This window comes from Saccharothrix obliqua (assembly GCF_019375475.1).
Classification (GTDB): domain Bacteria; phylum Actinomycetota; class Actinomycetes; order Mycobacteriales; family Pseudonocardiaceae; genus Actinosynnema; species Actinosynnema obliqua.
In genome coordinates this window covers 229,840-286,743 of the sequence record NZ_JAHXGQ010000011.1, presented here as the reverse complement: position 1 = coordinate 286,743, position 56,904 = coordinate 229,840, and the positions used below count along the sequence as shown (strand labels likewise).

Annotated in this window: 54 protein-coding genes (2 of these 54 cut by a window edge); 17 read left to right on the top strand and 37 right to left on the bottom strand. The window is 71.9% G+C overall.

The window, feature by feature from the left end; genetic code table 11:
• The 3 genes in view from KZQ38_RS29840 to KZQ38_RS29830 are tightly spaced (at most 28 nt apart) and all read left to right on the top strand, a layout consistent with a single transcriptional unit that may run on beyond the window.
• Positions 1–735, top strand: the 3' portion of a protein-coding gene (locus KZQ38_RS29840; protein WP_308258655.1) for an FAD-dependent oxidoreductase. 606 nt of this gene lie to the left of the window's left edge; the window shows 735 of its 1,341 coding nt (coding positions 607–1,341); its start codon lies off the left edge, out of view; it ends in the stop codon at positions 733–735.
• Positions 736–763: 28 nt separating this feature from the next.
• A complete protein-coding gene (locus KZQ38_RS29835) occupies positions 764–1,783 on the top strand; it encodes a polyprenyl synthetase family protein (protein ID WP_219446650.1) in 1,020 nt (339 codons plus the stop codon).
• Entirely contained in the window at positions 1,783–3,030 is a 1,248-nt protein-coding gene (locus KZQ38_RS29830; protein ID WP_219446649.1) for an MFS transporter, read from the top strand. The genes KZQ38_RS29835 and KZQ38_RS29830 overlap by 1 nt, the downstream gene beginning before the upstream one ends.
• Before the next feature lie 60 nt (positions 3,031–3,090).
• Here KZQ38_RS29830 and KZQ38_RS29825 read toward each other — a convergent pair whose 3' ends face one another.
• Together KZQ38_RS29825 and KZQ38_RS29820 are read right to left on the bottom strand one after the other, a co-directional pair.
• Positions 3,091–3,588, bottom strand: coding sequence for a hypothetical protein (locus KZQ38_RS29825; RefSeq protein WP_219446648.1), 498 nt, complete (start codon positions 3,586–3,588; stop codon positions 3,091–3,093).
• Between the two features lie 335 nt (positions 3,589–3,923).
• Entirely contained in the window at positions 3,924–5,015 is a 1,092-nt protein-coding gene (locus KZQ38_RS29820) for a winged helix DNA-binding domain-containing protein (RefSeq protein ID WP_219446647.1), read from the bottom strand.
• 145 nt (positions 5,016–5,160) lie between these two features.
• On the opposite strand from KZQ38_RS29820, the gene KZQ38_RS29815 reads away from it, so the two are divergent.
• Entirely contained in the window at positions 5,161–5,724 is a 564-nt protein-coding gene (locus KZQ38_RS29815) for a hypothetical protein (RefSeq protein WP_219446646.1), read from the top strand.
• A 47-nt stretch (positions 5,725–5,771) separates the two neighbouring features.
• Here KZQ38_RS29815 and KZQ38_RS29810 read toward each other — a convergent pair whose 3' ends face one another.
• The 5 genes from KZQ38_RS29810 to KZQ38_RS29790 are packed head-to-tail and all read right to left on the bottom strand — an operon-like array spanning position 5,772 to position 10,068.
• Positions 5,772–6,317 carry a flavin reductase family protein gene (locus KZQ38_RS29810; RefSeq protein WP_257902513.1) on the bottom strand — a complete coding sequence of 182 codons (546 nt, stop codon included), beginning with the start codon at positions 6,315–6,317 and terminating at the stop codon, positions 5,772–5,774.
• Between the two features lie 7 nt (positions 6,318–6,324).
• Complete coding sequence (locus KZQ38_RS29805; RefSeq protein ID WP_219446644.1) at positions 6,325–7,887, bottom strand: tryptophan halogenase family protein; 1,563 nt, start codon at positions 7,885–7,887, stop codon at positions 6,325–6,327.
• A gap of 35 nt (positions 7,888–7,922) precedes the next feature.
• Positions 7,923–8,189 carry a 2Fe-2S iron-sulfur cluster-binding protein gene (locus KZQ38_RS29800; protein WP_219446642.1) on the bottom strand — a complete coding sequence of 89 codons (267 nt, stop codon included), beginning with the start codon at positions 8,187–8,189 and terminating at the stop codon, positions 7,923–7,925.
• A gap of 5 nt (positions 8,190–8,194) precedes the next feature.
• A complete protein-coding gene (locus tag KZQ38_RS29795) occupies positions 8,195–9,607 on the bottom strand; it encodes a hypothetical protein (protein ID WP_219446640.1) in 1,413 nt (470 codons plus the stop codon).
• A gap of 53 nt (positions 9,608–9,660) precedes the next feature.
• The gene (locus KZQ38_RS29790; RefSeq protein ID WP_219446639.1) at positions 9,661–10,068 is read right to left on the bottom strand and encodes a YybH family protein; all 408 of its coding nucleotides are present in this window, start codon (positions 10,066–10,068) and stop codon (positions 9,661–9,663) included.
• A gap of 767 nt (positions 10,069–10,835) precedes the next feature.
• Here KZQ38_RS29790 and KZQ38_RS29785 point away from each other — a divergent pair.
• Positions 10,836–11,408, top strand: coding sequence for a hypothetical protein (locus tag KZQ38_RS29785; RefSeq protein WP_219446637.1), 573 nt, complete (start codon positions 10,836–10,838; stop codon positions 11,406–11,408).
• 127 nt (positions 11,409–11,535) lie between these two features.
• Here KZQ38_RS29785 and KZQ38_RS29780 read toward each other — a convergent pair whose 3' ends face one another.
• From KZQ38_RS29780 to KZQ38_RS29735, 10 genes are read right to left on the bottom strand one after another with little or no spacing between them, the layout of a single operon-like run.
• The gene (locus KZQ38_RS29780; protein ID WP_219446635.1) at positions 11,536–12,495 is read right to left on the bottom strand and encodes a Gfo/Idh/MocA family protein; all 960 of its coding nucleotides are present in this window, start codon (positions 12,493–12,495) and stop codon (positions 11,536–11,538) included.
• A gap of 1 nt (position 12,496) precedes the next feature.
• Positions 12,497–13,660 carry an amidohydrolase family protein gene (locus tag KZQ38_RS29775; protein WP_219446634.1) on the bottom strand — a complete coding sequence of 388 codons (1,164 nt, stop codon included), beginning with the start codon at positions 13,658–13,660 and terminating at the stop codon, positions 12,497–12,499.
• On the bottom strand, positions 13,657–14,706 hold the full coding sequence (locus tag KZQ38_RS29770; RefSeq protein ID WP_219446631.1) for an ABC transporter substrate-binding protein: 1,050 nt from the start codon (positions 14,704–14,706) through the stop codon (positions 13,657–13,659). Before KZQ38_RS29770 ends, KZQ38_RS29775 begins: the two co-directional genes overlap by 4 nt.
• Complete coding sequence (locus tag KZQ38_RS29765; protein ID WP_219446629.1) at positions 14,703–15,518, bottom strand: carbohydrate ABC transporter permease; 816 nt, start codon at positions 15,516–15,518, stop codon at positions 14,703–14,705. Before KZQ38_RS29765 ends, KZQ38_RS29770 begins: the two co-directional genes overlap by 4 nt.
• The gene (locus KZQ38_RS29760) at positions 15,515–16,387 is read right to left on the bottom strand and encodes a carbohydrate ABC transporter permease (protein ID WP_219446626.1); all 873 of its coding nucleotides are present in this window, start codon (positions 16,385–16,387) and stop codon (positions 15,515–15,517) included. Before KZQ38_RS29760 ends, KZQ38_RS29765 begins: the two co-directional genes overlap by 4 nt.
• 3 nt (positions 16,388–16,390) lie before the next feature.
• Complete coding sequence (locus KZQ38_RS29755) at positions 16,391–17,290, bottom strand: phosphotriesterase family protein (protein WP_219446625.1); 900 nt, start codon at positions 17,288–17,290, stop codon at positions 16,391–16,393.
• Positions 17,283–18,062 (bottom strand): SDR family NAD(P)-dependent oxidoreductase, encoded by a 780-nt coding sequence (locus KZQ38_RS29750; RefSeq protein WP_219446624.1) that lies wholly within the window; start codon positions 18,060–18,062, stop codon positions 17,283–17,285. The genes KZQ38_RS29755 and KZQ38_RS29750 overlap by 8 nt, the downstream gene beginning before the upstream one ends.
• Positions 18,056–19,159, bottom strand: coding sequence for a pyridoxal-phosphate dependent enzyme (locus KZQ38_RS29745; RefSeq protein WP_219446622.1), 1,104 nt, complete (start codon positions 19,157–19,159; stop codon positions 18,056–18,058). Before KZQ38_RS29745 ends, KZQ38_RS29750 begins: the two co-directional genes overlap by 7 nt.
• Complete coding sequence (locus KZQ38_RS29740; RefSeq protein ID WP_219446614.1) at positions 19,156–20,703, bottom strand: N-acyl-D-amino-acid deacylase family protein; 1,548 nt, start codon at positions 20,701–20,703, stop codon at positions 19,156–19,158. Before KZQ38_RS29740 ends, KZQ38_RS29745 begins: the two co-directional genes overlap by 4 nt.
• Before the next feature lie 10 nt (positions 20,704–20,713).
• A complete protein-coding gene (locus tag KZQ38_RS29735) occupies positions 20,714–22,048 on the bottom strand; it encodes an ABC transporter substrate-binding protein (protein WP_219446612.1) in 1,335 nt (444 codons plus the stop codon).
• Between the two features lie 359 nt (positions 22,049–22,407).
• On the opposite strand from KZQ38_RS29735, the gene KZQ38_RS29730 reads away from it, so the two are divergent.
• The 4 genes from KZQ38_RS29730 to KZQ38_RS29715 are packed head-to-tail and all read left to right on the top strand — an operon-like array spanning position 22,408 to position 25,205.
• Complete coding sequence (locus KZQ38_RS29730) at positions 22,408–23,388, top strand: sugar kinase (RefSeq protein WP_219446610.1); 981 nt, start codon at positions 22,408–22,410, stop codon at positions 23,386–23,388.
• Positions 23,385–24,128, top strand: coding sequence for an IclR family transcriptional regulator (locus tag KZQ38_RS29725; RefSeq protein ID WP_219446608.1), 744 nt, complete (start codon positions 23,385–23,387; stop codon positions 24,126–24,128). Before KZQ38_RS29730 ends, KZQ38_RS29725 begins: the two co-directional genes overlap by 4 nt.
• A complete protein-coding gene (locus KZQ38_RS29720) occupies positions 24,125–24,718 on the top strand; it encodes a bifunctional 4-hydroxy-2-oxoglutarate aldolase/2-dehydro-3-deoxy-phosphogluconate aldolase (protein WP_219446606.1) in 594 nt (197 codons plus the stop codon). Before KZQ38_RS29725 ends, KZQ38_RS29720 begins: the two co-directional genes overlap by 4 nt.
• 16 nt (positions 24,719–24,734) lie before the next feature.
• Positions 24,735–25,205: a RidA family protein gene (locus KZQ38_RS29715; RefSeq protein WP_219446604.1), complete on the top strand. Its 471-nt coding sequence runs from the start codon at positions 24,735–24,737 to the stop codon at positions 25,203–25,205.
• 61 nt (positions 25,206–25,266) lie between these two features.
• Here the strand turns inward: KZQ38_RS29715 and KZQ38_RS29710 are convergent, their stop codons facing one another.
• Positions 25,267–26,586: a HEAT repeat domain-containing protein gene (locus KZQ38_RS29710; protein WP_219446602.1), complete on the bottom strand. Its 1,320-nt coding sequence runs from the start codon at positions 26,584–26,586 to the stop codon at positions 25,267–25,269.
• 104 nt (positions 26,587–26,690) lie between these two features.
• On the opposite strand from KZQ38_RS29710, the gene KZQ38_RS29705 reads away from it, so the two are divergent.
• Positions 26,691–29,615, top strand: a complete 2,925-nt coding sequence (locus KZQ38_RS29705; protein WP_308258654.1) for an ATP-binding protein — start codon at positions 26,691–26,693, stop codon at positions 29,613–29,615.
• Positions 29,616–29,682: 67 nt separating this feature from the next.
• Positions 29,683–31,137, top strand: a complete 1,455-nt coding sequence (locus KZQ38_RS29700; RefSeq protein WP_219446599.1) for a bifunctional 3-(3-hydroxy-phenyl)propionate/3-hydroxycinnamic acid hydroxylase — start codon at positions 29,683–29,685, stop codon at positions 31,135–31,137.
• A 165-nt stretch (positions 31,138–31,302) separates the two neighbouring features.
• Here the strand turns inward: KZQ38_RS29700 and KZQ38_RS29695 are convergent, their stop codons facing one another.
• The 4 genes from KZQ38_RS29695 to KZQ38_RS29680 form a co-directional block, all read right to left on the bottom strand.
• Positions 31,303–31,689, bottom strand: coding sequence for a peptidase inhibitor family I36 protein (locus KZQ38_RS29695; protein WP_219446597.1), 387 nt, complete (start codon positions 31,687–31,689; stop codon positions 31,303–31,305).
• Positions 31,690–32,127: 438 nt separating this feature from the next.
• Entirely contained in the window at positions 32,128–33,726 is a 1,599-nt protein-coding gene (locus KZQ38_RS29690) for an amidase family protein (protein WP_219446596.1), read from the bottom strand.
• A 126-nt stretch (positions 33,727–33,852) separates the two neighbouring features.
• On the bottom strand, positions 33,853–34,296 hold the full coding sequence (locus KZQ38_RS29685) for a GNAT family N-acetyltransferase (protein ID WP_219446709.1): 444 nt from the start codon (positions 34,294–34,296) through the stop codon (positions 33,853–33,855).
• Between the two features lie 106 nt (positions 34,297–34,402).
• On the bottom strand, positions 34,403–34,825 hold the full coding sequence (locus KZQ38_RS29680; RefSeq protein WP_219446595.1) for a hypothetical protein: 423 nt from the start codon (positions 34,823–34,825) through the stop codon (positions 34,403–34,405).
• 221 nt (positions 34,826–35,046) lie between these two features.
• On the opposite strand from KZQ38_RS29680, the gene KZQ38_RS29675 reads away from it, so the two are divergent.
• On the top strand, positions 35,047–35,697 hold the full coding sequence (locus KZQ38_RS29675) for a hypothetical protein (protein ID WP_219446594.1): 651 nt from the start codon (positions 35,047–35,049) through the stop codon (positions 35,695–35,697).
• A 196-nt stretch (positions 35,698–35,893) separates the two neighbouring features.
• Here the strand turns inward: KZQ38_RS29675 and KZQ38_RS37315 are convergent, their stop codons facing one another.
• The 4 genes from KZQ38_RS37315 to KZQ38_RS29655 form a co-directional block, all read right to left on the bottom strand.
• Positions 35,894–37,576, bottom strand: a complete 1,683-nt coding sequence (locus KZQ38_RS37315; RefSeq protein ID WP_219446593.1) for a hypothetical protein — start codon at positions 37,574–37,576, stop codon at positions 35,894–35,896.
• A 29-nt stretch (positions 37,577–37,605) separates the two neighbouring features.
• Positions 37,606–38,802, bottom strand: coding sequence for a trypsin-like serine protease (locus KZQ38_RS29665; RefSeq protein WP_219446592.1), 1,197 nt, complete (start codon positions 38,800–38,802; stop codon positions 37,606–37,608).
• 74 nt (positions 38,803–38,876) lie between these two features.
• The gene (locus KZQ38_RS29660; RefSeq protein WP_219446591.1) at positions 38,877–39,305 is read right to left on the bottom strand and encodes a hypothetical protein; all 429 of its coding nucleotides are present in this window, start codon (positions 39,303–39,305) and stop codon (positions 38,877–38,879) included.
• 61 nt (positions 39,306–39,366) lie between these two features.
• On the bottom strand, positions 39,367–43,065 hold the full coding sequence (locus KZQ38_RS29655) for an ALF repeat-containing protein (RefSeq protein WP_219446590.1): 3,699 nt from the start codon (positions 43,063–43,065) through the stop codon (positions 39,367–39,369).
• Between the two features lie 245 nt (positions 43,066–43,310).
• Here KZQ38_RS29655 and KZQ38_RS29650 point away from each other — a divergent pair, with 245 nt between their 5' ends.
• Positions 43,311–43,793, top strand: coding sequence for a hypothetical protein (locus KZQ38_RS29650; RefSeq protein ID WP_219446589.1), 483 nt, complete (start codon positions 43,311–43,313; stop codon positions 43,791–43,793).
• Positions 43,794–43,924: 131 nt separating this feature from the next.
• Here the strand turns inward: KZQ38_RS29650 and KZQ38_RS29645 are convergent, their stop codons facing one another.
• Positions 43,925–44,779: a hypothetical protein gene (locus KZQ38_RS29645; protein WP_219446588.1), complete on the bottom strand. Its 855-nt coding sequence runs from the start codon at positions 44,777–44,779 to the stop codon at positions 43,925–43,927.
• A gap of 10 nt (positions 44,780–44,789) precedes the next feature.
• A complete protein-coding gene (locus tag KZQ38_RS29640) occupies positions 44,790–45,374 on the bottom strand; it encodes a TetR/AcrR family transcriptional regulator C-terminal domain-containing protein (protein WP_219446707.1) in 585 nt (194 codons plus the stop codon).
• Between the two features lie 97 nt (positions 45,375–45,471).
• On the opposite strand from KZQ38_RS29640, the gene bioB reads away from it, so the two are divergent.
• Entirely contained in the window at positions 45,472–46,536 is a 1,065-nt protein-coding gene (gene bioB / locus KZQ38_RS29635; RefSeq protein ID WP_219446586.1) for a biotin synthase BioB, read from the top strand.
• A gap of 43 nt (positions 46,537–46,579) precedes the next feature.
• On the opposite strand, the gene KZQ38_RS29630 is transcribed toward bioB, so the two are convergent.
• The gene (locus KZQ38_RS29630) at positions 46,580–46,891 is read right to left on the bottom strand and encodes a hypothetical protein (protein WP_219446585.1); all 312 of its coding nucleotides are present in this window, start codon (positions 46,889–46,891) and stop codon (positions 46,580–46,582) included.
• 28 nt (positions 46,892–46,919) lie between these two features.
• Positions 46,920–47,759 (bottom strand): TIGR03620 family F420-dependent LLM class oxidoreductase, encoded by an 840-nt coding sequence (locus KZQ38_RS29625; RefSeq protein WP_219446584.1) that lies wholly within the window; start codon positions 47,757–47,759, stop codon positions 46,920–46,922.
• An 89-nt stretch (positions 47,760–47,848) separates the two neighbouring features.
• Here KZQ38_RS29625 and KZQ38_RS29620 point away from each other — a divergent pair, with 89 nt between their 5' ends.
• Positions 47,849–48,697: a LysR family transcriptional regulator gene (locus KZQ38_RS29620; RefSeq protein ID WP_219446583.1), complete on the top strand. Its 849-nt coding sequence runs from the start codon at positions 47,849–47,851 to the stop codon at positions 48,695–48,697.
• A gap of 29 nt (positions 48,698–48,726) precedes the next feature.
• Here the strand turns inward: KZQ38_RS29620 and KZQ38_RS29615 are convergent, their stop codons facing one another.
• From KZQ38_RS29615 to KZQ38_RS36625, 6 genes are all read right to left on the bottom strand, one after another.
• Complete coding sequence (locus KZQ38_RS29615; RefSeq protein WP_219446582.1) at positions 48,727–49,485, bottom strand: iron ABC transporter ATP-binding protein; 759 nt, start codon at positions 49,483–49,485, stop codon at positions 48,727–48,729.
• Positions 49,482–50,462, bottom strand: a complete 981-nt coding sequence (locus tag KZQ38_RS29610) for an iron chelate uptake ABC transporter family permease subunit (protein WP_219446581.1) — start codon at positions 50,460–50,462, stop codon at positions 49,482–49,484. The genes KZQ38_RS29615 and KZQ38_RS29610 overlap by 4 nt, the downstream gene beginning before the upstream one ends.
• Before the next feature lie 5 nt (positions 50,463–50,467).
• Positions 50,468–51,460 carry an ABC transporter permease gene (locus KZQ38_RS29605; RefSeq protein WP_308258653.1) on the bottom strand — a complete coding sequence of 331 codons (993 nt, stop codon included), beginning with the start codon at positions 51,458–51,460 and terminating at the stop codon, positions 50,468–50,470.
• On the bottom strand, positions 51,457–52,425 hold the full coding sequence (locus tag KZQ38_RS29600) for a siderophore ABC transporter substrate-binding protein (protein WP_308258652.1): 969 nt from the start codon (positions 52,423–52,425) through the stop codon (positions 51,457–51,459). The genes KZQ38_RS29605 and KZQ38_RS29600 overlap by 4 nt, the downstream gene beginning before the upstream one ends.
• Positions 52,426–52,609: 184 nt before the next feature.
• Positions 52,610–53,308 carry a diguanylate cyclase domain-containing protein gene (locus KZQ38_RS29595; protein ID WP_308258661.1) on the bottom strand — a complete coding sequence of 233 codons (699 nt, stop codon included), beginning with the start codon at positions 53,306–53,308 and terminating at the stop codon, positions 52,610–52,612.
• Positions 53,191–53,760, bottom strand: coding sequence for a diguanylate cyclase domain-containing protein (locus tag KZQ38_RS36625; RefSeq protein WP_257902510.1), 570 nt, complete (start codon positions 53,758–53,760; stop codon positions 53,191–53,193). The genes KZQ38_RS29595 and KZQ38_RS36625 overlap by 118 nt, the downstream gene beginning before the upstream one ends.
• An 808-nt stretch (positions 53,761–54,568) precedes the next feature.
• Between KZQ38_RS36625 and KZQ38_RS29590 the strand changes: the two genes are divergently transcribed.
• Entirely contained in the window at positions 54,569–55,771 is a 1,203-nt protein-coding gene (locus KZQ38_RS29590) for an MFS transporter (RefSeq protein ID WP_219446580.1), read from the top strand.
• A 70-nt stretch (positions 55,772–55,841) separates the two neighbouring features.
• On the top strand, positions 55,842–56,420 hold the full coding sequence (locus KZQ38_RS29585) for a TetR/AcrR family transcriptional regulator (RefSeq protein ID WP_219446579.1): 579 nt from the start codon (positions 55,842–55,844) through the stop codon (positions 56,418–56,420).
• Between the two features lie 228 nt (positions 56,421–56,648).
• On the opposite strand, the gene KZQ38_RS29580 is transcribed toward KZQ38_RS29585, so the two are convergent.
• Positions 56,649–56,904: the final stretch of a response regulator transcription factor gene (locus KZQ38_RS29580; RefSeq protein WP_219446578.1), read on the bottom strand. 401 nt of this gene lie beyond the right edge of the window; 256 of the gene's 657 nt are visible here — the last part of the coding sequence; the start codon falls outside the window, past its right edge; it ends in the stop codon at positions 56,649–56,651.

Sequence of the window (56,904 nt, the reverse complement as noted above, 5' to 3'; positions counted from 1 at the left end):
TGCGCCTTCGAGGCCGACGCGCCGCCCGGCAACGACCTGCGCGGCTTCTACATCGTGCCGGACGCGGCGCAGCTCCTCGGCGCGATCATCCTGCCCGCCGAGGGCGGCCGGTGGATGGTCACGCTGTCCGGTCCGCGCGGCCAGGCGCCGCCCACCGACCCGGACGGGTTCGTCGACTTCGCCCGCGCGCTGCCGCACGACGCGCCGCACCGGTGGCTGCGCGCGGCACGCCCGCTGGGCAGGCCGGTGGGCTACCGGCACACCGGCAACCGCCGCCGCCGCTACGACCGGGCGCGGTCGCGGACCGGCCTGCTCGTCGTCGGCGACGCGGCGTGCACCTTCAACCCCGTCTACGGGCAGGGGATGTCCGTCGCGGCGTTGAACGCCGTGTCCCTGGCCCGAATGCTCGACCGCGGCTTCCCGTCGACCCGCGCCCTGCAACGGGCCGTGCTGCGCTCCTCGCGCGACGCGTGGGACGTCGCCACCGCCGCGGACAGCCCGATGCCCGGGGCCGAGGGCGGCGCCCTGCGCAGCGGCTTCGCCGAATCACTGGTCAACCGCTACGTGGGGCGGGTGCGCGACCGCGTGCCCGGCGACCCGGTGGTGTGCGGTGCGTTCCGGGACGTGCTGTTCCTGCTCGCGCCGCCGAGCAGCCTGCTCACCTCGCCCGCGGTGCTGCGCCGGGCCTTGTTCCACCCCGTCGCGCGGACCTCGCCCGAACTGCCCGCGCCGTGACCACCCGAACCGGAGGTTCCAGAACGCGATGACCACGACACCGATCAGAACGCTGCCCGCCTCCCTCGACACCGCCACGGCGCTCGTCGGGCCCGCGCTGCACGAAGCCGTGCGCCGCCACCTCGGCCTGGAACTGGAGCTGGTGGTCGACTACCACCACGGGTGGGTCGAGGCCGACGGCAGCCCCGCGACCGGCTGGGGCGGCAAGCTGCTGCGGCCCGCGCTGGCGCTGCTGTCCGCCCGCGCCGCGGGCGGTGCGGTCGCCGACGGCGTGCCGGCCGCCGTGGCGGTGGAGTTCGTGCACAACTTCTCCTTGCTGCACGACGACATCATGGACGGCGACACCGCGCGCCGCGGCCGGGCCACCGCGTGGACGTTGTTCGGCGTGCCACGCGCGATCCTCGCCGGCGACGCGTTGCTGACCGCCGCCGTGAGCCACCTGTTGGGAGCACGTGGCACGGGCGCCCGATCCGCCACCACGTCGCTGATGGCCGCCACCCAGCGCATGATCAGCGGCCAGGCGTCCGATGTGGACTTCGAGCGGCGCGCGGACGTCACGCTCGCCGAGTGCCTGCGGATGGCGGGCGACAAGACCGGTGCGCTGCTGTCGTGCGCCTCCTCGCTCGGCGCGGACCTGCTGGGCGCGAACCCCGCGCTGGTGCGGCGGCTGGCCGCGTTCGGCGAGCACGTCGGCCTGGCGTTCCAGCTCGTGGACGACCTGCTGGGCATCTGGGGCGACCCCGCCCGCACGGGCAAGCAGGTCGGCGCGGACCTGCGGGTGCGCAAGAAGTCCCTGCCGGTGGTGGCGGCGTTGAACGCGCCCGGCGCGGACGAGCTGGCCGCGCTCTACGCCCGGCCGGAGCCGTTCGACGACGAGGACGTCCGGCACGTCGCGGACCTGGTCGAGCTGGCCGGTGGCCGCGACTGGGCGCGGGACGAGGCGCGGCGCCGGGTCGCCACCGCCGAGGCGTGCCTCGACGGCGTCGCCGACGACGTGCGGGCCGATTTCCTGGAGGTCACCGCGTTCATCACCGGCAGGCGCTTCTGATGGCCGGGCAGGCGTTGCGGACACCACCCGCGCCGGTCGCCACGTCGTTGCGGCGGCTGGTGCCCGGGTTGCTCGTGTCGCGGACGGGCATCGTCATGGCGATCGCCGTGCCGCTGCAACTCCTGCTGACCATCCGCCTCACCGCGCTGCTCGACGGCGCGGGCGCGGCGGTGGCGTTCGGGCTCGTGACCGGTGTCGGCGCGGTGGTGGCCATGGCGCTCAACCCGATCACCGGCCGGATCAGCGACGCCACCACCGCGCGGTTGGGCAAGCGGCGGACGTGGCTGCTGTTCGGCGCGCTCACCGGCGGCGCGGCGCTGGCCGTGCTCGGCCTGGCCACCGAGGTCTGGCAGGTGGTGCTGATGTGGACGGCGGTGCAGGCGCTGTTCAACTTCCAGGCCGTCGCCACCGACGCGTTGTTCGCCGACCAGGTCGACCCGGCCCGGCGGGGTCGGGTCGCCGGCATCTCGGGCCTGCCGTCCCTGCTGGGTCCGGTGATCGGCATGACCCTGGTGAACCTGGTGCCGGCCGGGTCGGCGACGCAGTGGCTCGTCCTGGCGGGCGCGTCCGCGGCGGCCGGCGTGCTCGGGGCGCTGCTGGTGCGCGACACCCCGGCCGAACGCGCCACCGAACCGCTCGACGTCCGCGGCCTGCTGCGCAGCTTCCGCGTGGACGCTCGCGCGCACCCGGCGTTCGCGTGGGCGTGGCTGGTGCGGTTCCTGTGCAACTGCGCCATCGCCACGGTCACGTTCACCGCCGTGTACCTGACGGAGAGGTTCGGGCTGTCACCGGCGGAGATCGGCACGACGCTGCTGCGGGTCGTGCTGCTGTCAGCGGCCGTGCAAGCCGTGAGCGGTCTGCTGGCGGGCTACCTGTCGGACCGGTGGCGGCGGCAGAAGCCGTTCGTCGCGGTGGCGGCCGTGATCACGGCGGTGGGCACGCTCGGCGTCGTGTTCGCGCCGGCGCTCGGCCTCGTCATGGTCTCGATCGCGGTGCAGGCCGTCGGTTTCGGCACGTTCCTGGCGGTGAACTTCGCGATGTGCGTCCGGGTCCTGCCGAACCCCGCCGACGCGGGCCGGGACCTGGCGCTGGTCGACCTGGCCAACTCCCTGCCGCAGTCCTTCGTGCCGCTGCTCGCGACCGCCCTGATCCCGCTGGGCGGGTACCGGTTGTTCTTCGGCGCGCTGACCGCCGTCGGGTTGCTCGGCCTGGTCGCCCTGGCCCGGGTGCCGGAGGTCGACGCCTGAATCAGGCGGGCTCCCGGGGAGTTTCGCGGCGGCGACGGCCTTCAGCACCGCCCTGACGGCTCACGAGATCGCGATCGAACTGGCGCGGTTGCTCCAGCCGTCCCCGACGGTGCGCAGGTCGCGTGACCGGATGATCCACGGGCTGCGCGGACCGCTGAGGTCGACGTCGTCGAACAGCTGCACCTCGCACTGGTTCGCGGTCCTCAGCGACTCGGCGCGGTTGTCGAACCCGAGGAACCCCAGGTCGACGAGCCAGTAGTCGGGCGGGTCGTACGCGGCCGTGCACGGCTTGTTGCCCTTGATGGTGAGGGTCGAGCCCTCGTAGTCGACTTGGTCGTACAGCACGGCGACGAGCACCAGCCGCGGCTTGACCATGGCCTGCTGCTCGGCCTGCTCCGCCGTGGGCCCGCACGCGCTCGCCCCGGTCGTCAGGTCCAGCACGCAGTGCTGCTCCGCGGGTTGACTCGCCGACGCGGGCGCGACCGACACGGTGAGCGGTACGAACCCGAGCGCCGCGATTCCCACGGCAGCACGGCGGTACCACGGCATGAAGTTCATGACCATCCCCTATGTGCTTCGTCGACACCCGGCCGGAGCCTGCCTGCGCAGGTCCCCCCGAGCCCGCCCTCGACTGGGCCCTTCGAAGCTAACCGCCACCCGTGGTCGGCACGAGTCCTGGCCACCCACCACCACCCGAACGTGTCGGCGTGTCGAGTGGACAGTCACCCCGTGCCGATCGGTCCAAACACGCGGCGTGTCCGACCACACCACTGCGCCCGACAGTCCTCCTTGCCGGGGGCCGATTCCACCGCTCCGCATCCACGACGCACCGCCACCCACCCGCTCGTGCGACACCCCTTCCCGGGGAGACGTCGCGGACCGCGCGCGGGACATCACGACGCTTCGACCCGCACCCCATGACCGCCGGTCAGGAACGACGCCACCGCATGTCCCTCTTCGGCGACACCCGCCCGCTCGGTCCCGGTGAAGTCGCGCAAAGGCGTGACCACCACGACGTCGTCCGCGACGGTCCACGTAGCGGCGACGCGACCGTCGACCAGCACGACCCGCGCACCCGCGACCGACAACCCCCGGTGGGCGTGGTCGATGATCCGGCTCCGGTCGTCGTAGCCGAGGACCGCGTTGTCGAACGCGGGCAGGAACCGCACCGGGGCGGGCGTGTCGGGGTCGGGCCGCGGCGCACCGGGGAGGTCGACCAGCTCCCGCCCGTGCTCGTCGCGGAAGGACACCAGCTCCCCGCGGATCGCGGCCACCGCGCCCGGCAGCCCGGCGAGACCGCACCAGGCACGCAGGTCGGCCACCGCCGCGGGCCCGAACGCGGCCAGGTAACGCCGCGCCAGCGCCGCGCCCACCACGTCGACGCCGTCCACGAGCGGGTCGATCGGGCGCCCCAGCCACGAGGAGAGCCGCACCATGCGCACCCCACCCTTGGCCCGCCACAACCCGCGTGGCGGCAGCTGCACCATCGGGACGAGCGCGGCGGCCACCATCTCACCCAGCGGCCGCGGTCCGGTGGCGGGCCAGCGCGCCGCGAGGGCGCGGCCCACCTCCGCCATCGAGCGCGGCTCCTCGTCGGCCAGCACCTCCTGCGCCGCCGCGGCGAGTTCGGCCAGGTCCACCCCGGCGAGCTCGCGGCGGTAGACGCCGAGCACGCGTTGCCGCAGCATGGCGTCGTGGCGTGCGCGCCAGGCCACGGCGTCGTCCGCGGTGACGAGGTGGATCGTCCGCCGCATGAGGTGCGTCCGCACCACGCGCCGCCCGATCAGCAGCTCGTCGAGCGCGGCCGGGTCGAACGCCCGCAGCCGTGACCACAGCCCGGTGAAGGGTTCCTGCGGTTCCTGCGCCTGGAGGCCGCCCAGGTGCGCCACGGCGTCGAGCACCGGCACGTCGGCGCGGTCGAGGAGGAACTGCCGGGCGAGCGTCGCGCGGTTGAGCGCCCGGGTGCTCAGCGTACTGGCGGACAAAGGTCGCTCCCTGCGTGGAACTGCATGACACGACCACGGTCGCAGGCAAAGCGGACAGGGAGTGTCCTCTTCAGCACCAGGTGCAACAGATCATGATCCAGCGGCGTCTTGTCTGTGCGAGCCCAACACCCACCATGGGGGAAACATGCGCAAGTTACTGGCGGCTGCCCTGGCAGCCGTGGCACTCGTCGCTCTCACGGGCACGGCGTCCGCCCAGACGAGCTTCCCGTGGCCGCCGACGGACATCACGCCGGTCTACAAGACCAAGGCGGAGCTGGAACAGCAGGCGGAGAGGTTCTCCGCGCACCAGCAGCGGACCTACCGGTGGATCTTCCCCGGTGCGCAGGAGATCACGCCGAGCCTGTGGGGCCATGAGGCCGGCAACTTGTTCGACGGTTTGCAGTACATGAACAACCGGGTCAAGTTCACCTACGGCGACCGGAAGGTCATGATCATCACGCAGGTCCACGCTCCCGGCCGGTACGACGCCTCGCCCGAGCAGCTCTGCGAGCACGTCCGGTGCACCGGCACGGTCGGCGACCACCGGGGCGGCCTGATCGTCCTCCACGAACTGGACCAGTTCGGCATCAGGACGGCGACGAACTTCCGCCCGAACGGCGAGGTGGTCTGGGCGCAGGGCGGCGTGCAGGACAACCCGTTCCAGCTCGCGGCGGTGGCCGCGGACCGGCACTACACGTTCACCGGGTAGTGCTCGGCCGGCTCACCGCGGTCGAGCGCGGTGAGCCGGCCGCGGCCTCAGGTCGCGCTGGAGCCGCGCGGGAGCGGTGCCGGCCCCAGCGGGACCGGCCAGCGGCGGTAGCTGCGGTCGGCGTACACCAGCGGGGTGCGGTCGGTCCGGGTGGTGATCCGGGTGACCTCGCCGAGCACGACGACGTGGCCGCCGGCCGGGACGGTGCGCGAGATGCGGCAGTCCGCCACCGCGTGCGTGTCGCGGTGCAGGTGCGGACCGGCGGCCCACTCGTCGCTCCGCCACTCGACCCGGTCGAAGCGCTCACCGGCGGTGAAGGCGAACAGCTCCGCCACCGGACCGGCCGCGTCGTCCAGCAGGTTCACCGCGAACGCGCCGTGCCGCTGGACGGCCGCGAGCGTCGGGCTCGCGGCACGCAGGCAGACCAGCAGGGTCGGCGGCGCCATGGTGACGGCGCACAGCGACGAGCACGTCATGCCACGCGGCCTGCCGTCGTCGTCGGTCGTCGTCACCACCGCCACACCGGTCGGGAAACCCCGCATCATCGACCGGAACCCGTCCGCCAGGTCGGGTTCGGTCATCGCGTCGGTCATGGCGGCCTCAGCGCATCCGGGAGAAATACTCGTGCTGGCTGGGCAGGGTCTCCACGAGCCGCTGCGCGGTCGCCCGGATCGAGGCGAACTCCGCCTGCGCGGCGCTGTCGTCGGCCAGCGCCAGCGCGGGCGAGGGTCGCATCGGGATCGCGCCGGCACCGAGCAGGATGCACATGTACGAGTACGGCGGCAACCCGTGGTAGTACGGGAACACGTTCTCCGAGTCGGGCTGCTGCACCTGCCACTGCTCGATCCGCTCGGCCAGCGAGTCCGGGATGGCCCGCGTCTTGGTGTCCTTCCAATACTGCGTGTCGTCGCGCGCGGCGCCCTTGTAGTGCAGCACCAGGAACTCCCGCACGCCGTCCATGACGTTGGCCACGGCGGAGTTGTACCGCTCGCGCAGCTGGGGGTGCCAGTCCGCCGCCGGGAAGTGCTTCACCAACTGCTCGATGGCGTGGTGGATGAAGAAGATCCCGGTGGACTCCAGCGGTTCCACGAACCCGCTGGCGAGCCCGACCGCCACGCAGTTGTTCCGCCACGACTCGGCGCTGCGCCCGATCCGCATCCGGATGTGGTTGGCCTCCACCTCGGCCGCCTCGGGACCGACGAACTCGCGCAGCGTGCGCTCGGCCTCCTCCGGCGAGAGGTAGTCCTTGGCGTAGACGTAGCCGGTGCCGACCCGGCCGAACAGCGGGATCGTCCAGATCCAGCCCGCGTCCTGCGCCGTCGCGGTGGTGCACGGCCGGATGCCGCGCTTCTCCATGTCCAGCGGCACCTGCAAAGCCACCGCGCTGTCGTTGGGCAGGGTGTCCTGATAGGACACGAACGGGACCTCAAGCGCCTTGTTCAGGAGCATCCCGCGGAAACCGGTGCAGTCCACGAACAGGTCGCCGTGCAGGTCGCCGTTCTTCTCGGTCACCACGTGGTCGATCCAGCCGCGCTCGTCCAGCTTCACGTCCACGACCCGGTCCACCACGTGCCGCACGCCGCGCTCCACCGAGTAGCTGGTGAGGTACTTGGCCAGCAACGCCGCCTCGAAGTGGTAGGCGTAGGGGAACTGCGTGCGGCCCTGGTGCTCGGACATGGTGAACAGGGCCGTGCTCTCGGCCTCGGCGAACTGCTCCGCCTCGAACAGCGTCCCGTCCAGGCGGCGCGGGCTGCGGCCGGCGTCGCACAGCGAGGCGATGACGAAGCAGTCCTTGTCGAACCGGTCGGTCGGGCCGTTCTGGAGCCACCAGTCGGTGAGCGGGAACCCGCCGACCGACTTGATCTGCTCGAACGGGTGGTAGAAGTGGTGGCCCGGCCGCCGCCAGTTCTCGAACCGCACGGCGAGCTTGTAGGTCGCGTTGCACGCCGGCATCCAGTCCTCCTCCTTCAACCCCAGGAACTGGAAGAAGTGCCGGATGTCGCTGAAGGTGGCCTCGCCGACGCCGATCGTGCCGATCGAGTCGGATTCCACCAGCGTGATGTCGATGCGGTCGCCGAACGCGGCCTTGAGGTACGACGCGGTCATCCAACCGGCCGTACCACCGCCGACGATCACGACGCGGTCGGGATTGCGCAAGGTCATGGGAAGTGCCTCCGGTCCACGGGAGCGCGGGCGCGTTATTCGGCGACTTCCAGCGAGACATCGCCGAACACGGTGCATTGGCAGGCCAGGCGGTGGTCGAGATCCACGCCGAGCACGTCGAGGACGTTCATCTCGTCGTCGCCGGGCGGGCTGAGGTGTTCTTTGCCCGATGTCACCCGGATGACGCACGCGCCGCATTGCGCGGCGCGGCAGCCGAACACGACGGGGGTCGAATGGGTGTCGCACAGCTGTTGCAGGGTGGTACCCGCCGGGACCTCGAAGGGCACACCGGCGATGGTCACCTCGGTCATCGTCGTTCGCCGCGACTGGCCGCGGCGGCCGGGCTGTCCGGCAGCACGGGTGTGGCGAGATCGCCGGTCGCGTTGGTGTCCGCGACGAGCGCGCCCATTTCCGCCATGAACTTCTCGTAGTTGTCCTTCGCGTCGGCGAAGATGCGCCCGGTGGTCGTGCCGCCCTTGATCACCTGGCCACCCAGGTGCCGGTGCATCTGCCGGAAAAGGCCGAACAGCTCGACGCAGCCGACATAGGCGGCGGCCAGGTCCTCGTTGCCGCTCTCGTGCACCCAGGACTTCAACGCGGGCTGCCGGTTGTAGATCATGCGGAAGTAGCTCTTCCAGTGCTCCGGCACGAATCGCAGGTTGTTCGCCCGCGCGGCCACCACGCCGTCGTGCCGGTAGTTCACGTGGAACAACGCGTCGAGCATCAGCATGAACGGCAACTGGTAACCGGACGCGACCCCGTTCACCTCGTCGCCGACCCAGCCGAAGGTGACCTGCAACCGGCGGAACTGGTGCGCGTCGATGCGCGGGATCAGCATTTTCGTGTACGTGTACACGTTGCGCAGCGTCGCCCGGACCATGGTCAGCGCGAGCGTGCCGCCGGCCTGGTCGTCGTTCGCCGCGCATTCCAGCGCGTACGCGCCCCACCCGTACAACGGGGCGCCGAACGCTTCCACCGCGTAGAACGAGCGGTAGAGGTCCAGTTCGCTCTGGTTGTCGTTGTTGAGCCAGAACGGGTGGCGCATCCGGTCTAGCGACACCAGTTCCCGGTAGGTGACCGGCTCCCGCTCGGCCACGCCGTCGAGCTGCCAGGCCATCATCGTCATCACGATCTGGCTGAACCGCGGTACCGCCCCGACCTCGTCGGCGACGAGCACCAGCAGCTCGTGCAGCGGTTCCGGCATCGCGCTGGGCCCGACGACGGGTTCGTCCTCCGGGTTGCCCTGCCGCCACATGTGGTTGAGGTAGATCAACGGGACCAGCAGCGCTTCGAGGTCGTCGGGCGACAACCGCCGCGCTTCCCGCCACAGCTCCGCGACCGGCGGGAACCGCCCGGCCTGGGTCTTGAACCAGGACCGGAACGCGTCCCGGTCGTGCCGCACGATCTCGGCGCCCGCCACGCGGCACACGTCCGCGATCAGGCCCAGCGGGCCGTCGAACCGGAACACCGGCGGGCTGTCCTGGAGGAATCCCGTTTCGGTCGAGGCCAGCGACGCGGTCGAGGCCAGCGGCCCCAGGGCCTCGTAATCGGGCAGGACGCCCTCGGGCGGCGCCAGCGCGAGCACCGCGGCCGAGCGCCGGGTGTCCGCCAGGACCAGCAGCGGCACCTCCAGCGGGCGGGCGCCGAGCACCGGCTCCGCCGCCTGCGCGACCTCCGGCGCCACCGCGGACAGCGGCACCGTTTCACGCTCATCGGACATCGGACGAGTGATCACCTGAAATTCACGCACTGTTCCCCCGGTGGAGGCTGTCGTCAAACGACCGACTCGGTGTTGTGCGCCGCGACCACCAGCCATTGCCCGGCCTCCCGGCACAAGACGAATGTGAAGATGCCGCGGCGCACGCCGGCGCCCTCGCGGTCACCGGTCATCTCCCAGTTGTAGTGCGCCAGCGCGACATCCTGGCGCAGTAATTTGATGTCCAGGTCGAGGGTGCGGACCGAACTTTCGGCGAACCGCTGCGCGTGCCGCGCGGACTGGTCGGCGAACATCGCCTCCCGACCACGCAGCCGCCGTCCCACGACGTCCACGAAATCCGCATCCTCGGCGAACACCGAGAAATGCCGGACGATGTCGTGTTCGTTCCACCCGGACGCGAAGACCTCGATCGCCTTCGCGACTTCCGCCGTAGCCAAGGCGGTATCTCCGTTCCACGTCAACATTTCATTACCGGATCAGCCGAGGATCCCTGTTGAGATATACACGGAGCCTGCCGGTTTGCCAAACTATTCGCGGCGACCTGTACTTCGCTCGACCGAACCCCGGCAGCGGGACGGCTTGATGGCGGTTTGACAAAGTCCCGAAGAAGTGAGCAACGGTCGGATGGACGACTTCCGGCATACTACGTAAATCCGAAGCGGGGCACATAAGGCGTAGTCGACCGCGGTGTCCGGCGAAAAGCCCTCGACCGCCCTTCCGGTGTGCTGCCTTGAACCATTCGGCGGTCACCGGGCGCGGCACCGCGGCGCACGCCCGCTGGACTTTTCGGCCACGCGCGGCGGGAATACCCGCGCCGCACCGGGTCCACCGCGCGGGCACCCTCCGGTCCACGCGCCCGCGCCTCCTGTCAACGCACGTGCCCTTCCTTCCACACACTCGCCGCCCACCTGCGCACGCGCCCGTTCACGCACGCCCCGCCGCTCACCCACGCACGCCACCCCACGCGCGCGCCCCTGCCCGCCACGCACGCGCCGCCCGCCCGGACCCAGCCCACCCACACACGTGCCAGGTCCACCCACATACGCGCGCCATCGATGCGCTCTCGCCCCCGTACTCGCGCCGCCCCACGCACTCTGCCCCTTCGCGCACACATCCCGCTCGCCCCAGCACCCCGGGTGACCCCGGCGCTTCGGCCGCCCCTATTGGTGATCGCGCCGTGGTGCTGGAGGATGCACCGGACACCGGTCCGGCGCCGAGAGGTGAGGTGGCGATGCCGCGGCGGCATGGTTTTCGCGAGCGGTTCGGCCTGGTCGAGTACGACGAGGACGTCCTGCGCCGTTCCCTGGTGACCCGCTACCTGCGCTACGTCGCGCCACACGTGGTGGTCACCGAACTGCGGACGCCCGAGGCCGCACCCCGGACCGCCCACCTCTCCGAGGCCGACCTGGTGACCGAGGTGCTCGCCTCACCGGGCCTCGCCGACGACCTCCGCCGCGTGGCCGGTGAGCACACGCCGGACATCGGGAGTCGGGTGCGCAGGAGGAACCTCAGGCGGCTCATCGTCCTGACGGCGTACACGGTGGCCGTACTGGCCACCGCCACCGCCGCCGGGCTGTCCTCTCCCCTGACTTCGAACGCGTGGGAGCGCTTCGGCGGCGTGGTGGCGATTTTCCTCGGGATACCCGTGCTGGTCGTGTCCATCATCTCCTCGTTCCTGGACACGACGGCGGTCGACAACGTCGCGTTCGACGAGTCGGCGATGGACGACTGGCTGCGACCGGCCGACGAGGAAGTCCTGCGACCGGCGACCCGGCAAGTGCTCAGCCGGCACCTCGACGCGTAGCCACCGCCGCTCTCCGGGTCACCGCACAGCCGGTGCGTTGTGGACGTTCCCGCGGTACGACTCGGTCCGCACACCTTCCTTCCGAGATCCGGCCCGCACCTCGGCTCCTGCCCCGCGGCCGACGCGGTCAGCGGTCCGCCGCGGCGATCCGGCCGGCCACCTCGACGGCCCACGCGGCGTCGTCGAGGGAGACGACCTCGGACTGCCGCCCCTCCCGGACGCAGGCGGCGAAGTGGCGGTGCTCGGTGGCCAGGGCGCCCGTCGGGACGCCGCCCACGGTGCCGTCCAACCGGGTGTCCGGCCGCCAGTCCCCGGCGGCGTCGGAGATGGTCAGGGCGTCGGACGGCAGCTTGAGCCGCAGCTGGCGGCTACCGGTCACAACGACCAGTTCGCTGTCGATGTACTGGCGCTCGTGCGGCTGGGTCCAGTGGTTCTCCACCGTCGCCGTCACGCCGTCGGCAAACGCGAGCGTCGCCCACACCGACTGCGGGTGCGGGCGGGACGGCTCCCGGTTCGCCGAGCGCGCCACCACCTCGCCCAGGTCGCCGGGGCACAACGCACGCACCAGGTCCAGGTCGTGCACCATCGCGACGTACGCCGGGTGGTGCCGACCGTGCAGGTCCAACCGCGCCCGGGGCACCACGCGACGGGCGTGCGCGGCGAGCACCCGCTCACAACGCACGGCGCGCCGCAGCTCGGCGAACTCCGGCAGGAAGCGGGACACGTGGCCCGGCAGGATCACCGTCCCCGTCTCGGCGGCCGTCGTCGCGAGCGCGCGGCAGCGGGCCGGGTCCAGGTCCACCGGCTTCTCGATCAACGAGTGCACGCCCGCACGCGCGGCCGTCTCGGCGCACTCCACGTGGGCGTCCTCCGGGGTCGCGATGACCAGGGCGTCGACCCGGTCCAACACGTCGTGCCAGTCGGTCGCCGCCGCGACGCCGAGACCGGCCGCGACCTCACGGGCGCGGGCGGCGTCCAGGTCGACCACCGCCACGAGTTCGTACTCGGCCAGCGCCGCGGCGATGTGGGCGTGGCGGACGCCGAAGTCGCCCACGCCGACCACCGCGACCCGGACTGGTGCACGCATGTCAGGCTCCGTTCGACGAAAGCGCGCCGCGCACGACGACGGCGTTCGGGGAGGCGTACGCGTCGGGCGACGCCAGGGGGTCCGCGGCGAACACCGCGACGTCGGCACGCCTGCCCGCGACGAGTTGGCCGCACGGCTCGGCCAGCAGCGCCGCGCCGGCGCCGGTCAACGCGCGCAGCACGGCCGGCGCGGGAACGCCCGCCCCGGCCAGCAGGACCGCGAGTTCGGCCAGACCACCGCCGTGCGGGTTGAACGTGGTCCCCGCGTCGGTCCCCGCCACGACCGGGATGCCGCGCCGCGCCGCCAGGGCGAGGGCGGCCCGCTCGTGCGGCTCGTGGTCGAGGATCTTGGCCAGGGTGTCCGGCCGGGCGCGGTCGCGGTCCGGTGCGGTGGTGAACCGCGTGGTCGCGACCAGGGTGCACACCAGGGCGACGGACCCCCGCGTCACCGTTTCGGCCAACCGGTCGTCCAGGTAGGAGAAGTGCTCGACGGAGTCGACGGCCGCGTGCACCGCGTGGGCGATGCCCTCGGCACCGTGGGCGTGCGCGGCGACGCGGATGCCCAACCGCCGGCAGGCCGTGACCACGGCGGCCAGTTCCCGGGGCGTCATCTGCGGCGCGCCCGGCCGGGTGCCGGACGTGATGACCCCACCGGTGGCGAACAGCTTCACCCAGCGCGCGCCGAGTTCGGCCGCGGCCTCCACCTCGTGGACGAACTCCTCCGGCGTGCGGGCGTGCGCGGCCAGGAAGTTGCCGTGCCCGTCCGGGTGGCCGATCGCGGCGGCGGCGACGACCGTCGGCACGTCGGGACCGGTCGGCGGGTGGCGCAACGCGAGGTGGCCGGGCGAGCCGAGGTCGCGCACGGTGGTGACCCCCGACGCGACGTGGCGGCGGGCGTTCGCGGCCATGGTGGCACGCAGGTCGTCCTCGTCGCGGCCGGCCAGCTCCGCGACGACGTCCGCACCGCCGTCCATCGCCAGGTGCACGTGGCAGTCGACCAGGCCGGGCACGGCGACCCCGGCGAACCGGGGCAGCCGCACCGGCGCGGGACCCGAGCCGATCCCGGCGATGCGCGGGCCGTCGAACAGCAGCCACGCGTCGTCGACCGGCGTGAACCGGGGACCGACCAACGCCCGGTCGACGCGGATTCCGGGCAACGCGGTCATGTCCGCACCCTTTCGTGGATCTCGGTCATCAGCCGGCGCGCGACCGCGACGAAATCGGCACGCCGGGGCACGTGGTCGAGCGCGATCTCCCGCCACGACCGCTCCAGTGCCGGGACGTACCCGGTGTAGCCGAAGCGCTCGACGGCCGCCTCGTACCAGGGTTGCGCGCGTTGCGCGCGGTGGGGCAGGTCGGGTCGGCGCAACCGCTCGACCTCGAAGCGGCGCACGCGCGCGCTGTGCCGCCACCGCAGCAACGCGCGGGCGGCGTCCCGGTCGCGGCACCACGTCGTGACGGCCAGGCCCTCCGCGTACAGGAACTGCGCCGGGGCGACCGGTCCGGTGACGGTCGTGTAGCCGACGCGCCCGCGCACCGCGGAGCCCTCGGCTTCCAGGAAGGGCGCCCAGGCGCTGGTGTCGAACAGCTGGACGGCGCCGCCCGCGGCCATCCGCGTGCCCAGCCGGGCGTAGTCGTCGGCGCCGGTCGCCGACCGCGCCAGGACGTCGAGGAGTTCCGCCGGCGGTGCCGCGTCGGGCTCGCCCGCGTCGGGCAGGAGCCGTTCGCCGTTCGCCCACGCCCAGCCGAGGTGCCCGGCCAACGACGAGAAGTCCGGGCCGGTGCGCATCAGCAGTCCAGCGCGGTCGGGCCGGCCGAGGTCGCGGGCGATCCGCAGGACGTCGTCCGTCGTGCGCGGCGCGTCGGTCAAGTCCTCGCGGTAGCACAACATCCCGCCGCACAGGGTGTGCGGCACGGCCAGCGGCGTGCCGTCCACCGACAACGCCGCGACCGCGGTGGGCTCGAACTCCCCGAGGTCCACGGCGTCCGGGACCGGCTCGACCAACCCGCGCCGCGCGACCTCCTCCGCGTACCAGAACGGCAGCGTGACCACGTCCGGCCGGACCTCGCCGCCGACCAGCAGGTCGTGCGCGGCGGACTCGGGCACCGCCGCCACGTCCAGCTCCACGCCGGTCTCGGCGGTGAACTCCGCGCCGAGGCGCTGGACCACCTCGACGGTGTGCCCCTCCTTGAGCCAGACCGACAACCTCACCGCACCGCACCCCCGGACAGGCCGGTGGTCAGCCACTTGCGCACGATCAGGCCGAACACCATCGGCGGCAGCACGCCCAGCGCGCTGGCGCTGAACATCGAGCCCCAGTCGACCTGGAAAGCGCCGAAGTAGCCGGGGATCGCGGTCGGGAAGGTGGCGGCCGAGGACCGGGTGAGGATGAAGGCGTAGAAGAACTCGTTCCAGGTGAAGATGAACACCAGGATCGCGGTGGCGATGAGGCCGGGTCGCACCATGCCGAGCGAGATGCGGGTGAACACGCCCCAGTTGCCGAGCCCGTCGAGCTGCCCGGCCTCCTCCACCTCGGCCGGGATGTCCAGGAAGAAGCCGTGCATCATCCAGATCCCGAAGGCCAGGCTGTAGAACGTGTACACCAGCACGATGCCCACGTGCGTGTCGATGAGCTTGACGTTCGCCGCGAGCAGGTAGATCGGCAGGGCGAACACCACGGCCGGCCCCATGCGGGTGGACAGCACGAAGAACAGGAACCGCTCCCGGCTCCGGCTGCGCAGCCGGGCCAGGGCGTGCCCGGCCAGCGCGGACAGCACCACCACGATGACGGTGACCACCACGCTCACCCCGAGGCTGTTGAGCAGCTTGCCGGGGAAGTCGCTGCGCAGCACGCCGAGCAGGGATTCCCAGTACGGGGCGGAGAACCAGTCGATCGGCATCTCGCGGTAGTCCGCGGGCGCGGTCAGCGCGATCCGCAGCATCACCAGCAGCGGCATGACGAACACCGCCGCGATGAGGACCATGAGCACGCCGCCCGCGGTCCGGAACAGGGTGCGCCTCATCGGCCGACTCCTTCCACCGCGCGGAACCGCTTGACCAGCACGGTGCTCATCAGGGAGATCAGCACCAGCATCACCAGGCCGACGGCGGCGGCGTAACCGACCTCGTAGTAGTTGAAGGCGTAGCGCCACAGGTAGATCGGGAGGGTTTCCGACGACGTGCCGGGACCGCCCGCGGTCATGATGAAGATCTTGTCGAACTCGCGGAAGCTGTCCATGAGCCGCACCAGCACCACCACCGCGAGCAGCGGCCGCAACTGGGGCAGCACGATGTGGAAGAACTCACGCACCGGGCCCGCGCCGTCGACCCGCGCGGCCTCCAGCGGTTCCTTGGGGATGGACTCCAGGCCGGCGAGCACCACGAGCGCCACGAACGGGATCCACTGCCAGGCGTCGACGAACGCGACCGTCGGCAGCGCGAGCGTGCTGCTCGCGAGGAACGCGATGGACGGCAACCCGACCTGCTGCAACAGGTGGTCGGCCAGGCCGCCCGAGTTCAGGATGAACCGGAACAACGCGCCGATCACCAGCGGCGTGACCACCATCGGCAGGATCATGACGGTGCGCAGGAAGGCGGTGCCCGGCAGCTTGCGCGCCATCAACGCGCCCAACAGGCAGCCGATCGGGATCGACACGGCGAGCGAGATCCCGGAGAACAACGCGGAGTGCCACAGCGCCGACCAGAAGCGGCCGTCGGACAGCAGCGCCGTGAAGTTGTCCAGGCCGACCCACTGCGCGGGCGCCAGGCTGGTCAGCCGCTTCTTCTGGAAGGCGAGCTGGACGACGTACAGCGTGGGGAAGACCAGGACGACGAGCAGGACCAGCATGGTCGGTGTCAGCGCCTGGATCAGGTACCTGCGGGTGACGCGCATCTCTCACCTCTCTCGATGCAGCCAGCGCACCGGGTTGTCGACCAGGAGTGCGCGCACCTGGGCGGTGGTCAGGCCCCGGTCCAGCAGCAGCGGTGCGAACCGGACGGGGATGTGGGTGGGGTCGCCGAAGGTGTGGCCGGCGATCTCGGCGGGGCCCCGGAACCGCTGCACGGAGTCGTGCGACAGCAGCACCCGCCCCAGCAGCCCGAGGTCGCCGAGGTGGGTGATCAGCGACGCCCAGTGCTCGTCGGTCGCCGCGTGGTGGCCGATCCGGTCCAGGCCGACGAAGGCGCCGCGCCGCGCGATCTCCTCGGCGTACCCGGCGGGCTCGCCGTGCGAGCCGACGTGGGAGACCAGGACCCGTTCCAGGGGAACGCCTTCGCGCTCGTAGACGTCCAGTGCTTCCAGGCCCATGCCGCCACTGGTGTGGCTGACGATGCGGGCTCCGGTGCGCAACGACGCCCTGGCCGCCGCGCGCAGGACGACGTGCTCGGCGTCGGTGATGCGACCGGCGCTGGTGGCGGCCTTGACCACCGCCTGCCCCGGTCCGCCCAGCGGACCCCGCACCTCGTCGGCGAAGTAACGCGCCAGTCCCTCCACATCGGACGCCGCCACCAGGCCGGGCAGCGGGGACCACTGCTCGCAGAACGAGCCCGTGGCGGCGTACACCTCGACCCCGGCGGCCTCACCGGCGGCCCGCAGCTCGTCGACCCGCCGGCCGTAGCCGGGTGGCGTGCAGTCGACGACGGCCGCGCAGCCCAGGGCGGCGAGGTCGCGCAGCACGCGGACGGCGTCGGCACGCAGCGCCTCGTCCCAGTCGGCCGCGCCGCCGTCCTTCTGCGCGTAGTCGATGGACAGGTGTTCGTGGACCAGGACGAAACCGTCGATGCGGAGGTCAGCCATGGTGACCGCCCGCGAACGAGTTGCCGTAGTCGAACGTGGCGGTGAGCCCGCCGTCGACGGTCCACACCGCGCCCGTCACCCCGGTGGAGGCGGGACCGGCCAGGAACGAGATCACCTCGGCCACCTCGCCGGCGGTCAGCAGCCGACCGATCGGGTGGCGGCGCACCAGCGCGGCACGCGCGTCGTCGCCGTCCGGCAGGGCGTCGAAGTGCCTGGCGAGCAACGCGGTGTCGGTGGAACCAGGGCACACGCAGTTGACGCGCACGCCGCTCGGCGCCAGCTCGGTGGCGAGGGCGCGGGTGAGCGACACGACCGCGCCCTTGGAGGCGACGTAACCCGTGGCGGCGTCCTGCCCGACGAGCGCGGACACCGATGCCACGTTCACCACGCTCCCGCCACCGGACAACAGGTCCGCGAACGCCTTCGTGCCGAGGAACACCGACAGCACGTTGACGTCGAGCACGGCGCGGAACTCCGCCGCGCCCATCTCCCGCATCGGCTTGACGACCGCGACGCCCGCGTTGTGCACCAGGGCGTCCAGGCGGCCGTACTCGGCGGACACGCCGGCCGCGAGCCCTGCCCACTGCCCCTCGTCGGTGACGTCCAGCCCGACCGGCACGCAGCCGAGCGCGACCACCTCGTCCAGCGACGCCGAGGGCAGGTCGGCGACCAGGACGGTGTCCTGCCGCGCCCGCGCCAGCCGGGCCACCTCGGTGCCGATACCACCCGCGGCGCCGGTCACCAGCACGACCCGACCCGGTTGCGCTACCACGTCCGAACCTCCTCGATCAGCTCGTCGCCCAGACCGGCCGCGGCGCTGAACGCCCCGAGGTCGGCCGGGGCCGGGTCCTCGCCGAGCGTCTCCTTCAGCCCGCCGCCGGTCAGCACGCACACCGCACGCGCGCCCGGCACCCCGTCCCGCCGCCACAACGCCGGTGCGGCGCAGGAGGACAGCTCGACGTCCAGGCCGTCGTACCGGGCGAGGTCGGCCCGCATCCGGGCCATCTCGTGGTCGTCCACGGCGGCGGCCACTCCCCCGCTGTCCCGCACCGCGCGCAACGTCAGGTCGGCCTCGGCCGCGTACCCCGCCAGCCGGTCCGCGATGGCGTGCGCGCGGGTGTCGACGGCGCCCGCCCAGGGCGCGACGTGCCGCGCGCCGGCGGCGAACGCCTCGGCGATGGGCGCGCACCCGGCGGCCTGCGCCGCCCAGAGGGCCGGTGTGCCGGACATCCCCGCCGCGGTGCCGACCAGCACCGGACCGACGCTGACCGGCGCCACGAGGTGCGTGACCCCGTCGCCGGCCTGGTCGCCGATCTCGCGGCCGATGTCCCGGCACGCCCACTCGCAGCCGGGCGCGGCGAACGTCGAGGCGAGGTTGGCCAGCGGGAACCGGGCGGCCAGCTCGCCGGCCCGCCGGTGCGCGGCGCTCGGGTCGTCACCGACCCGCACCAGCGCCGCGCCGCGCAGCAGCGCGGGTGCGAGCCGGGACGCGGGCACGCCGTCGGGCACGAGCACCAGCAGCGGCAGCCCGGCACGGGCGCAGGCCGCCGCGGCGGCGACCGCGGCGTTGCCGGAGGAGGCGACCACGGCGGCCCGGTAGCCCGCCGTGACGGCCTGGGCGACCAGCACCGCCATCACCCGGTCCTTGAACGACCCCGTGGGCTGGACGGTCTCCAGCTTGAGCAGCACGCCCTCCAGGCCGGGTGCCCGGCTGGCCACCAGCGGGCTCACCACGGACGTGGACACCGGTGGCGTGCGCTCGACGACGAGGAGCACACCACCGCAGCGCGGGCAGGCTCCGGTGAACACGGCGGCGCGCGCGCCGCAGTCCGCGCAGGCGGACTCCGGCAGCGGTGCGGCGGCGATCACGTGATCATCTCCAGGGGTGCGGGACGGCCGAGCCGGCGGCCGTCGTGGATCACCGGCGCGCCCGCGAGGAACGAGTGCGCGACGGCGTCCGGTGTGGACGGTCCGGCCTCCGGGCCGGCGGACAGGCGGGCGGGGTCGAGCACCAGCACGTCGGCGGGCGCGCCCCTGGTGAGGGTGCCGCCGGGCAGGCCGAGCACGGCGGCGGTGCGGCCGGTCATCTTGGCCACCATCGCGGGCACGCCGACGGGGATCACGCCGTCGCGGGCCCAGGCGAGGAAGCGGAGGAACGACCAGGCGGCGCGGGGGTGCGGCGGGTGGTCGCCGGCGAGCAGGCCGTCCGACCCGACCACGTGCCGCGGGTGCGCCGCGACGCGCAGGACGTTGTCCCGGTGCCCCTGGCGGGCCAGGGCGAAGCAGTCCAGACCGGTCTCGGCCGCGACGGCGGCCACGACCTCGCCCGGGGTGGTCGCCAACGCCCGCGCGGCCTCCGCGACCGGGACGCCACCGCTGCCCCGCGACACCTCCGGGCGGCGCGGCACGAGCACGATGCCGTCCCAGCCGACCGCGAACGTCGCGCCGGGACCGAGCGCGTCCAGGTCGGCCACGAGCCGTCGGCGCGCGGTGCCACCGGCCAGGATGCGTCGCCGTGCGACGTGGTCCGCCGCCTGGAACCACTCCGGCAACGCGGAGAGCAGTGTCGTGCACCCGGTTTCGTACGGGTAGGAGTCCAGCGTCACCCCGTCGTCCAGCCGACGCAGGTGGGTCGCGGCCGACCCGGCCCGGCCGGGGCCGGAGACGTGGAAGTGCGACAGGTGCAGGGAAGCGTCGGCGGCGCGGGCGATCGCGACCACCTCGTCGACGGCGTCGGCGAAACCCGCGCCGTAGTCGCGCAGGTGCACCGCGAACCGCCGGCGGTCCCGGGGCAGCGCGGACAGCGGCGCCACCAGTTCGTCGCCGTCCGCCCAGCGCGCGGGCGGGTAGCTCAGGCCGGTGGACAGGCCCACGACCCCGTCGGTCAGCTCCGCCCGCGCGAGGGCGGCGAGCCGGGCCCGCTCCGCCTCGTCGGCGGGCCGGCCCGGTTCGACGCCGACCGCCGCGCGCAGGCACGAGTGCGGCAGCAGCGCGGCGACCCGGGCGAAGCCGGCCCGCCGGGTGGCGGCGAGGTACCCGGCCGCGGTGGCGTGGGTGTGCGTCACCGCGGCCGGTCCGGCGAGCGTGGTGAGGCTCTCCGCGACGGCGTCGAGGGTCGGGCCGACCACCGGGAAGAGGCCGAAGCCGTCCTGGCCGACCACCTCGGTGGTGATGCCGGCCCGCGCTCGCAGGGCCATGCCGTCACCGGTCAGCGCCGCGAGGTCGGCGTGGCTGTGCGCGTCGATGAAACCGGGGGTCACCCACGCGCCCGCCGCGTCCACGACGTGACCGGGCTCGTCCACCCGGTCCGCCACGTCGGCCACCACGCCGTCGCGCAGCAGCACGTCGGCCCGCCTGCCCGGTCGGCCGGTGCCGTCGAACACCGTGCCGCCCTTGATGAGCACCGTCGTCATGGCTGTTCTCTCAACGGTTGTTCCGCATGATCTCGGCGAGGGTGGCCTGGCTGTCCTTCAACGCGCCCTCGACCGCGGTGGAGCCCGTGATGGCGCGGGAGACGTTCTGGCAGAACGTGTCGCCGATCTGGGCGAACTGCGCGTAGAACGGCCAGTGCTCGGCGGTGGCCGCCTCCCACGACTTCGGCAGGATCTCGGTGAACGCCACGACGTTGTGCTCCCGCGCGTACTTCTTGTACTCGTCGCTGCCGAGCACGTGCAGGTTCGGCACGTCGGTGCGGCCGAGTTGCGTCAGTTCCTTCGTGGTGGTCTCCCGCGACATCCGCCACTGGAGGAACAGCCACGCCGCGTTCTTGTGCTCGGACGTCGCGGTGACCGCCAGGCCCTCGTTGTAGAGCCACTGCAACTTCTTGCCCTCGGGACCGGTCGGCAGGGTGTAGCCGACCTTGCCGGCCACCTTGGACTGCGCGGGGTCCTCGAAGATCGTGCCGAAACCGGAGGTGTCGAACATCATCGCGGCGCGTCCGGAGGAGAACTTCTCCCCCGCCTGCGTGAAGTCGAGCGACGCCGCGTCCGTGGGGCCGTAGTCCCGCATCAGCGTCACGAAGTCCTGCATGGCATGGGCCATCTTCGGGTCGTCGGCGTGCGGTTGGCCGTTGCCATCCATCAGGACCGCGCCGTACCCGTAAGCCCAACCCAACTGCGTGCCCAGGCTCGCGAACGACGACGCGCCACGCGCGACGAACGGCACCATGTCGGGTTCGGCCTGCTTCAGGGCTTTCGCCGCGGCAAGGATCTCGTCCGTGGTCGTCGGCGGCTGGATGCCGTGCCGTTCCAGGACATCGGCGCGGTAGTAGAACAACCCGCCGATGATGGTGTGGGGCAGTGCGTAGAGCTTGCCGTCCACGGACATCGAGTCCAGCGCGCCGCCGGGGATGTCCTCCTTGTGCAGCCAGGGGTCCTTGGCCTGCTCCAGGTACGGGTCGAGCGGTTCCAGCCACCCCGCCTCGGTGAACTCGGGCAGGTTCCAGAACGACGCGGAGGTCACGTCGTAGGTGCCGGTCCGCGAGGTCATGTCCAGCGCCAGCTTCTGCCGGGCGGTCGACTCGTCGTAGACCTCCAGCTCGACGTCGATGCCGGTGGCGGCCTCGAAGTCCGGCAGGAACTCCTGGATCGCGTTGATCTCGTAGCCCTCCTTCAGGAGGACCCGGATCTGCTGGCCCTTGAAGGACTCCCGCCCGCCCTGGGGCGCGGTCTCACCGCCGGTGCCGCCGCACGCCGCCAGCAGTGCCGCCGCGGCGGTCGCCGTCACGAGGGACCGCAGCGCTCTACCGCGTGTTGCCATGCCGTCCACCACTCTTCCCGATAGCGTTGCTTATCATGCAACACTCGTTGCGCATCGAGCGGTGCTCACGATTACACCCGCATTTGGCGGTGTCAAGAGCTATCGAACAGCGGCCTTTTGGCGTAACAACAAGCCCGGCGAACCCGGTTTTCCACCACGCGGGCTTACGCTAAAAGCACCGTAACACCAGCGTTCACCTGCTGTGTTGCTTATCAAGCAACGGTCGTTGCTTGATGCGCTTCGTGATGGCATAGTTTCGCATCGAGGCCGGTGCCGCACGCGCGGTGCTCGCCCCCTCGACGTCTCGAACCCGCCGACATCGGTCGGCCGTGGCCGGTCCCAGCAGAAGGGCTTCTCCAGTGGTGGATCCGCAGGTCGTCTGCGTCGGCGAGACCATGGCGATGTTCATCCCCCACGAAGGGCGACTGGAGTCCGCCGAGCTGTTCCTGCGCACCGCGGGCGGCGCGGAGTCCAACGTGGCCTCCTACCTGGCCCGCCTGGACGTGCCGGTCGGGTGGATGAGCCGGGTCGGCGACGACCCGCTCGGCCGGGCGCTGGTGGCGGCGGTCCGCGAGTCCGGAGTGGACGTCAGCGGCGTGGTCGTGGACCCCGAGCACCCGACCGGCGTCTTCTTCAAGGACATCGGCCCGGCGGGGACCCGGGTCTACTACTACCGCCGCGACTCGGCCGCGGGCGGGATGTCGCCGGAGTTCGCCGACGCCGTGCTGCGCCGCGCACCCCGGCTGCTGCACCTGACCGGCATCACCCCGGCCATCTCCACCGGGTGCCGGGAGCTGGTCCGGGCGCTGCTGGCCCGCAAGCCCGCGGCCGGCCTGGTGTCCTTCGACGTCAACTGGCGGCCGTCGCTGTGGCGCGAACCGGCGGGCGACCTCCTGCGCGACCTCGCGCGGCAGGCCGACGTCGTCCTGGTCGGCGCGGACGAGGCCCTCGACCTGTGGGGCACCGCCGATCCCGCCGAGGTCCGGCGGCTGCTGCCCGAGCCCCGCTGGCTGGTCGTCAAGCAGGGCGCGGACCCGGTGACCGTGTTCTCCCCGACCGGTGTCGACGTCGTGCCCGGCCTGCGGGTGGACGTCCGCGAGGTCACCGGCGCGGGCGACGCCTTCGCCGCCGGGTTCCTCGCGGGCCTGCTGCGGTCGCGCGATACGGTGCGCTCCGCGCGACTCGGTCACCTCGTGGCGGCCAGCGCGCTCAGCGTGGTCGGCGACGTGGGTGAACTGCCGCCGATCTCCGAGCTGTGGGAGCTGGCCGCGCTTCACCCCTCCGTCTGGCAACGGTTGCGCGTCCGCGGTGGAACCGTCGTCGAAGAGGTGGCTTCATGATCAAGAGTCTTGAGAAGGCGATGATCCTCCTCCAGGAGATCACCAAGGAGCCGCAGAGCCTCCGGACGCTCAGCGAAACCCTCCAGGTGCACAAGTCGACCGTGCTGCGGCTGCTCCAGACGCTGGAGGAGTTCGGCATGGTCGAGCGCGACGAGGAGTTGCGCTACCGGCTGGGCAGTGCCTTCTACGCCATGGCCTACCAGGCGCTGGAGGGGCTCGACCTGCGCAAGGTCGCCGCCCCGGTGCTGCGCGACCTCAACGCGCGCACCAACCTGACGGTCCACCTGGCGGTGCTCCAGGGCGACAAGGTGGTCTACATCGACAAGTACGAGGGCATGCAGCAGGTGCAGATGTACTCCCGCATCGGGCTGCCCGTCCCGATGAGCAGCGCCGGTGTCGCCAAGGCGATCCTGGCGCACGTGCCCGAGCCGGTGCGGGACGCGGTGCTGCGCCGGATCGAGTTCAACGGCGTCACCGAGACCAGCATCCGGTCGGTCCAGCGCTACGTCGAGGTCCTGGAAGAGGTGCGGCGCAACGGTTACGCCGTGGACCGCGGCGAGCTGGAGCCGTTCATCCACTGCGTGGCCATGCCGATCCTGAGCATGGACGGCGCGCCCGTCGGCGCGGTGTCCATCACCGCGACCACGTCCTCGCACACGTTCGAGCAGCTCACCGCACTGCTGCCGGACCTCGCGCAGGCCACCCGGACCATCTCCAGAACCCTGGGAGGGGAAGCATGAGCGAGTTCTTCGAGCGCGGTCTCGCGCGGGTGCCGGTGATCGCCATCCTGCGCGGCCTGGGTCCCGAGACCACGGTGGAGCGCGCCCGGATGTGCTGGGCGGCGGGCGTCGAGCTGGTCGAGGTCCCCGTGCAGGGACCGGTCGACGCCGAATCGCTGACCGCCACCGTCGAGGCGGCCGGCGACCGGCCGGTCGGCGCGGGCACCGTCCTGACCGCCGCGCAGGCGGAAACCGCGCTGGGCCTGGGCGCCCGCTTCCTGGTCGCGCCGTCGGTCAGCGCCCGCGTCGCCGCCGTCGCCGCCGGTGCCGACTGCCCCTACCTGCCCGGCGTCGCCACGCCCACGGAGACCGCGGACGCGCTCGAACTCGGCCTCACCTGGATGAAGGCGTTCCCGGCGGGCTCGCTGGCCGCCGACTGGTACGCGGCGATGAGCGCGCCGTTCCCCACCGCCCGGTTCGTCGCCGTGGGCGGCGTCAACGCCGCCAACAGCCGCGCGCACCTGGACCGCGGCGCGGCGGCGGTCGGCGTCGGCAGCGGCCTCGGCGCGGCGGCGGAGATCTCCGCACTGGTCGCCTCCTGCGACCGCTGACCCGAGAGGACCCCCGATGACCGAAGCCGTCCGCCGCCGACTCGAAGAACTGGGCGTCGACCTGCCCGCCCTCCCGGAACCCCGCTTCGCCTACCTGCCGGGCGTGATCACCAACGGCCCGCTGGTGTTCGTGTCCGGTCAGACCCCCACCGTGGACGGCGTCCCGGTCGTCACCGGCCGGTGCGGCGCGGAGGTGAGCACCGAGCAGGCGGCGTTGGCCGCACGCCTGGTCGCGGTGAACCTGCTCGCCGAACTCGACCACGTCGCCGGTCTGGAGAACATCAGCCGGATCGTGAAGGTCACCGGCTACGTCGCCTCGACCAACGGTTTCATCGAGCAGCCGCGCGTGGTCGACGGCGCGTCGGAACTGCTCGCCGAGGTGTTCGGCGACATCGGCCGGCACGCGCGGGCCGCCATCGGCGTCGCGCTGCTGCCGGGCAACGCGCCGGTCGAGGTCGAACTCGTCGCCGAACTCCGGCAACCCTGACCAGCGGTCCGGTCGGCGGCACGCGCCCCAAACCCGCCGACCGGGCCGCATCCCACTCGGCTCAAGGACGTCGCGGGTGGTTCTCCAGCGCGGTGGCGGTGGCGTCGAGGACGTGGGCGATGTCGTCGCGGGACACCTCGACGGTTCCCGTCCGCTCGCCGACGCCGGGCACGGCGCTGTGGAGTTCGTACCCGATGCCGGTCGGCAGCAGTTCGGCGGTGACGTGGTCCGTGGTGGGTCCCCAGTCCAGGAAGTCCGCCCCGCGGTCGAGGGTTCGCAGGGTGCTGCGCAACGAGTGCGCGAACTGGGGGACGTAGACCTCGTTGTCCACCGGGGAGACGTTGTGGCCGTCGACCCAGGCGGTGCAGATCCGCAGGGAGCCGTCCGGGTCGACCGGTCCCAGCTCGACGGCGAACACGGCGCGATCACCGAACAGCAGGTCGTGCCGACGCCACCGGAAGACGCCGAGATCGGCGTCCAGCGTCGTTTCACAGGCGTCCAGGACCGCACGGGTCTCCGCGATGTCGAGCACCCCCTCCTCGGGCATACCGGTGTACCCGTGGGAGACGAGGGTTTCGCGCAACGCGGCGAAGTCCGGCTCGCGGTCCGGGTAGGTCGTGTTGATCCCGAGGTTGCGCAACTCGGGCACGTACGCCGACGTCCGGGCGTGCCCCAGCACCACCCCGGCGAGGGTGATCCGCGCGGGTCGGCGGTAACCGCCGTGGTGGTCGGCCGGTCCGAGGTCCACCGCGAACCGGGAGGGCGTGCCGTAGGAGCGCGAGGAGTCGCGTGCCAGGAGGTCCAGCAACCACGACGCCGCCGCCCGGTGGTCGTGGGAATCCCCGGCGAGCAGGGTTCGCAGGTCGTCATGACCGCCTGGCTCCTCACCGGCGTGACGCAGCAGCGCGTCCGCGCTGCACCGCCGCACCAGGTGGTCGTCGTCCGTCACCCCGCGGTGCAACGCACCCAGCGCCTGCGGCGTCGCGTGCGCGGAACCCAGGGCGGTCGCCGCGGCCGCGCGTGCCGACGCGTTCCCGGTGCCGGTCAACACGGCGGCGACCTCCGCGATGCACGCCTCGTCACCGGTGAAGAAGTGCAACGCCAGTCCCACCTGCACGCGGAAGTGGCCGTTCGCCGCGGGCAGCACCGACCGCAGCCGGTCCGCCGCGTCGGCGGGCGCGTGGTCGAGTTCGCCGAGCACGCGCAGTGCCCGCGCCGCGCGTTCGTCGTGCGCCGCCAGACCCGCGCCGATCAGGTCGTGCACACGTCCCGCGTCGCGTTCGACGGCACGGCCGAGGCCCGCCGGGTCCACCTCGTCGTGTCCGGCATCGCGCGGATCGCCGAACACGTCACGCCTGAACCGCTCCCAAGTGGTCGCCACCGGCACAAGTTACGACGTGACCGCTCCCGGTGGCGGGCAACCGCTGGGCGCGTTGGCGGAGCCCGGCGGTACGCTGCTCCGCGCCGGCAGCGGGAGGTCACGTCGTGCGGTTCGCGGTCCTGGGGCCGTTGCGGGTCGAGCGCGCCGGCGTCGACATCGCGGTCGGTGGGCCGCGGCAGCGGGACCTGCTGGTGCTGCTGCTGTTGCGCGCGAACCGGGTGCTCACGGCCGACTGGCTCGCCGACGCCCTGTGGGACGGCAGGCCGCCCGCCGGCGCCGCCGTCACCCTCCGGTCCCACGTGGCCGGCCTGCGGCGGGTCCTGGAACCCGAGCGCGGCCACCGCGTGCCCGCCGAACTGCTGCGCGGCCACACCGGCGGCTACGAGTTGGCCGTGCCGCCGGACGCCGTGGACGCCGTCCGCTTCACCACGCTCGCCGACGACGCGGCAGCGGCGATGGCCGCCGGTGACACCGCCCTGGCCGAGCACCGCTACCGCGAAGCCCTCGGGCTGTGGCGGGGTGACGTGGCGGTCGACCTCGCCGCCGTGCGTGCCGATGTCGAGGGCTTGGCCGGAACACGCCTGGAGGTCGAGGAAGGGCTCGCCACGGCGGCCGTGGCGCTCGGCAGGCACCACGAGGTGCTGCCCGCCCTGAGGCGCTTCGTGACCGAACACCCGGAGCGCGAGCACGCGCGTGGCCAACTGATGCTCGCCCTGTACCGCGCGGGACGGCAGGCCGAGGCGCTGGAGGTCTACGACGAAGGCCGGCGCGTGCTCCGCGACGAGCACGGCGTGCCGCCCGGTGAGCCGTTGCGCCTGCTGCACCAACGCATCCTCGCCCAGGACGTGCCCGCCGCCGCGCCGCCCGTCCGCGTGGCCCCGCGACCCGCCGGAGGCCGGGCCGGGGTGCGGCTCGTCGGCCGGGAACGCGAACTCGCCCTGCTCGACGGAGTGCTGGACGCGGCCCGGCACGCGGGTGGGCGGTTCGCGGCGGTGGTCGGCGAGGCCGGTATCGGGAAGACCAGCCTGGCGCGGGCCGTCGGGGCCCGTGCCGCGGCGGCCGGCACGCCCGTCGTGTGGGCGCGGTGCCCGGACATCGGGCAGACGCCGCCGTTCTGGCTGTGGACGCAGGTGGTGCGCGCGTTGTCGCCCGACGGCGTGGCACCCGCGCTGGCGGGTTTCACCGGCCCGTTCGCGGCGGGCCACGCGGACCGCGTCGACCCGGCCGCCCGCTTCCGCGCCTACGAGGCCGTGGCCGCGCTCGTCCACACCGCGTCCGCCGACGCGGGGCTGGTGCTGGTCCTGGACGACCTGCACGCCGCCGACCCGGATTCGCTGCTGCTCCTGCGCTACCTGGCGCCCACCCTGCACACGTCCCGGGCGCTGGTGGTCGCGACGCTGCGGCCCTACGCGCACGAACCGGACGTGGTGGCCGCGCTCGCCGACGTGGCGCGCTCACCCGGGCACCGCCGCGTGCACCCCGCCGGGCTCGACGCGGAAGCGGTGGCCGACCTGGTGCGCGAGCACACCGGTGGCACGCCGTCCGCCGCCGACGTGGCCCGGCTGGTCACCCGCACCGGCGGCAACCCGTTCTTCCTCACCGAGCTGCTGACCTCGCCGGAGGACCCGCCGCCGGGCGTCCGCGACACCGTGCGCCGCCGCCTGCACGCGCTCGACGCGGACACCCGCGACTGCCTGGACCTGCTCAGCGTCGCGGGCCGGGACCTCGACGTCGCCGTCGTGGGCAGCCCCTCGCCGGCCGCCGACCACCTGGTCACCGAGACCGCGCCGGGCGTCGTCGGGTTCCGGCACCCGTTGTTCGCGGAGGCGGCGTACGCGGACCTGTCCCCCACCCGGCGGGCCACCCTGCACGCACGCCTGGCCGACACCGCGCGGGACGTGCTGACCCCGGCCGAGCTGGCGCACCACTACGGCCGGTCGCGGAACCGGGGAGCCGACCACCTGCACTGGACGCTGGAAGCCGCCGAGGACGCCACCCGCCGCTTCGCCTTCGCCGACGCCCTGACTCACCTGGACCGGGCGGCGGACCTGCTCACCGACCCGGCGCGGGAACTGGCGACGCACCTGCGCCGCATGGCCCTGCTCCAGATCACCGTCGGCATCGGCAGCGACGCGGTGGCCGAGGCGGCTTCCCGCGCCCACGTCCTGCTGGCTCGCGCCGAGGACCGCCCCGAACTGGCCACCACCCTGTGGACGCTCGGCGAACTGGCCTGCAACCGCGCGGACTTCCCGCTCGCCGTCGACCTCTCCCACCGGCTGCTCGCCCTCGGCGGCGACCCGCTCACCAGGACCGCCGCGCACTACCTGCTCGGTGTCGCGGCGTACTTCACCGGTCGCCTGGCCGACGCCGAGGACCACCTCACCACCGCCGTGGACCACCTGGACGAACGCCTGCTGCGCGGGCAGACCGGCCGCACCCCGACGCTGGCCGTCCACGAGTTCCGCGCCCTGGTGCGGTCGCTGCGCGGGCTGGACGCCCAACCGGACCTGACCGCCGCACGAGCCCTGGCGGAACGCATCGAGGACCCGTACGGCCGGGCCAACGCCGAGCTGTTCGCCGGCTGGGCGGCGCTCCAGGAGCACGACGTGCCCGCGGTCGAACGGGCCGCCCGGGAGTGCCGCCGCATCGGCGCTCGCGGTCACATGACGCACTTCGTCACCACCGGCGACTTCTTCGCCGAGTGGGCGGCCCTGCGCCGGGGCGACGCGACCGGGCCGGGGGCCGCGCGTGCCGCCGCCGACGGCATCTACCGGTTGGGCCTGCGCGCGACCCGCACGATCACGGTCGCCGCCCTCGCCGAAGCCCTCCTCGTCACCGGTCACCACGAGCAGGCCGCCGCGCTCGCGGACGAGGGCCTGCGCACCGCGCGGGCCGTCGGCGAACACGTCCTGACCGCCGAACTGCACCGCGTGCGCGGCTTGGCGTCGGGCGACGCGCATGACCTGGACACGGGCCGCGCGATCGCCCGGCAGCAGGGCGCGCACCTGCTGTCGTCCCGCTTCCACTAACGCCTCAACACGATCTCCACAGCCCTCCGCTGCGATTCGCCGCGTCACCACAACGGAGGGGGAACCCATGTACGACGCCGTGGTCATCGGGTGCGGTCCGGTCGGCGCGCTCACCGCCAACCTGCTGGGCGCACGCGGTGTGCGCACGCTGGTGGTCGAGCGGAGCACCGCGCCGCACGGCCAGTCACGCGCGTTCTCGTGCGACGACGAGGCGCTGCGCATCTACCAGCAGGCCGGGCTGCGCCGGGAGGTCGAGCGCGACACCCACCAGCCCCGCCGGGCCGAGTACGTCAACGCCCGTGGCCGCGTGTTCGCCGAGATCGCGTTGGACGAGGTCGACTTCGGGCTCGGCGCGGGTCCGCTGCACCTGTTCGACCAGCCGAGGCTGGAGGCGACCCTCAGGCGGGGCCTGGACCGGTTCCCGCACGTCACCCTGCGCACCGGCGTGGAGCTGACCGGCCTGACGCAGCACGCCGACCACGTGACCGCGACTTTGCACGACACGCGGGTGGAAGCCCGGTACGTGCTGGGCGCGGACGGCGCGCGCAGCACGACCCGCGCCGCCGCCGGGATCACGCTCACCGGCGCTTCGTACGCCGAGCCGTGGCTCGCGATCTCCGGCGTGGTCGAACCGGGCGCGGTCCGGGTGGACGCCACGCGGTTCGTGTGCGACTGGCGACGACCCGCGTTCGTCTCCCCCGGCGCTTTCGGCACCTACCGCATGGAGTTCATGCTGCGCGACGACGAAGACCCGGCGGACATGACGCGACCCGACACCATCCGCCGCCTGATCACGCCGTACGTCGACCCGGACCGGTTCACGACCACCCGCTCCGCCGTCTACACCTTCCACCACCTGATCGCCGACCGCTGGCGGGACCGTCGGGTGTTCCTGCTCGGCGACGCCGCGCACCAGATGCCGCCGTTCCTGGGCCAGGGCCTGTGCAGCGGGTTGCGCGACGCGGCGAACCTGACGTGGCGGATCGCCCAGGTGCTGCGTGGTGACGCCGACGACGCGCTGCTCGACGGCTACGAGGCCGAACGCCGCCCGCACACCGAGGCGATGGCGACGACCAGCGTCCGCCTGGGCCGGGTCTTCCTGGTGCGCAACCGCTTCGGGGCCGCCGTCCGGGACACCGCGCTGCGGCTCGCGCAGACCGCACCCTGGGTCCGCCGGGCGATCCGGCACTTCGAGTTCAAGCCCCGCCCCGCGCTGCCCGGCCACCACGCGCCGGTCGGCACGATGTTCCCCCAACCCTCCGTCGCCGTGGCCGGAACGCGGGTGCCGTTGGACGACGTGCTGGGCGCGGAGTACGCGGTGATCGGCCCCGGCGTGGACGCGTCCACCGCGCTCGACTGGCGCGGCCCGGTGGCCCGTTTCGTGCGGGTGGCCCGACCCGGCACACCCGCACCCGCCGACATCACGACCGTCGAGGACGTGGACGGCACGCTGACCGCCTGGTTCGCGGAACACGGGAGGGACCTCGTGGTACTGCGCCCGGACCGCTTCGTGGCCTCGTAGGCGGTCGCGTCGTTGCTCGACGCCCATCGGCACCGCGGCCCAGGTCGGCGCGGACGGCCGGCGTGCCACCGGGATCACGCGGAAGCACCGATGCCCCGCCACGAAACCGAACCGTTGCCGGTCGCGGTTTCCTCGTGACCGGCACCGGTGCTCACCCACGCGGTATCAGCACTCCCACTTGTGCGATCGGAGGAGATAACCGGTGCCGTTGTTCCCCGCGAAATTCCCCCTCGTGCCGGGCGCTGTGCAGCCGCCGCGTGAGCCGCCGTAATTCGCTCCGGTGTAGTAGGAAACCGAACGGCCCGAGGTCCCGCGGTTGTACACCGACTCGGCCTTCGTGCCCTTCGACCAGGAACACACGACCTCGCCGCTGTGCCAGTCCCGATCGTCACCCGACCACTTGCACATGCTCCCGGTCCCGTTGTCGTTCGACCAGAAGCACACGTGCTGGGAAGGGCAGTCGTTCCAGCCCGGCACAGGGGCCGCCAGCGCCGAACTCGGCACCCCGAACCCGATGGCCAGCAGCAACACGGCCAACACGCGGAAGATCACACGGCGGAATCTCGACACGACGGCTCCTCAGGTTCTCCTCGGTCAGGAATTTGGGCGTTGAATTGCCCCGGTAACAGCGGACCGCATGTCGCCGGAATAACCTGGCGACATGTCAACCCCCCGTCGGTCGCCAGGTTAGTGAGATGCGCGACAAGGGCCAAGCGGTTGCCATCGATCGGTGTCAGAGGTAACCCGCAAATACCAATGCATTCCACCCGTGACGGACTGCGATCAGGACCTGGCGACCTACCCGTTGGAATGTGCGAGCACATTCCAACCGAGCGCCCCGGACTACCCACTGGAACTCATCGACCGGACCGCCTGCGGAGAAATCCGCACAAATTCGGAACTCGTCCCTCGCGGGCGAGCGTCGTCTTGCCCGACGTGGGACGCCTGAGGACGAACAGGGGGTGCCCCGACCGGCGAACCCGTCGCGGCTCACGTGAGCGGCGGGGTGCTCGCCGGTGGTCGCCGGTGGTGCGTCGCCTGCTCGTAGTCGAACGCGAGCCCCAACAGGGTCGGTTCGCTGAACGGAGCACCCAGCAGCTCGACGCCCACCGGCATCCCGTCGGGGGTGAACCCGGCGGGCACGGTCAGGGCCGGGAAGCCGGTGTTGGCGGCGAGGGCGCACGCCCCGCTGCCCACCTGCGGCTGCCTGATCGGCGCGGCCTGCCGCGGGACCGTCGGGTAGACCAACGCGTCCAGGTCGTGGTCGGCCATGAGCTTCCCCAGCAGCCGCTGTGCTTCCGCCCGCCGGGCCAACCGCTCGTGGTAGGCGTCCTGCGGACCGGTCGAGCGGCCGAGCCGGACCTTGAGCCGGTCGAGCACGGTCGGCGTGACCTGCCCGGAGGTGACGATGTCGGCCAGCGTCACCCGGTCCACCGGCGGTTCCAGCCGGGCGAGCGAGGGCGGGAACCGGGACCCCGGCGCGGAGAGGTAGCGGTTGAGGTCGCGCTCGTGCTCGTCGTTGATCACCCAGGAACCGTTCACCGCCGCCAGCAACGCGGGCTGGGCCGGCAGGTCGACCGCGGTCGCGCCCTGCGCCGCCATGTCGTTGACGGCTGCCCGGATCAACGCGGACGTCTGCTCCGAAGCGCCCATGTAGTCGGTCAGCACACCGATGCGGGCACCGACCAACGCGGTGTCGTCCAGGGCGGCGGTGTAAGTCGGCGGTACCCGCCCGATGGACGCCGCGGTCGACGGGTCGTCCGGGTCGTACCCGGCGGTGGCGTCCAGGACCAGCGCGACGGCGCGCACCGACTTGGCCATGGGACCGCCGACGTCCTGCGTGTCCGAGATGGGCGCGATGCCGTCGCGGCTGGACAGCCCGAGACTGGGCCGCAACCCGACCAGGCTGTTGTGCGCCGCCGGGTCGCGCACCGAACCGCAGGAGTCCGACCCCAGGCCGACCACCCCGAAGGCCGCCGCGAGCCCCGCCCCCGTGCCACCGCTGGAGCCGCCCGGGTAGCGGGTCTGGTCGTAGGGGTTGCGCGTCTGCCCGCCGAGCGAGCTGATGGTCTCGATGCCGCTGGCGAACTCGTGCAGGTTGGTCTTGGCGACGATGATCGCGCCGGCGTCGCGCAGCCGTGCCACCTGCTCGGCGTCGTCGGCGGAGCGCCAGTGCCGCAACGCCAGCGACCCGCTGGTCGTGGGCAGGTCCGCGGTGTCGTAGTTGTCCTTGATCAGGACGGGGATGCCGTGCAGCGGGCCGCGGACGTGCCCGTGCCGGCGTTCGGCGTCGAGCCGAGCCGCGACGGCGATCGCTCGGGGGTCCTCGCGGATGACGGCGTTGATGCCGGGCTGGTCGGCGTACGCCTGCTCGTAGGCGTCGATGCGCGCCCGGTACGCCTTGACCAGTTCCACCGAGGTGACCCGACCCGTGGCCAGCAGCTCGCCCAACCCGTCGACGTCCTCGTCCACCACCCAGCGCGCGACCCGGTCTTCGACCGCGGCGCTCCCGGCCGGGGGCGTCGACGTCACCAGTGCGACCACGCTCACCGCCAGTGCCGCCGCCCGGCCGAGCGATCGTCGTGCCATGCCGGCCCCCGCTCGTCTGGTAGCAGCCAATTCTGCCCCCGTGCGCGCCTCGGCGGCCATCCGTCGATCGGGCGGGCCGTCGGCCCCGCTCTCCGGATCACGAGCTTTCGTCCGAAGTGGACGGGTTCAGAGCGGGAGCTTGTAGCCCTCGTGAGTCGCGGTGAACCCCAGCTTCTCGTAGAAGCGGTGCGCGTCGGTCCGCCGCTTGTCGGTGGTGAGCTGGACCAGCGTGCAGCCACGCGAGCGGGCCTCGTCCAGCACCCAGCGCATCATCGTCTCCCCCAACCCCTCACCCCGCACACCCCGCGCGACCCGGACCCCTTCGACCTGCGCGCGCAGCGAGCCCTTGCGCGACAAGCCGGGCAGGAACGACACCTGGAGCGTGCCGACCACCTCCCCGCCCCGTTCGGCGACGACCAGCAGTTCCGAGGCGTCGGCGTCGATGGCCGCGAACGCGGCGCGGTACGGGGCCAGGTCGTCGGGCGACTCGCGGGTCGCGCCGAGCTGGTCGTCGGCGAGCAACGCCAGGATGGCCGGGAGGTCGGCCTCGGTGGCGCGGCGGATGTCGATGGTGGTCACAGGCGGTCCTTCCGTGGTGCGGTCACCCGGGTTCGTGCCGGCGTGGTCGAGGACCGTCGAGCGAAGCCTCGCGACGGGGCATCCGCGGTTCCCGCCGTTACGGGGCAACCAGTTCGCGGACGACCGCGGCCAAGGCGTCGACGGCCAGGGGCGAGTGCAGCATGGACGTGGAGGCGAGCACAAATCCGGGCGACAGGCGACGCCAGAGCACGCCCTCGACGGGAACCTCCTCGATCACGAGTTCGAAGGCCAGTCCCTCCGTGCCGAGTTCGCGCTGGACGCGGTGAACGGCGTCCTGCATCTTGAACACCTCACGAGCAGGTGCGCGGACCTCCGCCGCGCGCCGTTCCGCGGCCCACCGCGCGTAGGGCAGCCGCAAACCGTCCTGGAGGCCGCGCAGTCGCGCGGGAGCGTCGGCAGGGACCCGGGTCGAGGCGGGCGGCACCAGCCGGCTCCCGGTGATCCCACCCCACCACTCGTCCCACAGCGCTTCGAGAGAGCCCGCGGCCGGACCGGCCACCGGAAGCACCGCGGGTTCGAGGCGCGGAACCGACTCCGCCGATCGGAGCCCCGAAGAATCCCGCACGAAGAGCGCGAACGTGATCTCACCATCGGAGTTCAAGGTGATCGACCAGGGTTCCCCGTGAGTCCGCATGGGCCACCGTACCGCTCTGCCCCAGCACGTCAGGCCGGTCAAGCGAACCGGGGACCCCTCCCGGAGGACATCGCTACCGTGCAGGGGTGGCTGCCAAGTGCTCAGCGGTGCTCGGTGCACTCCTCCTCGCCGGTTGCGGCACCGCGCCCCCACCGCCCGCGGTCAAGACGACCACGAGTTCCACCACCCCATCCGTCACGAGGTCATTGCGCCCGTCGGTGCCGGAAAAGGAGGTGGACCACAAGATCCGCTTCGAAATGCAGAAGACGGCCTGCGAGCAGGGCGTCCCGTTCAACCCGACCAGCCGACCGTACGCGGGCGTTGGACCGCACTACGCGGATGCGCACGAGTTGCACCAAACCGACCGGCACGTACAACACGCGCTGATCGTGGGCGTTGCCGATCACTGGCTCGCGACGAGCAACGTCAACGTCGTCGAACTCCTCGCGTGCGCCCGACTCGTTCCGGGCCAACAGCTCGGCGACGTCACGTGCGAATTCAAGCGAGGCGTCGCCACCAGCCGCACATGGCCCTTCTACGAAGCCTCGTACGAGGTCACGGTCCGAGAAGCGCGGACCGGACGCCAGATCACCGTCTTGACCGTCCCGGGCGACTCCACGCCGGAGGAGAGCTGCCCCAGCGTCGCCACTGACGATGCCGGCACGGTTGTGGCACGCAGCCTGACCGCGAAAGCACTGGGCACGGCACTGGAACCGTTGATCAACGGGACGGTGTAGCCGGTTTCCCCGCGGACACGGGAACTCACCAGTCGTGACCGCGGGTAGGACACTTGACCGCCGCCCCGGTGCGACGCCCGGGTCGCGTTGATCACGAGCCCGCCGGCTTCCCGCTGAGGCCACCGGGAAGCACACCGAGCACTCCGCCGCGAGAACACGCCCCCACGGCAACCCACGCCCCAGGCCGCGGAGAACCCTACCGGCGAGGACAGGCGAGGACAGGCCCGGCGGGGATGGCGCGGTCGCAGTCGTAGCGCGCCTCGATGAGAGACCGCGCCTCCTCGGGCAAAGCGGGAACGCGGAACCAGGACGGCTGGACGACGAGGTACCGGGAAGCGTTGTCGGACAGGCAGTTCAAGTTCTCGCGGTAGCTCTCCAACCCGTCCACGCCAGGCAAGTACGTGGTGCGCTGGAGGAACACCGGCGAAGGGTAGCGACACGTGGTCGGGTTGCCCAGCAGGTAGCCCATGTCGCCGAAAGCCAGGTAGGTCACCGGGGTCTCGGCACCGATGCGCTCGCGCAGCGGGGCGAACGCGTCACCGGTCTCCCGGACGGCCTGGACGCGCTCGGCGTTGGTGTAGGCGGTGTGGATGTTGTCGAACGAGTACGGGCTGGTCGGCCACACCGGAACCACCAGCGCCGACACCCCCACCACCGCGGCTACCGCCAAGCCGGGGCGCGACGCCGTGACGAACCGCCCGCCCACCGAGGCGACCAGCGCGAGCAGCACCAGCACGACCAGCACCCCGTAGACGACGGCACCGTGCCCGAGACGCCACGAGACCGGGGCCGCGGAAACCACCGGTGCGCCCACCGCGGCCACCGCCGTCAGCCCGACCAGCGGCCAGGGCAAACCACCACGTGCGACCCACCAGCGGGTAACCGCCAACGCCCACAACCCGGCCGCGAACACCGCGAGCACCACCAGGTGGTACTGGAACCACTGCCCCTGCACCACCACGCCGGCCAACACCACCAGCACCCCCAGCGCCGGGGCGACCAGCCACGCCGTCCGCTCCCGCCGGCCACCGGCCAGTCGCACCAGCAGCGCCACCGCGACGGGCAACGCGGCCAGCACCGGCGCGAGCAGCGCCTCGTTGGCCACGGTCACCGCCAACGCCTGCCCGTCGGCCCAGACCAGGCCACGCGTGACCGGGTTGGGCGGGTTCAACGACGGCAACTCCCACAACCACCGCCACTCCCGCGGCTCCACCAGCACCGCCAGCCCGAACAACACCCCGCCGGCCGGCACCGACGCACCGGCGAGCGCCACCGCACGCCGCCGGTCCAACGCCGCCACGACCCCCACCGCGAGCAACGCCACCGGCGCGGTCGTGTACTTCACCAGCACCACCAAAGCAAGCAGCACACCGCCGACCACTCCGGCGAGCGCCACCCGGTCGAACCACAACGCCGCCGCCACCGCCGCCACCGCGAACACCGCGGCAACCCATTCCGGCTGGAGGAAACCCCAGTTCGGCGCCAGCGCCAACGCCGCACCCACCGCCACCGCGACCGCGGTCGCCTCACGCGACGCGACGAACCGCGCCAACCCGGCCCGCAACCACCACGCGCACAACCCGACCACGACCACCGCCGCCGCGCGGACCAACGCCTCGCGCACCGCCAACGGTCCGGCGGACACCGAGTCCAACCCCGCCATCACCCACCGGTAGGCCAACGGCCGGTGCACGAACACCTCCGACGCCGCCAACCCGGCCGCGCGCCCCACCCGCAGGCACCCCAGCACGTACCGCACGTCGTGGTTCAGACCCGTCCACGCGATCGTGAACACCACCGGCAACGCGATGACGGCCGCGATCACCGTTCCCGGCAACCACGACCGCCACCGCGAGACCCGACCGATTCCAGCACGCACGGAAAGCACCCGTGCATCGTTTCACGCGGTCAAGCGCCCCACTTCGTCGGCTCGACGTGCCAGACGCGATCGAGGAACTCGCCACCGCAGGTGAACTGGTAAAGCTCGGCCCGGTCCACGTTGTTCGTACTCGGTGCCGTCAGGCAACGATTCGTGTAGACGTTGCGGATCTGCACCACCGGCCCCACCTGCTCGATCCGCCACACCCGATCCAGGAACTGCGCACCGCAGGTGAACTGGTAGACCACGGCCCGGTCCACGTTGTTGGAACTCGGCGCCGTCAAACACCGATCCGTGTACGGATTGCGGATCTGCACCACCGACCCGACCTGCTCGATCCGCCACACCCGATCCAGGAACTGCCCGCCGCAGGTGAACTGGTAGACCGCAGCCCGGTCCACGTTGTTCGTGCTCGGCGCCGTCAAACACCGATCCGTGTACGCATTGCGGAACTGGAAGGTGTGCGCGTAGGTGGACACCGCCTCCGACGGCGTCTGCTGCGCGATCCACCCGGCGATGTCGTCCAGCCGGGTCTCGGTCGTCCCCTTCCGGGTCTCCGACTCGCCGAAGCAGCTGTGCTGCCACGACTTGTCGTGCAGCGCGACCAACTCCACCACACCACCGACCTCGCGGAACGCCGGACCACCGGCGTCACCACGACATGTCGTGGCCTCCGGGTCCGGGTTGCCCACGATGGCCAACGACGTCGCACCCACGCTCTCCACCGCGAACGTGGTCGTGTGCATCCGGTCGGGCACCCAAGCCTCGGTGGTCCGGCCGAACCCCGCGACACGCACGATCTCACCGCTCGCCGGCGGCGTCGTGGCGATGCTGATCGGAGCCACTTCGGCGGCCGGGTACGCCAGTTTCGCCAACACCAGGTTGCGATCGCCACGCGGCACCAACTCCACCACCGGGAACCGATGACCCGCGGTGCTCGACGGCACAGTGCGCCCGAGCGTCACGGTGGTGGGCTTGGTGGGCGCACCAGCCGGCGGGGAACCCGCGAAACACGAACCAGCGGTGGCCACCCACTGCGGGGCGACGAGGACACCGCTGCACAAGCGTCCGTCGACATCCACCCTCGCCACGAACGGATAGGCCCCGTCAGGGGTAGGAGCGGACCGCCCCAAGGCCGACGCGCCGGGACCAACCAGGAAACCGGCGGCGACCACCGCGGCGGCAACGGCTGTGAGGCGTCTGGCGAGCGAACTCCGGTCGTGCACGAAAGCTCCTTGTTGTCAGAACCGGTGTAGAGCACTAGGACGAGTGGATTCGAGAATGAGGAACGCGGCCAAGGTCAGCTCGCCGGAACCTCCATCACCCTTGCCAGGACCAGGTAGTGGCCGGCCGTATCGAGGCCCTCGGCTGCTTCACGGTGTGCGAACAGGATGACTGCGCCCGCGTCGGTGCGGATCGCGCTCTGCCCGTCGAACGTCAGCGCTGGATGAGGCTCGAAGGCCGTGCCTGAGCGTCGCAGGATTTCGAGGAACACGTCCCGCTCGATCACCTCGGACGGTTGCAGCACGACTCTGTCCACGCGCCCGTCCGACACGTACAACGACAGGTCACCCCAGTAGTACGGATAACCGGACGCCTCGGGTCCGAGCAGCCGGATCGCCGGGTGCGGCGCACCCGAACCAAGCACCTCTTCCGCCTCGGACAACAGCATGCCCAAGCGCACCCGGCCGATGCGCCCGGTCGTCACCAACTCCAGCAGAACGTCCATAACCGATCACCACGAGTCGAAGGAGTGGTCGGAGCACGCGACGGGCTCCGACCACGGAACGTCAGCCTGGTCCGAAAACAACGTGGACACTGGTGTAGGCACCATGCGCACCTTCCGGCAGCACTTCAATGGAAATTACATCGCTGAAGCCGTACTTGCCGGCCATGTGCCCCGTGAATGTACCCCTGGCGGCATCCTTGACGCTCATGCCATTCCTCAGGTTCTCGTTGAATGCGTTGAGATTGGAGGGCATCTTGGTGCCCCAGAAGCCCTCCACTGTCTTGATCCTGCCCGCGAAGTGGTCGAACGCCAAGCTGACCATGGTCCCGCCGACGCCACTGCCGCGTGTCGGCTCCTGGAGCGCGATCGCGAGCGAGAGCCTTCCCTCGTCACTGAGGGACGCGAGCAGCGTCGACTCGTCCAAGAGACCAATGTGGAGAAATTTGTCGCCGGGATCGTAGATCTTCGCGACGGCGCCCACCCGCCCCAGCCGGGCGATCCAGGAGGGCGGCATGACCGCCGCCGCGCTCCACGCGCACGCCTCGGCCTGGCTGGCCAGGTTCTTGTCCGTCGCGCACCGGTAGAAATCGTTGAGCAGCCCCTTGGCCAGCTCCAGCAGCACCTGCCCGACGATCTGCCCGGTGTGGAGCGTGTGCTCCTTGACCACCTTGAAGTCGACCCGCGTGCGACCGATCTCGATCCGCTCGCACTGCTCCTTCGCCGTCGCACCGGCCGGGCACTTGAACGTGAAGTACCGCATGGTGCCGGTGATGTGGTGCTCGACCCTGTAGGTGCAGGAGACGAATCCTCCGCGGGTGCCCACGCAGTTCGATTCGCCACGCAACTCGCGCGGGTCGTCCCGCATGTCCTCCGGCACGCTCTCGATGCCGAACGGACTGATCTCGGACTCCTTCGGCACATCGCCCGCGTTCCGCTGCTGGTCCGCCGACTGGGCGAACCGGGCGGCGGCGTCGATGGCCTCGTTCGCCGCGGCCTCCGCGAGTGCCGCGTCCTTGCCCGCCTGGTCGGCGCTCGTCCGCGCCGCGTCGGCGGAGTTCCTTGCCGCAGCGGCCGCGCTGTTCGCGTAAGCCGCGGACGCGGATGCGTTGGCGGCCGACGCCGAGGCGGCGTTCGCGCTCTTCTGCGCCTGTGCCGCGGCATCACGAGCCTGCTTCGCGGACGCGGCGGCCTGGTCCGCGGAACGTTGCGCGGCCTCGGCCGACTCCTCCGCCTGGCGGGCGGCCTCCGCCGCCGCGGCGGCCGACGCCGCGGCCGCGTCACGCCACTGCCGCGCCTCGTCGACGGCCTTGCGGGCGATCGCCGCCCACTCGGCCGCCTTGTTGGCGTTCTCCCGCGCGAGCGCCGCCGACTGGTCGGCCTTGGCCAGATAACCATCGATCTGCGCGACGTGCTTCGCGGCGTCGGCGTCGCGGAGTTGTGCCTTGGGAAGCTCGACGAGCAGGAACTTCGCGAGGTGCGAATCCGGCCCCGACAACGCTGCCTGCGCCGCGGCCTTGACCTCCGGTCCACCGGTCTCCAGCACCTTGTTGACGGCCTTGCGGTCGTCGTGGAGCGCCGCCTCGAACCGACCGCTCCCCAGGAACCGGTGCAGGGCCTCGACGTCGCCGGACAGGTCGGCGTCAAGGGCTTCATCGCCCTTGGCGTACACCACGGTGCCCTGGCCGGCGGCGGCCATGACGCGGTTGACCTCCTGGCGGTCCGCCTCCCGCTTGCCGGGGTAGTCGCGGGTCCGCAGGAACTCCTTGACCGCCTCGTAGTCGCCGCGCTCCGCGACGATCGCGGCGTCGCGCTGCTTGGGGATCGCCGTGGTGCGACCGATGATGCCGACACCGGCGCGGTCGTCCTGCTCGACCGCGAGCGCGAGGTTGGTCGCGAGGAAACTCCGGACACCGTGCTCGTTGCCGACGAGCGCCTGTTCCGCGGCCGACTGGACCCACGGGCCACCACGCGTCAGCAGGCGCATGGCCGCTTGGCGCGTCTTGGCGAGCACGGTGTCCACATCGGCACCCGCGGTGCGGGCCTCGGTCAGCAGGCGTTCGGTTGTGGCGTCGAAGGTTTCGCGCTCACCGGGCCGCCAACGGGTGTTGTCGCGGTTCTTCTCCTCTTCCAGCACCGCGTCCTGCGCATCGCGCACACCCTGCGACTCGGCCTGCCTGACCCGCTCGGCGTCGGCGTCACGTGCCGTCCGCGCCACGAGGTGCGCCTGGTCGGCGGCGGACTTGGCGGCATCCGCCGCCTTGGCGGACTCGGTCGCCGCGGCGGCGGAACGTTCCGCGGCTTTTTCCGCGTCGTACAAGCGGTCGGCGGCCTCGTCAGCGGCGTTCGCCGCCGCGATGGCGTGTGTCGCGGCAGAGTTCGCCGCGTCGCGTGCGTCGAACGCGGCCTGCGCGGCGCGCTGAGCGAGCGTTTCGCTGGCACCGGCGGCACGGCGTGCCTCGGCGGCGGCCTGGCGAGCACGCTGCGCGGCGCGTTCGGCTTCCGCCGCGTTGGCACCGGCGGCACGAGCGGCAGCGGCGGCCTCGTCCGCCGCCGTGGCGGCCGCGTCGGCGTTGCCGCTGGCGCTCTTCGCCGCGTTGGTGGCGTTGAACGCCTCGGTGACGGCCCTGCCCGCGGCGTCGGAGGCGGTCGCCGCCGCGGTCGCGCTCTTCGCCACGTCGCGGGCGTTCTGCGCCGCGACACGGGCGTCGTGCGCCTTGCTCGCGTCCGTCGCGGCAGCCGCGGCAGCGTCGTGCGCGCGGGAGGCGGCTCTCTCCGTCATGGAGGCGGCAATGGCCGCCTGGCCGGCGGCGTTGGCGGCGACCCTGGCCGCGTCGTTGGCCCTACCCGCCGCGTTGATCGCGGTCTGCGCCGCCGCCGCGGCACCCCGGGCGGCAGCCGCCGCGCGGCTCGCGGCGTGCGCGGCACGCGTCGCGTCACCCTGTGCCGCGGCGGCTTCGGTCGCGGCGCGTTCGGCAGCGCGCTTCGCCTGCTCCGCCGCGGCGACGGCCTGGTCCGACGCCTCCTTCGCCGCGTCGGTCTGCTCGGCCGCGCGCTGCTGCTCGGCCGCGGCCAGTTCCGCCAGACCGGCGACGGTCATCATCTCCTGGTCCCGCTGCACCGCGACCTGCCAGCCGCTGCGCAGGAACTCCCGGACGTCGTCGATCGAACCGTCCAACGCGCGCTGCGCCGCCACGTAGACCGCGGATCCCTCCGCCGACGTGGCGACGATCTTGTTGACGCGCATCCAGTCGTCGTGCTCGGCGGCCTTGTGCTGCCCGGTGTTGATGAACGCCAGCACGTCCTCGAACGTGCCGTTCAACGCGGTGTTGCCCGCTTGCCGCACCTTGGGTCCACTACGCGCGATGATCCGGTTGACCAGCTGGTACTGGTCGTTGCGCCACGGTGCCTTCCAGCCCTCGCTCAGGAAGGCGCGCACGTCCTCGATGGAACCGTTCATCGCGGTGTTGGCGCCGTTGCGCACCGCCGTGCCGGAGACCGCCATCAGGCGGGTGAGCGCGATGCGGTCGTCGTGCTCGGCGATGACCGGATAAGCCTCGGTCAGGAACTCGTGCACCTGCTCGTCGGTCCCGACAAGGGCGGCGCTCGCCGCCTCGGCCACGAGTTCGCCGCCGGTCCTGACGAGTTCGAGCGTTCTGGCGCGCTCGCTCGGCCCGGCGGGAGCGGCGACCGCGGTGACGGGCGAAAGCCCGCCGGCGATCAGCCCGGCGATCATGGCGATGATCACGCTTGCGCGGGCCATGCGGGCACCGCGCGTCGGCACGCGCATGTGTTCACTTCCCCCCGTGATCCCGATGGGCGTCACCGGGAGCGAAGCAGGACCACCGCAGAGTGACCTGATCTTCACGGCGGAGCCTAGCTGGGCGTCCGGTCGATCGCTAGAGTGCCGATGGCAACTGCCCACGGGGGCTTCGTCGCCAGGACCGCGTTGTCATCCGGGTCGCGCGGTGCACTCCCGGGATCCCTTCCAAAGACGAGGAAGCAGCCATGCGTTCGATTCGGAGAACGGCGATCATCGGCGCCGTGGCCGCCGCGATCATCGCGGGTTCGGTCGCCACCTACGCTTCCGCCCAGAACACCACCGCGGTGGACGAGCAGCAGCCGCTCGTCGAGGACTTCTCCTACCCCGACGCGGACCGGATCGCCACCGAGCGGGAGATCACCTTGATCAAGGGCGACGGGCACATGGTGCTGGTCGACTGCGTGCCCAACGCCACCGGCCAGATCGCACTGCGCAGCTCGGCGCACTCGAATCTCATCTGCTTCAAGGTGACCGGCAGCACCGGCCGGCTGAGCCTGTCCCTGCCCGAGGTCTACTCGATCAGGGGCGACGGCACCCACTCCGGTGAAGCCACCGTCACCACGGACGACGGCGCGACCACCAGCAAGACCCCCATCGGCAAGAACGCGTGGACGCCGATCAACGCCGGCGACGGCGCGACGCTGCTGGAACTCCGGGCGTGGACGTGACCACCCGGCTCGACCCAGCGGGCATCGCCTGCCACGGACCAGGCGCCCGTCCTGCCCAGCGGCTCCGGTTCCGGTAAGGGGCGGCCTCGGGGAAAGCCCGGGTCAACGTTCCCCAGCCGGTTCACGGCGAATCAGGACTCATACCGGCCCCGACCGGCGACATAGCCGTGTGGCCGCGTGTGGCGCAGGGTGTCGACACGGTTGGAGAACTCGCGCACGGCCTCCGGCAGCCCTCCGCCGAACTCGTTCCGGAACGCCATGATGGCCCACACGTTGCGGCCATCCAAGATCGTGTCGTCGATGACCAGCCAACGGCGTTCGTCCGAGCCCTCGGGCGTGGACAGGGCGGCCACACAGATCCTGATGCGTTCGACCTCGGCGAGGACCTGCTGGGGCGTGAGCACGTCCAGCGACGCCAGCCGCTCCCCCGCCGGCCCTGTGGGCACGTCCAGTGTCGCGCACAGCCACTCCCGCAGCTCCGCCGGCGGGCTCCCGTCGGTCGGCAGGCTCCTGATCTGCCGGACCAGTTCCCCGGCCGTGCGGGCCGAGAACAGGCGGGGGTAGGGGCGGTTGGGCCGGTCGGGGGTCAACGCGGTCAGCGGCCAGGAGAGCGAGAACCCGGCTGCGTAGACGGCCTTCCTGGCACGGGCCGCGTCATCCTCGTCGAGCAGGGGGTCAGGCGAGCGGTCGGGGTCCTGCTGGTCGGGCGCGTCCGCCACGGTGTGCCCGTACCGGCCGACGACGAGGACGATCGGCGTGCCGGCCCCGGTGGCCTCGCCCGGGACGGTGACGACGCCGTGGTGCTCGCCGCCCTCCGGCAGGCGGTCGACAACGCACCGGCAGCCGAACTCCGCACCCAGCGCCTCGGCCAGCCGCGCGACCCCGGCCCACGCGACAGCCGGGTCCAGGAGGCGGGGGCGCTCAAGGCGGTCGGGGGCATCGAGGTCGACCAGGAAAGCACACAGGTCTTCGACGGTGACGGGCACCGCAAGATCATCACACCTGGGCGACCGGTCCGTTCAACGCTTTTCCCGCGATCCTCGACCGGAAGCCGTCGAGCACCAGTTCGAGCCCGCGCTCGAAGTCGGCCGGCCCGCCCGGCGGCCGATCGATCACGCCGGCGCTCGCGGCTTGCAACGCGGTCTGCTCCTCCACCGTGTGACCGAAGACGAGGTGCAGGAGGACGCGGGTGCCGACGTCGACCAGGTCGTCGGGCAGGCCGCCGTCCCGCAGGGCGGCCCGCAACTGGTCGGCGGGCTCGCTCACGCCCAGACCGAAGGTGTACGCCGTGGCGACCACGTCGGCACCGTCCCGGTAGGCGAGCATCGCGTCCCGGAGTTCGGCGCAGACCTCGACCACGCGCCGGTCCCACCCACGGGCCCGGTGCGGGCGTCGGCCGCGGGTCAGGATCTCGTCGGCGACCTCGGCCAGCAGGGTCTGCTTGTTCGGCACGTGGTGGTAGAGCGCGCTGGGCTGCACCCCGAGTTCGGCGGCGAGCCGACGCATCGTCAGCGACTCCAACCCGTACTCGTCGAGGACCTGGATCGCGCGGTTCACGACGTCCGCCCGGTGATAACGCATGAGCAGGTCCTCCTGTTGACCGATCAATCCCGACCAGTTTAACCTGAACGGCGTTCACCTGAACGGCGTTCAGGTCCGGTCAACGCGGGAGAAGCCGATGAGCACCGACTTCCAGCAACTCGCCGATGCGATCCTCGCCGGGAGCCCGGCCGGGCCCGAGGACGCTCTGGCGGTGCTGCGAGCCGACGACGCCGAACTGATGACCGTCGTCGCCGCGGCAGGTCGCTTGCGCCGTGCCCATTTCGGCAACACGGTGAAGCTGAACTACCTGGTGAACCTCAAGTCGGGCCTCTGCCCGGAGAACTGCCACTACTGCTCGCAGGCCCTCGGCTCCGCCGCACCCATCCTCAAGTATTCGTGGCTGTCCAAGGAGGAGACCCTCGAACAGGCCGGCGCCGGGCTGCGTGGCGGCGCCAGCCGGGTGTGCCTCGTCGCCTCCGGCCGCGGACCGTCCACTCGGGACGTCGACAAGGTCGCCGAGATGGCCGTGGCGCTCAAGCAGGACCACCCCGGCGTCGAGGTGTGCGCGTGCCTGGGCCTGCTCCAGCAGGGTCAGGCCGAACGCCTCAAGGAGGCCGGTGTCGACGCCTACAACCACAACATCAACACGGCCGAGAGCCACCACGAGAACATCGTCCAGACCCACACCTACGCCGACCGGGTGGACACCGTGGACAAGGCGAAGGGCGCGGGCCTTTCCCCCTGTTCCGGCCTGATCGCCGGTCTGGGCGAGACGGACGAGCAGCTGGTCGAAGCGTTGTTCGCGCTGAGGGAGCTGGGCAGCGACTCGATCCCGGTCAACTTCCTGATCCCCTTCGACGGCACCCCGTTGGCCGGCACCCGGGAACTCTCCCCGACCCGCTGCGTGAAGATCCTCGCCATGGCGCGCTTCGTCTGCCCGGACAAGGAGATCCGCATCGCCGGCGGTCGCGAGATCCACCTGCGTTCGTTGCAGTCGATCGCGCTGCACGTGGCGAACTCGATCTTCCTCGGCGACTACCTCACCTCGCAGGGCCAGGAAGCGAAGGCAGACCTGGAGATGATCCGCGACAACGGCTTCGTCGTCCTGGGCTCCGCGGAAGACCCCGGCCGGCAGCTCGAACCGGCCGACCCGGCGATCCGACGTCGCGGTGCGGGCACCGACCTCCTCCCGAACGCCTGAAAATGGCGCTGCGACACCGGCGTGGGACCGGCTCTACGGCGAATCAGTACGCTTCGCCGTCGTCGCCGATGAGCCGGGCGGCGAGGGCTTCGCCGATCCACCGCAACGCGGCGATCGAACGGGCATCGGTGATGCCCGTGACCGTGATCCGGTCCCGCCACCAGTGCAGCGAGACCACGTCCCCGGTGCCGCAGTCGAACCCGAACACCGGTTCCGCCCCGGTCTCGCCGTAGGTGACCTCGCCGCATTCAGCGAGCCGTTCACGCGCGAACGACTCCCACTCACCCCGCGGGATCGGCACCCGGTCGGCATCGGCCCAGTGATCGGCCCGGGTGATGTGCAGGTCGTAGCCCATCACGTCAACCTTAGGCCACACCGGCACATCACCCGACCATGACGGCACGCACCGCTTCCGCGACCGTGTGGAGCGTCGCGATCAGGTCATCGCCGAGCGGGTAGACGCCGACGTGGTCCGCGCCGGCGTCCCGGTGGGCCAGCAGCCGCGTCGCGACGGTGGCCGGGTCGCCGTGGGCGACGAGCGCGTCGATGAGCCGGTCGCTACCGGCGTGGGAGAGGTCGTCCCCGGTGAAGCCGAGCCGCTGGAGGTTGGTCGCGTAGTTGGTGACGTCCAGCGCGGTTCCGGGCGGTGCGGACCGGGCGAACGCACGGGCCCGCCCGGCGTCGGGCTCGGCGAGGGCGAAGTGGCCGGGCAGCAGCAGTTTGCCCGCACCGAGGACCGAACGCGCCTGCCGGGTGTGCTCGGGAGGCACCATGCACGGAACGACCCCGGCGGTGCGGTCACGGGCCAGGCGCAGCATCCTCGGCCCGAGCGCGGCGACCACCGTGCGCTCGGCCGGAACGCCCGCCTGGGCGAGTCGGTCCAAATAGGACACCAGGGTCGCGTACGGCGAGGTGTACTCGGCGTGGACTTCGCGGTGCCCGACACCGACGCCGAGCAGGAACCGGCCGGGGTGCCCGGCCTCGACCCGGTGGTAGGAGGCGGCGACGGTTTCCGCGTCGGCGGTCCGGACGTTCACCACGCTCGTGCCGACGACCAGCCGGGTGGTCGCGTCGAGCAACCGCTCCGCGAGGGCGAGGTCGGCCGGTGGCGAGGCGTCCAGCCAGAGCGTGCCGTAACCGGCTCGCTCCAGTTCCACCGCGACGTCCGGGTTCACTTCGTGCTCGCGCAGGTGGGCGCCGAGCAGGCCGAGATCGATGTTCACGCCCCGACTCCAGCACGGCGGCCCGCGGCGAACCAGGACCAGCGCTGACGCGCGACGATAACCTGACGGCATCGTCGCTGGGAGGGCCGGTGGAACTACGGGCGTTGCGGTACTTCGTCACGGTCGCCGACGAGCTGCACTTCGGCCGGGCCGCCGACCGGCTGCACATCGCCCAGCCCGCGGTCAGCAGGCAGATCGCACGGCTGGAGCGCGAGTTGGGCGTCCGGCTGTTCGACCGCTCACCACGACGAGTCCGGCTGACCGCGGCCGGTCACCGGGTGCTCGACGCCGCGCGGGAAACACTCGCCGCCGCCGACCGGGTCCGGGCCGTGGCGCGTGAGCAGGCCGGTGTCATGCGCATCGGTACGGGCACCGGGCAGTTCACCGCACGCTTGGAACGAGGGATAGACGCGTTGCGGGAGCAAGCTCCGGCGTTCGACGTCGTGCTCGTCGACCTGCCGCTGCCCGCCCGCCTGAACGCCCTGCGGCAGGGGGAGATCGACCTGGCGTTGGCGCGCGGGGTGCGTTCGGCGCCCGGGGTGCGGGTGCTGCCGGCGTGGAGCGAATCCCTGTTCGCGGTGGTGTCCACGCGCCATCCCGCCGCCGGCGGCGAGGTCGTCGGCCTGGCCGAGCTGGCCGCCGCCCCTTTCCGGACTTCCCGGGACCACGACCCGGCGGTGATCACCGCGCTCCGGGAGACCGGCGTCCACGTGCGACCGGGCCGCCGGGCGGGGACCGCCCAGGACACGATCGTCGAGGTCGGCTCCGACCCGCACAGCTGGACGGCGCTGCCCGCCGACCAGGTGGCCGAGATCCGGTCCACCCGGGTACGCGCGATCCCGCTCGTGCCGCGCACGACGATCATCGGCAGCGTCGCCGTTCCCGACGACCACCCGCCCACCTGCATGGCGGCCCACCAGGCGGCCTTCGGCGACTGATGCCGCGGCACGACCGAAGCGGGAGGCTGTCAGCTGTAGTACACGCCGATGCGGTTGCCGCCGATGTCGTGGACGGCGATGTCCAGGTCGAACACCGTGCTCAGCAGCTCGGGCGTCATCAACTCCGCGGTGGGCCCCTGGGCCACGACACCGCCGTCACGCATGGCGATCACCTCGTCGGAGTGGCAGGAGGCGAAGTTGATGTCGTGCACGACCAGCACGACCGTCTTGGCGAAGTCCCGCGCCATCCGCCGCAGGCGGCGCATCATCTGGACGCTGTGCCGCATGTCCAGGTTGTTCAACGGCTCGTCGAGCAGCACGTAGTCGGTGTCCTGGCAGAGCACCGCGGCCACGTGCGCGCGTTGCCGCTGGCCGCCGGAGAGCTGGTCGAGCTGCCGGTCCGCGAACTCCTCCAGCTCGAAGTAGGCGATCGCCTCGTCCACGGCGGCCAGGTCGGTCGCGTTGAGTCGCCCGCGCGAGTGCGGGAAGCGGCCGAACGCCACCAGTTCCCGCACGCTGAGCCGGATGCTGGTGTGGTTCTCCTGGCGCAGCACCGCCAACCGCTTGGCGAGCGTGGCGCCGGGCGTGGTGGCCACGTCCAACCCGTCGACGGTGACCCGGCCGGAGTCCGCGGGCAGCAGCCTGCCGATGATCGACAGCAGCGTCGACTTGCCCGCCCCGTTGGCCCCGATGATCGAGGTCACCCCGCCGGGCGCGATCGTCAGCGACACGTCGTCGAGGACCTTGGTCGAGCCGTAGGTCTTGGTGACGTTGCGGACTTCGATCACCGCTTGGCCTCCCGGATCAGCAGGGCGATGAAGTAGATCCCGCCCACGAAGTTGATGATCACGCTGAGCGCGGTGTCGAGCGAGAACACCCTCTCCAGCACGAGCTGCCCACCCACCAGGGCCACCACCGCGAGCAACGCCGAGGCGGGCACGACGACCCGGTGCCGGGACACGCCCGCGAGCTGCCGGGCCACGTTGGCCACCAGCAGCCCGAGGAAGGTGATCGGCCCGACCAGCGCGGTGGCCACCGACACCAGCACGGCGACGGCGACGAGCACCTGGTTCACCACCGAGCGGTGGTCCACGCCGAGGTTCAGGGCGTGCTCACGGCCCAGCGCCAGCACGTCCAGCCGCCGGAACAACCTGCCCATCCAGAGCGAGACCACGGCCACCAGCACCGCCGAGACCACCAGCAGGTCCTGGTCGACGCTGTTGAAGCTCGCGAACAGGGTGTCCTGCAACACGACGAAGTCGTTGGGGTTGATCAGCCGCGCGGCCAGCGAGGACAGGCTGGAGAACAACGTGCCGCAGACGACCCCGACCAGCACCAGCACGTAGAGGTCGCGACTGCGCCGGCCGAACAGCCACCGGTACAACGCGCCGGCGAAGACGACCATGAACACGACCTGCCCGGCGAACAGCAGGCGCGGATCGGCCGAGCTGAGGGCCAGCGCGCCGAAGAAGTACACGACCAGCGTCTGCACCAGCACGAACAGCGAATCGAACCCCATGATGCCCGGTGTGAGCACACGGTTGTTGGTGACCGTCTGGAACAACACGCTGGACACCGCCACGGCGCAGCCCACCACGACCATCGCGGCCACCTTGCGGGCCCGGATGGTCAGCGCGTACTCCCAGTTGCCGCGCAACGCGATCACGCAGAAGGCGACGACCACCGCCACGGCGGCCAGCGCGAGCAGCGCCAGCACCCGGTGCTCCCGACGGCGCGCGCGGGCGAAGGTCTCGGCCGAGGTCACCCGGCTCACCCCGCCACGCGCCGGACGCGCAGCACCAGCAGGATGAACACGATGCTGCCCACCACGCCCGCGACGGTCTCCACCGGGATCTCGTACGGGTGGCGCACGACCCGGCCGACGACGTCGCAGGCCAGCACGAAGGCCGCTCCCACCAGGGCGGTCACCGGCAGCACGCGGCGCAGGTTGTCGCCCAGCACCAGGGTGACCAGGTTCGGCACCACCAACCCGATGAAGGGGATGTTGCCGACCGTCACCACCACCGCGGCCGTGGTCGCGGAGACCAGGAGCAGCCCCAGGTTGACCACCCGGTCGTAGTGCACGCCGAGGTTGACCGCGAAGTCGCGGCCCACCCCCGCCACGGTGAACCGGTTGGCGTAGAGGTAGCACCCGACGGTCACCGCCGCGGTCAGCCACAGCAGCTCGTAACGGCCGCGCAGCACCGAGGAGAAGTCGCCGTTGGTCCACGCGGACAGCGACTGGAGCAGGTCCGCGCGGTAGGCGAAGAACGTGGTCACCGCCGTGATCACGCCGCCGAGCATGATGCCCACCAGCGGCACGACCACCACGTCGGCGAAAGTCAGCCTGCGCAGCACCCACAGGAAGAACAGGGTGCCGATGAGGGCGAACCCCAGCGCCACGACCATCTTGACCATCACCGACTCGGCGCCGAGGAAGGCCGTGGCGACGAACACGCCCAGAACGGCGGACTCGGTCGTGCCCGCCGTGGACGGCGTGACGAAGCGGTTGCGGGTGATGTGCATCATCACCAGTCCCGCCACGCCCATCGCCGTCCCGGCCAGCAGGATCGCCAGCAGCCGGGGCAGCCGCGACTCCACCAGCAGCAGCGCCGCGTCGGAGTCGCCGTTCAGGAGGTCCAGCGGGCTCAGCTCACCGGCGCCGACGAACAGCGAGGCGAACGCGGCGGGGACCAGCAGGAGGACCGCGAGCACCAGGTGGCGCCCGCGGACCTCCCGCCGTCGTCCGGTGCCCGTGCTCACGACAGGCTGTCGCCGATCGCCGTGACCATGGACTCGACCGAGCTGAGCCCGGTCGGCGCGACGTACCACGGGAACGGCTCCAGGTAGACGACGCGGTTGTTGCGCGCGGCGTTGGTCCCGTTGACCAGCGCGTTGTCCAGCACCTGGCGGGCGGCCTGGCCACTGTCGCCGATGGCCGAGTCGCGGTCGATCACGTAGATGACGTCGGGGTTGGTCTGGGCGATGAACTCGGCGGAGACGGCGTTGCCGTGGATGTCGGTGCCCAGCCCCTCGGCGGCGGGCTGCACGCCCAGCGCGTCGTGGATGAGGCCGAAGCGCGAGCCGGGGCCGTAGGCGCTCATCTTGCCACCGGTGGTGAGCACGATCAGGCCGCGCTTGCCCTGGGCGGGGGTGCGGCCGGCGATCTCGGAGATCTTGGTCGACAAGGCGTCGAGGCGGCCACGCACCTGGTCCTGCTTGCCGAAGACCGCGCCCACGGCCTCGACCCGCTCGCGCAGGCTGGTCAGGAACTTCGCGTTGTCCACGGTCAGGTCGATCGTCGTGGCGATCTTGGACAGCTCGGCGTAGGCGGGCGCCGACCGGCCGCCGATGATGATCAGGTCGGGGGCCAGCTCGTTGACCTTCTCGTAGTCGGGCTCGAAGAGGGTGCCGACCTTGGTGTACTGGTCGCCCGCGTACTTGGCCAGCCGCTCGGGCAGCCCCTCCACCTTCGGCACGCCCGCCACCGGCACGCCGAGGTCGTCGAGCGTGACCAGGGCGCCGATGTCGAACACCACGACCTTGGTGGGCGTTGCCTGGAGGGTGGCGGTGCCCTGCGCGTGGGTGACCGTGACCGGCCCGGAGGACGTGGGCGCGGCCGGCGCGGCCTCCGATCCGCTCCCGCAGGCGGAGAGCACGAACAGGGTGAGGGCGGCGAGAACCGCGGTCAACCCGCGACCGGTCGCGCGGTGGGTGGGGGCGGCCACTGGGTGCACTCTCCTCGACACTTGGTCCGTTTGGCGTCCCGGCCGAGGTCCGACCACGCATCGCGATCGGGACGGAAGGAGGTGTGGGACACCGCCGAACGGCCGTAACTTAGGGAAGCCTAAGTTTTCTGCGTTGACGGTTCAACAACCACCGGTATGTTCGATCTCACGCACGAACCGCTGGTCACCGCGCCCTCGGTGTGATCCCGTCCCCGGCGAGGGCGGCGTCAGCCGAGGGCTGGTACGGGCAGCGGGCTCGTGGCCAGGACGGTGCGGATCTCGCGAAGTCCGACGAGTCGTTGCCCACCCCGGACACGAACCGCAGGTCCACCAACGCCGTCTCCACCAGCTCCAGCACCACCCGGTCCCACGGGATGCCCGCCTCGGCGATCGCACTCGCCACGATGTCCTCGAACTCCGGATCACCCGGCAGCAGGCCACTCGGGTTCACCGCCGCCGACGCCGACTGGTCACCGGGCGTCGACCACGACGCGGCCTCCTTCAACGCCGTCCGCAACACCCACCGGTCCAGCTCGCGCAGCAGGTGCGCCTGCGACTCCGCGGAGTCGACCAACGATAGCGGTGCGGAGCAGACCCGCCGGGCCAACGCCACCAGCAACTCGTCACCCGCGTCGTGCCCCAGGGAGTCGTTGACCCGCTTGAAGTTGTCGACGTCGCAGAACAACACCGCCACCCGCGAGCGGTCCTCGGACTCCAGCAGGGTGGTCAGCAGCGTCTTTATCAGCACCCGGTTCGGCAGGCCGGTCAGCTCGTCGTGCGTGGTCCGGTGGAGCAGTTCTTCGGCGGTGTGGTGGTGATCGGTGACGTCCTGGAACGCGACGAACCAGGACGGCCTCCCGTCACCGTCCCGGGACGGCGTGATGTGCAACTCGCAGTGAACCCCGTCCGACCGCACCAGGACCCGGTCATGCCGCGCAACCGCTCCCTGCCCAACCGCAGCAACGCGTTCAGAGCATCGTTGGCATCCACCAACCGCTCCGCCTCGTCGAACAAGCCCATGCCGACCGGGGACAGGGAGAGCGCGTCGGCCACGAGACGGCTCGAGTCATCCACGCGGCGGGCGCCGAACAGCACCCACTGGTTCGGCCCTCGGCGCTTCGCCGCGTCCAGTGCCGCCCTGGCGTCCCGCATCAGGTCCGTGACGGTGCTCCGCGAGGTCTCGCGCGTGACTATTCCGACCGCGGCGGGCAACGTCAGCACGGCACCGTCGACCGGGATGGGCGCCGCCACCTCCGCTTGGAGCCGACGCGCCGGCCCTATCACCTCGGCGTCGTCGTGCGACTCCTCCACCGCCACGACGAACCCGGTTCCCATACCGGCGAAGAAAGCCGACCCGGGCAGTATCGCGCGAGGCGGTACCCACCCGCGTCGCGGAGCCGGTTAGAACACCGTTCAGTTCATCGAGGAACCGGGCGAGGTCGAGCAGACGGCCGAGGCGAACGACGCGGGTCCGGGCACCATCGCCCTCCAGGTCGGCGAGTTCCCGCTCCTGCTCGTCCAACAGCCGCTGCACCTGCTCCAGGCCCGCCGCGGTGTCGCGCAGGACGTCGTCGCGGGTGGGGACCACGACGCCCGACTCCGAACCGGCGGCGAGCACCCTCACGTCGTGGACACCCGCCCGGCGCGGCGTGCTCTCCAACCGGAGGATCTTCGCCTGGCTCGCCTCGGCCAGGGCGGTGGCGCGACGCCGTTCCTCCTGGGACCGGAGTGCAGTTGAGGATCAGACAGTCCTCCGGGACCCGGCGGACCGCGCCGGAGGTCATGCAGATCGACTCGCCACCTGCCGTGGTCGAGGCCGAAGAGGCGGACGACGAGATGGAGTACACCGACGTGGGCAAGGGCAAGGCGCAGGCGGTGACCGGGCGCCCTGAGGACGATCAGCCGGCGTGGCGGGATGGTCGTCGACTCCGGCGCGCTCGATGCCTGCCCGGCCCGCGGTCCGCTGCGGGCCATCGGCGACCAGACCGCGGGTGGTGACGTACCGCCACGACGGAATACCAAACAGCGAGCGACTTAGACATCAAGTGTTGTCTAACCATCGTCGTGTTGGGTAACGTGGCGATCACTGCGCTCGCCGGTCGGTCTCACGACCGCTTACCCACGCAAGCGAGGTTGACTCCCCATGGGACCGTGGCTCGTTCCACTGGTGCTGGCCCTGTTCACCTTCGGCACCGCCGACTTCGTCGTCGCGGGCGTCCTGCGCGAGCTGGCCACGAGCCTGAGCACGAGCGACGCGGCAATCGGGCAGCTGGTGACCGTCTACTCGATCGTGTACGCGGTGTCGGCACCGCTCGCGGCGGTCGTCACCGCACGTGTCGCACGGCGCAAGCTGGCCGGGTACTCGTTGCTGTTGTTCATCGCGGGCAACGTCGCCGCCGCGCTCGCCCCGAACTACGAGGTCCTGCTCGTCTCCCGCGTGCCCACCGCGATCGCCGCCGCCGCTGTCACCCCGATGTGCTTCGCGGCCGCGGGCTCCCTGCCTCCGGAAGGCAAGCGCGGCAAGGCACTCGGCGTGCTCGCGGGCGGCATCATGCTGGCCCAGCTCCTCGGCGTGCCACTGGGCACCTGGTTCGGCAGCGCGTGGGGGTGGCAGGCGTCGTTCTGGATGTGCGCGGCGCTGGGCACCGTGGTGCTCATCATGATGTTCACGCTGCTTCCCGCCCTGCAACTGCCACCCGCCATGGGATTGCGCGAGCGGCTCGCGCCCGTCACCCGGTCTCCCGTGCTGCGCGGTCTGGGTGCGATGCTGCTGCTTTCCACGGGCAGCATGATGATGATGGCCTACATCGCCCCCATCAGCGGTGCGGCGGCCGGGATCGGTACCGGTGGCATCGCGGTGCTCTTCGTCGCCGCGGGCCTGGCCGGGCTCGTCGCCACCCAGGTGGGCGGCACGCTGAGCGACAACCTCGGCCCGCTGCGCACCGTGGCGATCGGCGCGTGCATCCTGGTCGCGTCGATGGTGGGCCTGACGGCGTCGGTCGCCTGGGGAGCGGCACCGTTGTGGGTGCTCATCGCGATCGTGATGGTGATGGCCTTCGGGATCGGAATGCTCAACCCGCCGCTCGCGGTGTGGCTGCTGAGCCGGGCAGGCGCCTCGGGCAACGAGGTGATGGCCCTCAACGCGAGCGTCATGTACCTGGGCACTTCGGTCGGCGGCGCGCTGGGAGGTGTGCTGCTGACCCTCCACGGACCGGGTGCCCTGCCCGTGCTGGCCGTCGTGGAAACGTTGCTCGTCGTGCTGCTCGTCGTCACGACGGAACGACGTTCATCCTTGCCGGACAAGGACTCGACGGCCGACGAGCCCGTAGCGAAACAGCCGCGTTGACGAGCCACCAGGGCGTTCCACGACAGTTGTCGGCTACCGATCAAGTGTCGAAGATCCTTATTCTGGGTCCATGGTGAAGAAGAAGCCCGACGCCGAGTCCGGCGAGCGCGTGGACCCCCGGGTCCGCCGCACTCGGGCACTCCTGCGGTCCGCGGCGCTCGAACTGGTCTCGGAGCGCGACGTGGAGTCGCTCACGATCGCCGACATCGCCGAGCGCGCCGACGTGAACCGCGCCACCGTCTACCAGCACTTCAAGGACCGGGACACGTTGCTGCTCAACGCCATGGAGGAGGAGGTCGGTCGACTCGCCCGTGCGGCGGCACGCTGTCCCCTCACCCGGCACGGCGGGGGGACCCCGGCGGAACTCGTCGAACTGTTCCGCCACGTCGAGGCGAACGCGACGCTGTACCGGGCGATGCTCGGGTCGACCGGTACAGCGCGGTTCATCAACGAGCTGCGCGGTCTGCTGGCCCACGAGGTCGCGGTCCAGATCCACGCCGCGGCGACGACGGGGGACGAAGCACTCACCCGGTTGCGCGCGCACTACCTGGCAGGTGCCTTCATCGGAGCCTTCACCCAGTGGGTGTCGGACCCGCAACGCATCAGCGCGGAACAGGCCGCCGACGAGGTGTGGGACCTGATGCGCTGACACCACCGAGCGGCGGCCACGACACCCAGCCGACCTCCACGTACCAGCGGTCACGCGCCTCCAGCACCTCACCGCCGAGCAGTTCCCAGCCGACCGCCGCACGGCCGGAAGGTTGTGTCATGGCTTCCCCCCAAGTCCGGAAGTGCCCACTCCCGACTGCTGACCTCCGCAGGTTAGGAAAGGGCGCGGGGACGCCGTGACGGTCGATCACCCCACAAATCGGGCGGGCTACAGCTCGTCCAGCCCGATCAGACCGTCCTGGATGGCGCGGGCCACGAGCGCCGCCTTGGTCGGGGCCGGGCGGCCGACGTTGGCGTACCGGATGCGGACGCGGTCGATGTAGCTGCTCACCGTGCGCACCGACAGGTTCAGCTTGCGGGCCACCATCTCCTTGGACTCGCAGGCGAACCAGTTGACCAGCACGTCGACCTCGCGCGGGGTGAGCCGCGGCCGGTCGGGGCGGGTGTCGGTGGTCATGGCGCGG

Bases quoted from the DNA above. Each gene is read 5' to 3' on its own strand.
- KZQ38_RS29755 (WP_219446625.1), bottom strand. From the start codon at position 17,290: ATGGCTGACCTCCGCATCGACGGTTTCGTCCTGGTCCACGAACACCTG.
- KZQ38_RS29720 (WP_219446606.1), top strand. From the start codon at position 24,125: ATGAGCGAGTTCTTCGAGCGCGGTCTCGCGCGGGTGCCGGTGATCGCC.
- KZQ38_RS29825 (WP_219446648.1), bottom strand. From the start codon at position 3,588: ATGAACTTCATGCCGTGGTACCGCCGTGCTGCCGTGGGAATCGCGGCG.
- KZQ38_RS29785 (WP_219446637.1), top strand. From the start codon at position 10,836: ATGCCGCGGCGGCATGGTTTTCGCGAGCGGTTCGGCCTGGTCGAGTAC.
- KZQ38_RS29795 (WP_219446640.1), bottom strand. From the start codon at position 9,607: ATGTCCGATGAGCGTGAAACGGTGCCGCTGTCCGCGGTGGCGCCGGAG.
- KZQ38_RS29640 (WP_219446707.1), bottom strand. From the start codon at position 45,374: ATGCGTTATCACCGGGCGGACGTCGTGAACCGCGCGATCCAGGTCCTC.
- KZQ38_RS29760 (WP_219446626.1), bottom strand. From the start codon at position 16,387: ATGCGCGTCACCCGCAGGTACCTGATCCAGGCGCTGACACCGACCATG.
- KZQ38_RS29650 (WP_219446589.1), top strand. From the start codon at position 43,311: ATGCGTTCGATTCGGAGAACGGCGATCATCGGCGCCGTGGCCGCCGCG.
- KZQ38_RS29725 (WP_219446608.1), top strand. From the start codon at position 23,385: ATGATCAAGAGTCTTGAGAAGGCGATGATCCTCCTCCAGGAGATCACC.
- KZQ38_RS29740 (WP_219446614.1), bottom strand. From the start codon at position 20,703: ATGACGACGGTGCTCATCAAGGGCGGCACGGTGTTCGACGGCACCGGC.
- KZQ38_RS29790 (WP_219446639.1), bottom strand. From the start codon at position 10,068: ATGTTGACGTGGAACGGAGATACCGCCTTGGCTACGGCGGAAGTCGCG.
- KZQ38_RS29835 (WP_219446650.1), top strand. From the start codon at position 764: ATGACCACGACACCGATCAGAACGCTGCCCGCCTCCCTCGACACCGCC.
- KZQ38_RS29715 (WP_219446604.1), top strand. From the start codon at position 24,735: ATGACCGAAGCCGTCCGCCGCCGACTCGAAGAACTGGGCGTCGACCTG.
- KZQ38_RS29585 (WP_219446579.1), top strand. From the start codon at position 55,842: ATGGTGAAGAAGAAGCCCGACGCCGAGTCCGGCGAGCGCGTGGACCCC.
- KZQ38_RS29815 (WP_219446646.1), top strand. From the start codon at position 5,161: ATGCGCAAGTTACTGGCGGCTGCCCTGGCAGCCGTGGCACTCGTCGCT.
- KZQ38_RS29660 (WP_219446591.1), bottom strand. From the start codon at position 39,305: ATGGACGTTCTGCTGGAGTTGGTGACGACCGGGCGCATCGGCCGGGTG.
- KZQ38_RS36625 (WP_257902510.1), bottom strand. From the start codon at position 53,760: ATGGGAACCGGGTTCGTCGTGGCGGTGGAGGAGTCGCACGACGACGCC.
- KZQ38_RS29735 (WP_219446612.1), bottom strand. From the start codon at position 22,048: ATGGCAACACGCGGTAGAGCGCTGCGGTCCCTCGTGACGGCGACCGCC.
- KZQ38_RS29780 (WP_219446635.1), bottom strand. From the start codon at position 12,495: ATGCGTGCACCAGTCCGGGTCGCGGTGGTCGGCGTGGGCGACTTCGGC.
- KZQ38_RS29830 (WP_219446649.1), top strand. From the start codon at position 1,783: ATGGCCGGGCAGGCGTTGCGGACACCACCCGCGCCGGTCGCCACGTCG.
- bioB (WP_219446586.1), top strand. From the start codon at position 45,472: ATGAGCACCGACTTCCAGCAACTCGCCGATGCGATCCTCGCCGGGAGC.
- KZQ38_RS29810 (WP_257902513.1), bottom strand. From the start codon at position 6,317: ATGACCGACGCGATGACCGAACCCGACCTGGCGGACGGGTTCCGGTCG.
- KZQ38_RS29805 (WP_219446644.1), bottom strand. From the start codon at position 7,887: ATGACCTTGCGCAATCCCGACCGCGTCGTGATCGTCGGCGGTGGTACG.
- KZQ38_RS29775 (WP_219446634.1), bottom strand. From the start codon at position 13,660: ATGACCGCGTTGCCCGGAATCCGCGTCGACCGGGCGTTGGTCGGTCCC.
- KZQ38_RS29590 (WP_219446580.1), top strand. From the start codon at position 54,569: ATGGGACCGTGGCTCGTTCCACTGGTGCTGGCCCTGTTCACCTTCGGC.
- KZQ38_RS29630 (WP_219446585.1), bottom strand. From the start codon at position 46,891: ATGGGCTACGACCTGCACATCACCCGGGCCGATCACTGGGCCGATGCC.
- KZQ38_RS29765 (WP_219446629.1), bottom strand. From the start codon at position 15,518: ATGAGGCGCACCCTGTTCCGGACCGCGGGCGGCGTGCTCATGGTCCTC.
- KZQ38_RS29690 (WP_219446596.1), bottom strand. From the start codon at position 33,726: ATGGCACGACGATCGCTCGGCCGGGCGGCGGCACTGGCGGTGAGCGTG.
- KZQ38_RS29700 (WP_219446599.1), top strand. From the start codon at position 29,683: ATGTACGACGCCGTGGTCATCGGGTGCGGTCCGGTCGGCGCGCTCACC.
- KZQ38_RS29655 (WP_219446590.1), bottom strand. From the start codon at position 43,065: ATGGCCCGCGCAAGCGTGATCATCGCCATGATCGCCGGGCTGATCGCC.